Origin of the sequence: Paracoccus sp. NFXS7 (assembly GCF_040148865.1) — a bacterium.
Classification (GTDB): Bacteria; Pseudomonadota; Alphaproteobacteria; order Rhodobacterales; family Rhodobacteraceae; genus Paracoccus; species Paracoccus marcusii.
The window spans coordinates 1-57,055 of the sequence record NZ_JAKEKV010000012.1 but is presented as its reverse complement, the minus strand read 5'-3'; the positions used below and the strand labels follow the sequence as shown (position 1 = coordinate 57,055).

Here is a 57,055-nt window from a genome sequence, read left to right as displayed (position 1 = left end):
GGACTGCACCCTGGAGCCGCTCGAAGGCGGCCGGCGCTTTGCGGTGCGGCTGGGGCTGCGGATGGTCAAGGGTCTCGCCAACGCCCATGCGGCGGCGATCGTGCTGGGCCGCGCCGATCAGCCCTTCGCCTCGGTCGAGGATCTCTGGCGCCGCGTGCGCACCCCCATCGCCGCACTGGTCCGGATCGCCGAGGCCGACGGCTTCCGCCCTGCCCTGCGCCTCGGACGCCGCGAGGCGCTGTGGCACCTGAAGGGATTGGCTGACGAGGACCTGCCCCTCTTCGCGGCAGCCGAGACGCGCGCAGCGCCACCGGAGTTCGCCGAGCCCACCGTCGCCCTGCGCCCGATGGCCGCCGGGCGCGAGGTGGTCGAGGATTACGGACATACCGGCCTGTCGCTGCGCCGCCACCCGGTGGCCTTCCTGCGCGAGGATCTGACCCGACGCCGGATAGTCCCCTGCGCGGAGGCCATGGCCTCCCGCAACCGCCGCCGCTGCGAGGTCGCGGGCATCGTGCTGGTCCGCCAGCGTCCCGGCTCCGCCAAGGGCGTGATGTTCATCACCCTGGAGGACGAGACCGGCATCGCCAACCTGGTCGTCTGGCCCAAAGTCTTCGAAGCCAACCGCCGCACGATCCTCGGCGCGGGCATGATCGCCGTCGCGGGCCAGGTGCAGCGCGAGGGCGAGGTCGTCCACCTCGTCGTCCATCGCATCACCGACCTCTCAGCTGACCTCGCCAGCATCGGCCAGTGCGGCGACGCCTTCCCGCTGACGCACGGCCGAGGGGATGAGTTCAGGGCGACCGCCGGGAGTCAGCTGGGCAACGCCGGGACGCCGATGCCGCGCGACATCTACATCCCGGATCTGCATATCGATACCGTCAGGGTGAAGTCGAAGGACTTCAGGTGAGGCAGGGCGCAAGTGCGCTGCAGTATGCCCCCCTTGCTCTTCAGTATTAGCCGTCTGCCACTTGGCAGCAGACTAGGGTCTGCTGCCGATACCAGCCTCTGGTAGACCGCCACCACGCTCTCAGCTATGAGTCAGCCTGGACACAGGCAGCATGGTCCGTGCCGAAGCATCATTTTTCCGGTGGCGGCTGACTCAGGCACGAGAACCGAGATGCGATGGGTTACTCGACGTCCTGATCATTCATATCTTTTCCAAATACGACACGCTTTCCTACAGCAGATATAGCTTCCGGAATGTCAGGTAGATCAAGCATCGCAAGCGCGGTTCGAGCGATCTCAGCACGATCTGTTCCAAGATCGTCTTTAGCAATCAGCTCTAGGGCCTCTCGCAAAGCACTGACAACGCTGCTGTGATGATACCGTTGTGGGGTTGCGCCAACGATTTCCCGCGAGGACCAACCCCCTTTCACCTCGCCATTGGATGATTTGATTTCAGTATAGCCGTACAGATCCAGAGCTTTCGGTGGCTTAGACATCGCAACGTATTCTCCAATTACGAATCTTTCAGCATGCGCCAGCGACTTACTTGCGTTGGATAAGTCAGTCACATGCCAGGTCTAATCACTGCATATCACTTCTCATTATGCCATGATTTCGTTAATACTATTATTCAGTTTTTCGGATTAGAAGCGGCAAAAGCCTTGCAATAGAAACCAGAGATGTGCGCGAAAAACGCCAAGGACTGCCGGGTATAATTTGTCTACGCATTACCTTCAGGAGCGCTCCCCAACATCAAATGCAATGATCGCAGAGAAATTTAATGCCTGTATTTAAATAGTAGACTCTGAGTCTATTATCGAGTACTAAAACTGCAGGTCAGTTACTAGTGTTAAGGAAACAAAATGCGTTTTCTTAGTATGTTACCGCTGTGTCGTTCTCTGCTTGAACGACGACCCAATAGCCAGATCAGGGCAAGATGCCGTATAATGAAATGGGATCTTTTGCATTTCGATCAGGCTCTTTATCAGCTCGACCATCTCCCTGCGCCGCCAGCCATTATGGCTCCCCGCCAGAGATGAGAGCCGATAGCTTAGCACCAGAAATGTCTCCTCACGTCAGAGTCCTTGTGCGTGGTATATTTGCATAAGAGCCTCTCCTTATTTTCGCTTTCGGAAATTTTTGGCTGCTCCTGTTCGTATTGATCCTTCCGCAACTTTGGCGGCCGAAAGGACTTGTTGCCATATGCGACCTTCGCTGCAGTTAATCTGCAGCTCCGTCAGTGAGCGGCAAAACTCCTAGGACAACAGAATACCCAAAATAAAGAATCAACGGCAGTGCGTAAACTGGCCGCGACAACAGCATAACGTCAAATCAAGGAACTTTCATCCAGAAGGAATGAACTTATGGCACAGGCTATGGAGAACAGACACGGCCATACAACCCGAGAAATGTCCCGGGCGTCATTGAGGGCATTAAGTGGCCATGGTGATCCCGGAAAGTTCGGCAGGATGTTCCCATGGCTTGATCCGCTCGAGGTCAGCAGGGACAAACTTTTCGAGCTTGCTCAGTCTATGAAAGACCCCGACCCAACCGGCGCCACAGGTGACAACCCAACCATACCGGCCGGGTTCACCTATCTGGGCCAATTTATCGATCATGACCTGACGCTGGATCTCACGCCTCTGGACCAGCAAAGAATCGACCCGCTTGCTACAACCAACTTTAGGTCACCGGCGCTGGATCTGGATTCACTCTATGGCCAAGGATCGCAGCTTGCGCCTTACATGTTTGCCCGGGACCCGGCGACGAACAAGATCTCGGCAAAGATGCTGATTGGGCGGGCCGCCGCAAGTCCGGATCCGGGAGCCAATCCAGCAGCGACGGTTGGATCATTTCCTAACGACCTGCCGCGGAGCAACCAAGGACGCGCGGTCATCGGCGACGAGCGGAACGACGAGAACCTGCTCGTGGCACAGACGCACCTTGCTTTCCTCAAGTTCCACAACGCGGTGGTTGATCACTTGGGAAACGGCACCGGAGAGCTGAAAGCTGCTGCACTGTTCGAAGAGGCGCGTCGGATCGTGCGCTGGCACTATCAGTGGATCGTGCTGTTCGACTTTGTTGAGCGCCTGGTCGGCAAAGGCACGATTGCAAGAATCAAGCATGACGGCCGGCGCTTCTACCGGTTCCGGTCCCGTCCGTACATGCCAGTGGAATTCGCAGCCGCGGGATACCGCCTCGGTCATTCAATGGTCCGCGAGAGCTACGACCATAACCGCATCTTTGGCCTGCAGCCTGGAGGCATCCCCGGAACCCTGGGGTTCATGTTCCACTTCACCGGCAAGTCGGGCGGCATCATTGGTGATCTGGCCAATATAGATACTGCGGGTCCAGGCCAGACGATGCGGTTCTTTCCTTCGAACTGGATCATCGACTGGCGGCGCTACTACAAGCTCAGCCCGACCCAGCCCGACGGTGTCATCCTCAACGCCACGCGCCTGCTCGATCCACAGATCGTGCCCGCATTGCACACCTTGCCCGGCGAAAGCGATAGCCGGGAAAAGGTGTTGGCCTTCCGCAACCTGCAGCGTGGCGTAATGCTGGAACTACCCTCGGGACAGGCAGTGGCCAAGGCCATTGGCACGCAGCCTTTGACGGGCGACGAACTGGGCACGGACGTAAACGGTGGCTCTGATGGCACTGTCTTGAAAGCGCAGGGCCTGCAGCACGCAACGCCGCTCTGGTACTACATCCTGAAGGAGGCGCAGTTGATGCATGGCGGACAGCGCCTTGGCCCCGTCGGCGCAACCATCATTGCGGAGTGCTTCCTGGGCTTCGTGCACGGCGACCACGAATCATTCATGTGGAAGCGCTCGGCATGGATGCCGGAACTGCCCCGCGCTGATAGCGACACCTTTACGATGGTCGACATGCTGAACTTTGTCCAAGGGCACGATCCGATCATCAACCCGCTTGGCTGACGGCTCACGCGCTTCGACACCGGCAGGCCAGCTAGGTCTGCCGGCCACCGTTGCACAATGTTCCACCCCCATAATGCCCTGCTTCAGTGCGCAATCCCGCGCAGTGTTTTCGACAAGGGACGACACCGATGCTGAAAACGTCCAGAGACATGGACCGCCTGCACCCTATTGTACGGGAAAAGGTCACGCTGATCGTCGACCAGTTGGTCAAAGAGGGCATTCCTCTGGCCGTATTCGAAGCGGTCAGGACGCCGCAGAGACAGGCCGTGCTGTTTGCCAAGGGCAGGACTGCTCCGGGACCCAAGGTGACCTGGTCCCAGCCTTGGCAATCCTACCATCAGTATGGTTTGGCCGTTGATCTGGTCATCCGCGACAGCGACGGCTGGAGTTGGGACGATAGCGGCGCGAATGCCCGGCACTGGGCCCGCATGCATCAGATCGCAGCGACACACGGCATGACCGCCCTGTTTAACCGCCACGGCCGGCTTATCGAGAAGCCGCATATTCAGCTACGCGGACTGTCAATCAGGGAGTTGTTCGCGGGTCATTATCCAGATGGCGGTGACGCTGATTGGGCCGATGCGCTCTCTGATATGATCGACAGCACATCCGGCGGGCCCCCGCATCCGCGTCAAGGCGGAGGGCGACCAGCCCTCGTTGATATCGATGACGGCAATCCCGATGACCTGCTCCTAATGATGCCCGTGCCCACAGGTGCGGCTGCTCCCGCCGACGCCATGTTTCAGAGGTTGCACAGCTTTATTCAGAAGGCTGAGGGCGGCTTTGTAAATCACCCTGCGGATAAGGGTGGTCCCACAAACATGGGCATCACGCAGAAGACTCTGGCCGGCTGGCGTCGACGCGAGGTCCCCATTGAGGAAGTCCAGGCACTCACTCGCGAAGAAGCCGACCAGATCTTCCGGCAGTTCTATTTCACCCCCTGCCGTTGTGCGGAGATGCCAGATCGTACGGCGATGGTCGTCTACAACGGTGCCGTCTTGCATGGGCCCGACCGCAGTATCCGCCTGCTGCAGCAGGCATTCAACACATTAGGCTTGCAAGTTGACGGCGGCCCACTGGCCGTGGACGGGGTGATTGGCCGCAATACCATGGCCGCCGCCCGGCAGACGGATGCCCAGGTGCTATCCGAGGCTTATCTGGACGAGCAGATCGCCTATCTGCGCGGCTTGGACACATTCGAAACGTTTGGAGACGGCTGGCTGAACCGCGTCGCTGCGCTCCGCGAAGTGCTGGAAACTCTGCCGGCTGGATCCGGAAAGCGCCCCACAAGGAGCAAGACAGTGACCAAAGTTGATGACGATCGAGGACTGCTCGACCTGCTATCGGCGTTACGCAGGGCTGGAGGTACGAAGCGAACGGACGCGCTTTCGGCAGCGTTGCGGCAGGTACTGCCAGGGCTGCTGGGGGACAGGGTGGCAGACCCACACCGATCTGCCGCTATTCAAGATTTACTGCGGGCTTTGCTGGAAGAAGATGCCGGAGAGAAGACCTTGGTAGACCAGGCCGCTCAGACGCAAAGTGGCGCCAAGCCACCGTTGACGCCGGTCAATGCTGCTCTCGGAGAGGGGATCGGCCGTCTTCTGAATGGCAAAAAATCAATCATCGGTATCGCAGGCCTCTTCGCCACCGTCCTGGCGCCTGAATTGGGACTGGCAGGGCCGCTCATCGGCTTCATCCGAGACAATCAGACCCCGTTACTGACGATCCTCGCGACATTCACAGGGTGGGGATTTCTGGGAAAGATCGACAAGGCGATACGCACGGCACGCTAACGGGGCTGAACCCTGTTCTTCCACATCTTTACAGGAGTGATCATGAGCGAAGTTCCAACAGGTGAAGTTCGGGTAGCGGTAGTGCTTTATGGCGGCGTTTCCCTTGCGATATACATGAATGGCGTCTGCGAAGAGTTATTGCGTCTGGTACGCGGAACTTCGGATCAACCAGGGCGCCTTGACCCTGTCGAGACGATCTATCGCGAGATGTCAAAAAGAATACACCCGGAAGGTGGGAGAAGCCGCGTCGTAATTGACATTATCTCTGGTTCATCAGCCGGCGGTATCAACGGGGTCGCACTCGCCAAAGCTCTCGCAGTTGGATCCAAAGATCTGTCAGTGCTGCGCGAGGCTTGGATTGATCGCGCTGATGTTCGCACATTGCTGAACGACGGTAAACGGGCATCGGCCAAGACGGGCCTTCTGAACGGCAGGCACATGTATGAACTGCTACGCGAGACATTGGGTAAAATGACGCAAGATGGGTCCACCCCTCTAACGTCGCTTCTCGATCTATTCGTGACAACAACTGATCTTAATGGCCGTAATCTAAGAATCCAGTTAACCGGCAAGACGGTCAGCGAGCCAGTCCATCGTGAGGTTTTCCGCTTTACCCTAGATAAGGCTGCTGACCGGGACGACTTTTCTAAAAAGGATGCGATGTTAGCTTTCGCAGCCCGCTGCACCTCATCATTTCCAATAGCTTTTGCACCGATGACGATTCAGGATCTGCCACCTCCCTTAAAAGACGAGGTGCGCACTCAGATTAAAGACATTCTTGGGCATCCGGTAGCAGATGATCGGCAATTCGCCGATGGGGGCTACCTGGACAATCGGCCGTTCAGTCACGCCATCGATCTGTTTCCACTGCGACCTCCCTCCCTACCCGGCAAGCGAAAGCTACTGTTTGTCGACCCCTTCCCAGATACCGACCTTGAAGGTACTTCCACTGACGAGGCTCCCTTACGACACTTCGACTTTGTCGAGAATGGCATGCTTGCTGCCACCGTGCTTCCGCGACGGGAGATGATCCGAGATGATATCCGTTCCGTTAGCGAATGGAACCGCCAACTGACGCGGCTCGGGGAACTACAAAAACGCCAGGAACAAGACGCTCATAGGTTTGAGGGTGATCCTCGGCTTGGCCAGGAGGCGATCCTGCAAAGGCCCCGTCGGCCCGAGAAACTCGAGGAGATGGATTTAGCTGACTTGATACAACAAGAGGCCGGCTATGGTGTTTGTTATGCGACCTATCATCATCTGCGGGTTTATACGGCCACGGACGTTCTAGCATGCATGATCGGCCAGATGGCGGATTACGAGGCTCAATCGGACGAAACCATTTTTTTACGCCATTTCATCCGTGCATGGCGCGAGGCACATTTTTCGACTTATAGGCAGCCCCAATTACTCACAGAAACGGCCTTCCTGCGCCGCTTCGATTTTGACTATCAGCGACGCCGCCTTGTACATTTGCTCTTCCGCTTAAACAAATCCCGGGCTGCCATCGATCCAGGCGATGCCGAGAACCTGCGTCAGGCCATTTGCACTGCGCTAGACGGGCTACGGATCGTCCTACGCCCCTCACCCGGCAATACTGAAAGTTTACTCGGCAACGGTGACGATAAGGCGCTTCATGACAAACTCCGGTCCCACTTTGGGGACATCATGGGCTTGGCCACTCACGATGAACGATATGCTGCCGCTAGTGCCCTATACGCGACCGACGAAAGTATCGGTCCGATCATTGATCGAGGAATGGAGGCTCTGGGGAACCGTGTTCGAGCCCAGTTGGATACATGGAATGCCAATATCCGGACTATCCTCGACGAAATATCCGCCCACAAGGCGAATCCCTCTATCGAGATTACAAAGCTATGCGACGCCTTCCGTACTTTTCACTGGCACGATGTTCTGACGTTTCCGATCCTTGAAGGCACTGCACCTGAAGAACATACCGAGGTCGATGTTTTTCGGATAAGCCCTGCTGACAGCAGTATCGACAAAGATCCGAAAAAGCTGGCCGGAAGTGCGGCAGGTGCGTTCGGAGGGTTTTTATCGCGGGAATGGCGTCAGAATGATATTCTTTGGGGTCGACTGGATGCAGCTGACAGGATCGTAGAGGCGATGTTGCCCGAGGCGTCTTCCAAAACGCGGGAAGACTTCATCAGCAGGCTTCACAACGCCATTCTTGCACAGGAATTCGACGGTCAACTGGGCCGTGAGCGGTGGTGCGCCTTATTGAAAGCAAGGACTAATCACGCGAAGATTAACGATCCCAATCTCCTCGCATTGATCAACAGGGTTCGGTCAGAGCCTGCTTCCCCACCCCCGTCTCAATTAGCATTCAAAAAAGACCATGCGATGCTTCGTCTACAGCCACCGGCCACGTCGGAATTTGTTGAGTGGGGCGGCAGGGCAACCAAGATATTATCGCAGATGATCGAGGCAATTCCTCCACGCCGGGGCTTAAAACCACTTCAAGACAGAGCAAGCACCGCGCTCCGTATCATGGGGGTCTTCGCAACAAGAATTGTAGCGCTGACACTTCCTCATAAGCTACCTCGATCTATAGCGGAAAGATTGCTGGGCCTAGCCATTATGAGTGGAATATTGCTGACTCTCTTAGCGCCATTCTTGGCAAGTATTTCTGCTCAGGTTGGTCCGATTATCCTTATTGTAGCAATAGTAGCATGGCTACTGTTCTATCTAGTCGCCCAGCTGCTACATGGTTCAAAGCCAACGAGGCATGTCATGCTTACAATCGGATTGGTGCTGGTAGCACTCTTTGCAGCTTATGGCTTTGTGACCGCATGGGGGCATCTGGAAGATCGATTTGTTCAAGTCAAATGTCTTGAAAGGCCTACCTGTGCTTGGCACCCTTAACGATCAGTTTAATTCTGAGGCTGTAGTAACTGACTTGGAACTATCATTTTAGGCGCTAGGCGCCATCTGCGGTTCTATAAGTGTTCCTCCGCGCCTTACGCGCGGAGGAGCATCACGCTTAGAGCAAGAAGTCATTCTCACCCAGGGTGATTTGTCGAGACAGCTCGATCGAGAAATCTGCCCTTCGATCACCATCCATATCGGCAAAGATCAGCGTTGTTCCGTTGGCTTGCTGGTAGCGCAACTCGCCTGCAGACCCCGAGAAGCCGTCAGTGCCCACGAACTCGAACGCCTGGTTGCCCGCCAGGCGAAGGTTCGCGTCGATCGCGGAAAGGTCGATCTTGTCTCCCTGGGCCCGATTGAAATCGGTGATGACATCCCGACCGGCAGGCCCTGCACCAGAGTCCAGCCGGTTCGTGAACACGAACTGATCTGCGCCCAGGCCTCCCGCTAACTGATCCTTGCCTGCGCCTCCGAGCAGCCTGTCATTGCCCAGGCCACCAAAGAGCGCATCGTTGCCGGCGCCACCCGCAAGCGTGTCATTGCCTGCGCCGCCCTCCAGCCGGTCGCCGCCGATGCCTCCGTCCAGGTAGTCATTCCCTGAGCCGCCAAACAGCCCGTCGGCATCCAGGCCCCCCAGAAGTCTGTCATTTCCATCACCGCCGAGAAGGGTATCGTTGCCTGCCCCACCGTCCAGGGTGTCAGCACCGAGGCCCCCGTCCACGAGGTCGTTCCCCGTGCCTCCGAACAGCCGGTCAGACCCGAACCCGCCCAGAAGCCTGTCGTTGCCGTCACCACCGAAGAGGCTGTCATTGCCGGCGTTTCCGATCAGGGTATCGGCGCCTTGTCCGCCATTGAGAACGTTGTTGCCGGCATTCCCGGTCATGCTGTTGGCGAGCCCGTTCCCGTTGCCGTTGAGGTGCGCATTCCCGTTCAGAACGAGGTTCTCCACATTGGCCGCAAGCGCGTAAGACACGGTCGTCCGTACCGTGTCCGTACCGCCTCCTGCGGCCTCCAGCACCCTGTCGCCAGTGTTGTCGACGATATAGATGTCGTTGCCGGCACCACCGGACATCGTGTCAGCGCCGGCTCCGCCATCGAGGATGTTGTTGCCAGCATTCCCGGTCATGCTGTTGGCCAGCCCGTTCCCGATGCCAGTCAGGTGTGCGCTGCCGCTCAGCATGAGGTTCTCGATGTTGGCGGCCAGAGTGTAAGAAACGCTCGTCCGTACTGTGTCCGTACCGCCGCCGGCAGTCTCGATCACCCTGTCACCGGTGTTATCGACGAGGTAGGTGTCGTTGCCGGCACCGCCGGCCATCGTGTCCGCCCCAGCCCCGCCATCGAGGATGTTATCGCCGACGTTGCCGGTCATGCTGTTGGCAAGCGCATTCCCGGTGCCGTTTGAATGTCCGATGCCGGTCAGGATCAGGTTCTCGACATTGGCTGACAGTGCATAGGACACAGCCGCTCGCACGGTGTCCGTACCTCCGCCAGCAGTCTCAATTACCCGATCGCCGGTATCATCGACGATGTAGGTGTCATTGCCCAACCCGCCTGCCATCGTGTCCGTGCTGGCTCCCCCATCAAGGACGTTGCTGCCAGCATTCCCTGTGATGCTGTTGGCGAGCCCGTTTCCGATGCCGTTAACGTTCGCGCTGCCCGTCAGGATCAGGTTCTCTACATTAGCGGCCAGTTGATGAGAGAACGAGGCGGACACGGTATCGCTGCCCTCGTCAGCCAGTTCGACCACCCGGTCACCAGGCGTCAGGTAATAGTGGTCGTTGCCGCGGCCGCCGGTCAGAACCTCTGCCGCTGATGTCCCATACAGGCTGTCGTTTCCGGTGCCGCCTGTGGTTCGGTTATCATCCAGAATGTTGATCTGGATGACCCTGAGTGTTCCTCCGTCGGCAAATGTCATGTTCCCGGAAAGGCGAACGGTGAGATAAGCATTTTCCGTGGGTTCGGCGAAGTCGTCCCTGATGGCTGAAACCGGGACAACGACCGAGCGCGTGGTGGGAGAGGTCGAGGCAACCGAGAGTGACCCACTCCCTGACGACGCTCCGATATCTGAGGCAGAGGCCGTTCCGCCCACTGCTGATACGGAATATTCATAGCTGACCCAGTGGCTGGTCATGCCGACAAATTGCAGAGGGACGCTCAGGGATTGACCTTCACGGATGGTGATCACGTCAGGAAGCTCGGCGACATACGTGACTGGTACAGGAGCTGAGGCTCCGATCAAAGCAAATGAAGTGTCGAACCCGAGGCTGCGCAGCTCGGTATTGGTATAGGTTCTGCTGTTGCCATAGACATCGGTCACCTCGACCCTGTCGATATCCACCGTGCCGGTCATGTTGGTGCTGGAGAACAGCAGTTCCTGGGACGATCGTCCGTCGGACCAATCGTCACTTCCATAGCCGTATAGGCCTGACAGACCGAATTCGTAGAACGTGGGATTGGCCCCGGTCCCGAAGCTGTAGCTCAAGTCGCGGTCAAACCAGATGACGACGTCACCAATCTCGTTCGCATCGGTTGCAGAGGCCGCAAACTCGGCCACTGCATTTCCGTTCCGCAGGTCGATCGTGTCCGGCAGAACAAGTTCCGTGAGGACCGGAGCCGTTGTATCCCGGTCGACGCTCCGCACGGTGATCGAGGTATCAACCCCAAGGTCCCGCAGCGCCTGGTCCGTGACAGTCGTCTGGTTACCCAGGTTATCCTCGACGACGACATGGGTGATGTTCAGCGGGCCGGCGATGTTATGGGGCAGCACCGTCGTCGTGTAATCGTGACTACCGTCCGTCCAGTCGTCACCGGAACCATGGATAATCTGGACGCTGAACGATCCCAGTGTCGTCGCCAAAGGACGATCGTAATAGATCGTTACCTGCCTCACCCCATCGGGATCCTGAGCGGAGGCCGCAAAAATCGCCTCTACCTGTCCGTTGCGCAGATCAAGAACCGAGGGAGCGTCGAGAGAAATGATACGGGATGAACCAGTTTCAGGCATGAAAAACTCCAACAAAAGACGAAGCGAAACACGGGCGCTCCAGCTGGAGCTCTTGGGCCATTTCAGGAATCGATCAAGAACTATCTTGCGCCGACTTTTCAGTTCAATTTGGTGCAGCCAAAATGACACAGCAGCCGGGAACGCCGACGGCAATGCATGCCCAACGTTCCGGTAAGAAGCGGATCTCGATGATACGAAGGTCAGTGCTGTTCATGAGATGAGCCTACTCAGCTCAACCGTGCGGGGGCGATGGCAACGACCCCTCCTACTCTGCCTTGGTTCTCAGGCCCCCCGCCCGCCGCACGACATCATCCAGGCCCGACATCGCGCTATCGAGATCCGCCATGATCCGGTCGAGCTGGCCGTCGTCACGTTCCTCCCGTAGCCGATCCAGTTGACCGCTAGGCTTTAGGTTTCCGCGTGGTCCTTCCCGGCCGGCGAACGCACCGCCACGAACGGCCCCTGCCCCTCCCGCATGGCCCATCCGCGAGGCCAGGGAGGGCAGCGCCCAGAACCGGGAGGTGCTGCGGGCGGTGAGGTTGCTGAGACAGCCGGCGTCGACGAGCTCGCCAATCAGGGACAGGGCCGTCCGGCGTGTCACACCCAGATGATCCATGACCATTGCCGAGCTGACGACCGGCTGTGCCTTCAGATGGGCGATCAGGTCGGGAAGGCGCGACCGCCCGTGTGCAGACGACATCATGGCCGAGAGACGCGTCAGCTTATGGCGCAGGGTCCCCAGATGACCGAGATCATGAGACAGGCCCCGCGTGGCGGCCTCCAGGAACGAGGCCAACCCGGTCACCGGCGACCAGACCCGAAAGCCGGTGCGGGTCAGCGACACGGATGGCGGCACGATCCACCCGGCCGCCGCCGGCATCAGCAGGCCCCCTGCCCTCTCGTCCAGCGCATCGCGGCCGACCCTTTTATCAGGAGACAGCCCCTTCAGATGACGTGCGGCACCCTCCACGGCCATGAAGACCAGCCGCTCGGCCACCGGGCTGCTGCGCCGGGAGCGGAAGGCATAGCTGGCCGCCGCGCGCCATCCCGCCAGGATCGGAACGTGTGACCAGGTGCGACCAGCCTCCACGACCAGGGGCAGTTCCGCATCCTCGAGACGATCACCCTCATCGCGTGTCTGATCGATGGGCGCGGCGGCCGCTTCGATCCGGCGCAGCGCCGCTATTGGCGCGCCAAACGGATCTCCGGGCCGGCGGATGACAGTCAGAAGCTTCAGGGCCATCTCGACCGCCCGGGCATCCTCTTCCATCGCCGTGCCGCTGGTGAGGCGAAGCACCATACCATGTGTCGAGATGCGATCGCCTTCGAGCCCGACTGACGCGGCAGCCTCCAGAAGGCTTGTCTCCATGCGCCACAGTCCGGCCAGGGCGGGGTCTGCCAGTAGGATGCCCTCCACCCTCGCTGCGTGGGTCTCGGCACTCAGAAGAAACGATCCGATATCCATCTGATAATCCATAACTATGACGCAGAGAGTTTATCATAATCGCGATATTCTTCAGTTGCCTAGTACTTTTCGAAATGCGTCGAAATAGTCGTCATCCTGCCACTCAGGCAGATGAAACCCCGAGGGCCTTGGAATACGGCCTAGAGAGCGCACGAAGGCGCAAAACTCCGTCCCCTGCTTGACGCAAAGGTTCTGGCAATCCGTACAGCTGCCGCAGATATTGGTGTTGCATACGTTTACAAACGGTCGTTTACTAACGCCTGCATGTTATGAAAGATGGCCCTCCATGCCGCTGATTGGCTATGCCCGCGTCTCTACAGATGATCAGACACTGCTGCCCCAGGCCCAGGCTCTAAGAGCCGCAGGTTGCTCAGTCATCCGCGAGGAGCATGGGTCCGGTGGCAATCGCGCCCGCCCCGTCCTGACGAGCGTCCTAGACGGTATTCGCCTTGTACTAACGCCCGATGATCGTGGACATGATGTCCTACTTGTCGGCACTGTCGTCCAGGATGTCAGCCATCCAGTCATCGGTGATTGTGACGCCGCGGGAGGTTTTTGACCTTGCTCTTCTCCTAGTGGATCCGCAGCTACATCCTTGATGTCGGGGTGTGCGAAAGAGTTGTAGAGCGCGATGTTGCCGCGGCGCGTGTCATCTTGGCTGGCCCCAGTAAAACGGAGCTTCTCGGCCCTCGTTCTCTATTCTTGCGCCCAGAAAACGGTTCGACCGTGCATCATCGTCGACCAATCCTTTCCACCAAACGCAACTATTGCGATTTGGACGGTCATTTTGGCAGTGTTCGGACGAAAGACGATTGAGATCATCTGGTCCTCTTTATTATGACGTACAATCCAGCCATCGCCTAAACGAGGCCCGGAATTGGGGTTCTGCTGAATTTTATGCAGCAGCAGATTTGCTTGCTGCAGCCGTTTTCGGCTTTTTGCCTTGCTCTGTGTTTTCTCAGCGACATAATTTGCCATGCCGAAAAGATCTTGAATAACCTGTGGGTGATACTCGAACTCCATTACTCAGGAATATCAAGACTGTTCAGGTATTCCATTGCTTCAGCCGTGATGTCATCTGCAGACCCGACCTTGACCCACTGATCAGCTGGAAGTGACAAACGCCGGGTGAGTTCGGCCTGGAGAATTGCGGACTCAGCCTCACGCACTCGCCGGGCGACTGCGAGCTCTCCGGACACCGCGGCGCTAACATTGGGATAATCACCCTGCTCAACGAGGCTGTGGGCAAATGCGAATGCTTGCTCAGTGAAACTAACAGTTTGCTTATGTACGCCCATTCAATCCTCCCAAACCGGTATTCCAACAGACTACCGTGCGCCGTGGTGCTCTGCAAATGAAAATGAAGCCATTTAGTTCCCTCTGTTCTTAAAGTAGGTCAGAATTCACAGATCAAGCGACGGAGCGTTTCGCCAAGCGCCTCCTGATCCATATTTTGACCCGCTGATAGTAGAGCGTCTTGATGCAGCTCTCTTAAGCGAAAACAATCAGCTCGAGCGTTCGCGGCTCGCGTCATCGGGTAGACCGCCCGATCAGCTACTGCCCCTCATTGATGTACTCTTAACGAAGCGCTGCATGGTTCAGCACGCCTTGCTGAAGATCTCGCGTAGACCGCCTTCTCCTCGTCCGACAGCACGGCGACGTTCCGCACGGACCCGCCGTCGAGCAGGATCTGGTTCCAGACCAGGTCAGTGTCCGCGTCCTTCGAAGCCGGGAGCTCTTTCAGGATGGGGTTTTTCCACGATAACTTGCCGAGCGCGCCGCCGATGGTGCGGTAGCTTAACATCAGGACCTCGATCTACGCGAAAAGCTAATTGAGGATGAACGGGCCTGAGATCTTAGGCGCAGGTGCTATCTAGGTCGCATGCCGAGATCATATCTCTTCAAGAGTTCCGGTTCCGCACACAGCCGGGCCAGCTTGTGGGTGGCATTCAGGGATTGGCTCTGGATCGTCACACTCATGTCGGCGTCATCGTTGCGCGCCTTTGAGTACCGAAGGCTAGACCTCTCCGCTGCAGCGTTGTGTGCAGGCCAAGGCGGCCCAGGCCAATGGCACGGTGACGCATGGCAAGACGGCGATCCGTGAGCGCACCAAAGCGGGACTGGCCAGCGCCCGTCTTGAAGGGCGTATCGGCGGAAATCCCGGTCTGCGTGCCCGAAACCCGGAGGCGCTTCGCAAGGTACGCCTGGCGCGGCATGATGGCTACATGGAACGCGTTGCCCAGACCGCAGGGGACTGGGTTCCCCATGTCCGCAGGCTGCGCCCACACATGGCGTGGGAGGATATCCTGCGGATCATCAATGCATCCCTGCCCCCGAACCGGCAATGGACACAGCCGCGGCTCCTGAGGGCTGTGCGGGCCTACGTTCGGGACAGCTTCCTGCCCGCGGAGGTCCTCGGGCGTGCCGCCCGGCGCGTTGGCGACGACCGTCTGCCGGCGATCGTGGCTGCGATAAAGGGGGCTGATCCCCAGATCACCCTCCAGGCCATCTGCGATCGCCTGGAGGCGATGCGTGAGCGCACCCCCCGCGGGCGGACAACGTGGCAGCCCTCGTCGGTCAAGATGCTGCTGGCACAGGCTGAGAAGCTGGGGATGCTGCCTCTACCAGCTCAGAACATACCTCCACGCGAAGTATGAGTTCTTCAGCTAGTTCCGCACGTGCTGTAGGCTTATATTGTGTGATTGCTGCAGCATTAGCCTGCTCGATTACACCCCCTGCCCCACTGGATCAAACTTGTCGACGCAGCCCGCCACTTAGGCGTTTCGATGACGTACGTTACAAATACATTACTTTTGGTAACAACCTACCAAGCAGGAAGATATCTTATAGCTACTGCATATCTATATAGTACCTATAAGATATCCATTTAGTATGTATGCAATTCTGCTAACATATCGTTATCTGATAGCTACTAGATATTTTTAGCTATCTGGCAGCTACTAGTTAATTGTGATAACTAGTAGCTACCAGATAGCGACTTGCAAGAATCACGCTGACGAGGTTCTTTGCTGAAAAAAGGTAGGATTAGACATGCCGACAATCAGCTTTGCGAACCCCAAAGGCGGAGCAGGGAAGACTACGACCGCTTTGCTGGCTGCAATCCAGTTGGCCGAGGCTGGGGCATTGGTCACCATCATCGATGCAGACCCGGAGCGCTGGATCTCGCAGTGGGGTAACCTGCCAGGCAAGCCTGAGACTGTGCGGATCATCAGTGACGTGACAGAGGACACGATTGTCGATGTGATTGAGCGGGAGGCTATGCAGGCCAATTTCGTCATCGTGGACTTGGAAGGGACCGCCTCGTTGATGGTGGCCAACGCGATCGGAATGTCAGACTTCGTGACTATCCCGCTCCAAGGTTCGAGCATGGATGCAAAAGGAGGGGCTAAGGTACTGAAATTGATTGCTTCACAGGCCAAAATGGCGCGCCGCACCATCCCTCATGCCGTAGTCCTGACCCGGACCAGTGCAGCGATCCGTTCCCGCAGCCTCAAAAACGTGGCCAGCGAACTGGAAGAGGCGGGGGTGCCAGTGTTCCAGACCGCCATCGTAGAGCGAGCAGCCTATCGCGACCTGTTTGACTTTGGCGGGACACTCAAGGCGCTCGACCCCTCTCAGACCAGCAACATCGACAAGGCGATCAACAACGCCAAGGAGTTCACAGGCGAGCTAGTGGCGAAGATCCGGGAGGCTGCACAATGACCGGCACGCGGGCGAAGATCGGTTTCGGTGACGCTCTGAGCGACTTGGGGGGCTTCGAGCCGACCAAACGCCAGAAACCTGCGCCAGAGCCTCAGGCGGCCGCTGAGGCGGGGTTTACACGTCGTGAGCCAACCCCAGCTGCAAAGGCACCTGAACCGCCTCAGAAGGCGCAGCGCCGGCGCAGGACAGGGCGCAACGCCCAGATCAACATCAAAGCCAAGCCTGAGACGCTGGAACAGTTCTATGCCGCGGTTGATGAGATGGGTATTGGGGTAGGGGAGGCTTTTGAAGTGGCCGTCGACCTACTACGGAAGAGGATAGCTGGTAGCTAACCGCTACCAATCAGCTTTCCAGAAGCAGCGAATGCTGGGTATGGCTTTCGGCGTAGACGGCCTTCATCTCGTCTACGGTCTTAACCCACCAGCGCAAGCGAACCTTGGTTACCTTCCTGCCGATGCGCTCGACCGGCTCTACATCGCAGGAAAAGGGTGCGAGCTTGATCACCTCTGCAATCGCGGGATCGATTGCCTTTTGCCGGAGGTTTCCAAAGCTTGGTAGCTTTCCCTCAGGAACACCTAAGAGATTGCGGAAGGCCTCAACGTCGAAGTCCTCGTGAAAGACGTGATGAAGCCGAACGCGCCGGGATAGGGCCTCATACAATGCCAAGCCGTACTTGGTCCCGAACGCCTGGAGCGCGGCAAGTTCCAGCTTTGCGAAGACAACGCTTTCGCGGAGGAGGGGGGCCAGGCGCTTGTCGAAGCTATAGGTCAGCATCCCATGGCGCCGCTCACTATCGACCATGTCGTTACCGCCCAGCAGCTGCACCCGTGTCGTGCGTCCGTCGAGGCCCCTGACGATGACCACCGTCTTCATCAGTGCCTCGATGCTATCGCTGATGCGCTCATTGCCCGCATGAGTGCCGCGAAGCTCAGATAGAGGAATGCTGAAGTCTCGGCCTTCATAGCCCATGTCCGGACCAAAGGCATTTGCGAGCAATCGATTGTAAAGGCGACGGGCGGCTAGGGATAATCCGGTGGCGCCCTGGATATCGATCAGCTCCGCAGGTTTGATCATCTCACCGCCAAGAGGCCGCATTTCGAGGGTGCGCCTTGGATTGTAACCTATTGGGTGATTTTCCGACTTCGTCATGCCTGCCTGCCCTGATTTTTAGGCTGATGATAGCCTTTTTGGGGAAACGGAGAACCCCTTACCGTAAAATCACCCCATAGGTTACGATAGGGCGGGGTAGGCTGATCGCCATATCACCCGGTTGGTTACGATAGATCACCCCGTTGGTTATCGACAATCACCCAATAGGTTTCCATAAATCACCCAAAAAGTTATTGCTATGCTGATTTATCCATTTATATCATGTATTTATACGTAAAGAAGAAGAAGAAAGAGAAGAAAAGAAGGTTGCTGAAATGGGAGACACCTTACATGTCCCCCAAACGCAAAGAGACCTCCTCTGGTTATGAGCTAAGAAACAGTAACGATAGAGTTTGGTGAGAAGGGTGGGAGGCTACGTACGGTCATCCAGCCAGCCGTAAGCCTTATGATCCAAGTTGTACGGCACCAGCGCCCGAACCTCATTGAGCGACGATGCCATTGAGTCTGATTGGCCATTCTCCAATGGCATGGTGATGACCATTACGCCCACTACCCGTGGCTGAAATGGATGCTCTGCTAGTCATCACGTGTAGCACGCCTGACAACCAGTCTATCCCAGAGGCTGAGCCTGTCGTGCATCGAGTGGTCAGCCATCACGGCATACGACGCGCGCATAGCATTCAAGTGACCGACTACAAAACAGTATCGATCGCCCTTCCACTCCCCTGCCAGTCAGCGCCTAAAACAACCGATATGGGCGCAACACAGCATCAAACTACTGCTGCAACTTCACGCACCATGTCCTCGAACTGTGCCCGCGACGGCCCAAAATGTCAGATGGCGATCAGCACCGATCTTCCGCTGTATGCATCCTTGTGACATCGCCCGCCAGGCTAATGCCTACGAACCTCCTCCTGATTGACCGTCTCAGCCGTCGCCGCTAGCCCGACCCAAGGCGCGGAGGAGGCGTCTGGCTGCGGCGCTCATCGCCGCGGCTACGCGCCGAACGGGGAGGAAATCGCATGAAGCTGATGATGTGCCTGGCTATCTGGAGTGCTGCTGCGTTCTCGGCTGCAGGAGCATGGGCACAAGCCCTTCCAACCGCCGCGCCGGATACGGTGGGCATGTCTTCCGAGCGCCTCGATCGCATCAGCACAGCGTTCGAGGTCGAAGTGGACCGCGGCGAACTGCCGGGTGCAGTGATCATGGTCGCCCGCGACGGACAGCTTGTATACACGGCAGCCGTCGGCGAACTCGCACCTGAGGCCGATACAGCAATGGTCGATGACGCGATCTTCCGGATCTACTCGATGACCAAACCGATGACGTCCGTCGCTGCCCTGATCCTCATGGAGGAAGGCAAGCTGCAGCTCTCCGATCCGGTGCACAAGTTCCTGCCCGAGTTCGAAGGGCTGGAGGTAAGTACCGGTGACGATGCGGAGCAGGGGGCCGAGCCCACCGACCGACCGATGACGGTTCAGGACCTGCTGCGCCATACGTCGGGCCTCGCCTACGGCGAACTGACCCAGAACGAGGCGGTCAAGGTTGCCTATGCCGAAGCGGGTGCCTTTAATCCCGATGGCATGGCCTTCGACGCACGGGGGGTCCCTGGTGACGAGCAGGTGGCGGGTCTCGGCCGCGCGCCCCTCGCGCGGCAGCCCGGAACCCAGTGGGAGTACAGCCTTTCAACGGACGTGCTGGGTCGGGTCGTCGAAAAGGTCTCTGGCCAGCGACTTGGCGATTTCCTTGAGGAACACGTCTTTGCCCCCCTCCAAATGGAGGACAGCGGCTTTCATGTCCCCGAGAACGCCGCAACGCGGCTTGCCGAACCCTTCACTACTGATCCGGGAAGCCAAGAGCCCTTGCCGATGATCGACGTGAGCCAGCCGCCCGCCAATGACTCCGGTGGTGCGGGGGCGGTCTCCTCAGCTGGCGACTACCTTCGCTTTGCACAGATGCTTGCAAACGACGGTGAACTGGACGGTGTGCGGATCCTAAGCCCCACCACGGTGCGCCTCATGGCCTCAGACCATCTTGGCGAGATCGATCCGGGTGCAGGTCCGGGCCAGCTTCTGATGGGATCGCCCGGCTACACGTTCGGCCTTGGCGTCATGGTGCGCGAAGACGACGGCATCGCCAGCGTCCCCGGCGCGCAAGGTCAGTTCATGTGGGCAGGCTACGGCGGGACCTATTTCTGGGTCGACCCGAAATACGATCTCGTCGCCGTGTTCATGTCCCAACGCGCGGGCCCCAGCAGGGCATACTATCGCCGTCACGTGATGCAGCTTGTCTACCAGGCGATCACGGAGGAAGCGCCAAGTGAAAGCCAGGAGGCCGCCCTTCAATAAGCGGCGGTGATTGTTCAGCCCTTTTAGCACGGCACAGAAGGCTCGGTGGGTTGGGGTTCACCAAAAGCTCCGATCGTCGTTGGCGCCTTATCTTGGATCGGCGACAAAAACCCGCACCTGTGCCAGTTGCAGGAGGAGACACTGCAGCGGGTTGTTATTGGTGAGCAGCATACGGGCTCTGCCCGAACATGTGTGTGGCTTACCGAGGTCGATTGTAGTGCGCGTGGCCGTTAAATTCTATAATACGGTCTTTCATTTGATCCTCCAGCGGATACAAGGTTGGGTTCAGATGCAGGCCAGTAGGTCTTCGAGGTCATAGTAATCGAAGTCCGGGTCGATGGAGTCATACATGGGTGCTCACTTCGCGAACTGTGTTTTCAGTCGCAATTACATGGGGTTAGGACCCGGTTCAGCTTCTGCTGCAGGTCACGGACGGGCCCGAGGGGGCCATGTGGGGCGGGGGGAGACGCAGAAAGTAGTCAGTAAGAATGCGTCAATTTCTTTTACTAAGAATTATTAACTTCAAGAACTTCAAATCCCTTAATGAACAACTTATTTTTTTCTCTACTGACTACTTCTAGAGAAGAAGAGAGAGAGAGATAGAGATTTAGTCAGGAATATCCTGACCTCAGTCTCTCGTTACCGCGATCCTCGCGCAGCAATCACTGGCCGAACCCGCTCCCGGCCCAGCCTCCGTTCCAGACCCAGGTTCCCGGATCCGGCCACAGGCCTGTGGCGAACCAGAACCCGATCCAGAATATGGCCCAGATGCAGTAGCAGGTTCGAAAGCTCATCTTCTGGTTCTCCGATGCAGATGCAGAACCTGATGCTAATTCTGCATCTTTGACCGCAGTAGCTCAAAAGCCCCATGGGCCAGGATCTCGAATGGCACTGGCAGATCATCGGCCTTGCCACGAGCATCTCATGAAAGCGAACAGCAGGTTCCTGACACGGAAGTCTCGACGCTTTTGCTGACCCTCGAAGGGGGAGGTCTGGAGAGGCCTTGAGACGGCTCTTTGTGTTGACTGCTACCCCTGCCGGCGCCGTACCCCTTTCAGGCCTCCTGCGGGCCTCTGAGAGGCTGTCAGGGCGCATCGTCTAAGGGGGATCAAAGCAGATCTTCCCGGAAGCGCATTTGCGTGGCCGCACTGCATGCGGATGAGCCTTTCTCGATCGCGGTCACACGAGGAAAACGTTGGTTCTTTGATGGCAGATGATGAGTCTGACCGCGAAGCTGAACCAGATGCCGAGAACCAGACGCCCAGGCCTTGAATGCGGGTCAGGCTCTGGATCTGGACATGATCCTGGATCGGAACCGAGCGCAGGCTTTGATCAAGTGAGCACTGGATCGAATTGGACGATGTGGCGTCCCATTTAAATGGTCTTTCTCATGCCCTGCGCGTACATGCCCTGAGAGCCGTTCGGAAGGGCTACAGGGCCGCGAAAGACAGTGTTAATAGGCTGCCCCCTGCCTGAAACGGAACAAGGCCTTCAGCGGCCCTTGGCGGCGCTCCCACAAGCGAATGGTTGAGGGTATGCCTCTGGGAGCCTGTTATGCGTCTCTCAATGGAACGGTAGCATAGGGAGAGGTCAACTGTGCCCCGTAACGGCTGCGGATGAGGCCTGGCCAGATCGATCATCGCGCTGCGGCATATCTCTCCCATGACAGGGTCGCGAAGATATCTTGGCCCACGGACGAGGTGACCGAAAGGCCGGCGGTCTGCCGGACGGGTTTTACGAATGCCTCGGACTGCGTCCGTTGTTCCTCCCCATGTCGTGCGTGAACAAACAGGCCTCATGCCGGCAAAATCAGAATTTCCTGCGCACGCGGTTTATAGGGTGGCTTGGCCTGTGCCGTCTCTCCTTTATGGTGGATCACCAGGACGGCTTGGCATGGGAGGTACCACCCTTTTTTCGCGCTCAGGGCGACAAGACGTTTGACGGACCACCCGACAGCTCCCGGAAAATTCATGATTTTCAGGCGCACCAGAGTGAACCACGCCAATCCATCTTGGTTCAGATCCTCTCCCTTCCAGGCATCAACCTGGGCCACGGGCGGCGGTGTCTTCGGTTACGCCCCCTTGAACGAGACTTGCAAGGATAGCTCCGTCAGCCGCTCCCAACTGATCGATGGCGGGACATTTCAGAATCATTCCTGACCTGCCGGGGCCTTGAACACAGGCTGCCGGTAGGCGGCTCAAGCCACCGCAGTTATCCAAGGCGTTAAGGGGCGGCCTGTTCTAGTGGAACGGCAGAAGCGGATCTGAGATGGGTCAACAGCCTTCAGCGAACGAGCCGACCTTCCCGACGCAGCTTTTTTCCTGGAAGGTTCAGACGCACCGCCAACCCTGATCCGTTCCCAATTATGGAAGTCTTGCGCTCAACTGCAGAACGTTACTGTCTCATGGCGCGCTCCATCCGCCCTTGCGGCGCTGATAAGGGAACCCGTGCTTCGGACCCCAATCGGACACCGTCATGTAGATTGTAGTTGCACCCACGTCGAAGGCCGAGGCCAGGGCAGCGATCGCCTCGCCGCCGTTGTAGCGCGCAATGATGGTCATGCGGTCCTTGTCGGTCAGCTTTGCGCGATGGTTGGACGCGGCCACGATGCGCAGGAACGGATAACCGTTATCCGGCCCCCAGTGCAGCACCACTGCCCGGACGCCGGTCAGCCCCAGGGAAACGTCCCTGGCGATCGCGCTGTAGCTCTCGCCGGCCGCGCGGCGCCGACAGATTTCGGCCCGCTGCTGATCCGTTACCTTGGAAGGCCCCGCCTTCTCACCCTTGAATCCCCCCGCGGCTTTCTTTGCTGCCTGCGCTGCGCGTCGAGCACACCGCTCCTCCTCCTGGCGGCGCAAGGTCTCCCTGCGCTGCTCGGCAAACATCGCGACCCGCGTGGCCGACAGCTTCGCGCGGGTTTCGCTCGACACCTTCTTCCCTTTATGCGCCCGGGAGATGGCCGCGCGTGTTTCGGGGGACTTGATATGCCCATAGGCGGGATGCGCCTTGCCGAACTTGCCCCAGCCCGGGTTTCCTTCCCCGGACGACCGACGGCTGATGCCGGCGATCTGCTCTGGTGACAGCTTGCGCCCGGCCCCGCCATCACCGCCCGGTGTCATGTTGTAGCCGATGGAGCGGTCCCGGTAGCTTCCGGTCTGGGCGATCCACGCTCGCTCGAGTGCTTGCAACTCCGTATCATTCTCTCCCTGGTCGATGATCGTCCAGTCGAAGGCGCTCCAGCCGTGCTTGCGGATCGAGGCATAGAAATAACTGTCGCTGCCGTAGAGATCGCGGCGCATCGCCCGTTGGCGGTGGCGGGCCTTTGCATGGTAGAGGTGCCGGACGGTCTTACCGATGTAGATCTTTCCGGTTATCCGGTTCGTGGCACGGTAGATGATCATCGACGAACCACGGGGGACGAACTTCTCTTGCAGGATGACCCTTTCCAGGCCGTCAGACGGCCGGCAGTCGCCACTTTCTTCGGCGGCCGCTCCTGCATTCTCCGAGATCGGGTGCAGGTCCAGAGAGCCTTGCACGGTGAAACGACCGTTCGGCGCAGGTTCATCACGATGGCGCGCATGAGCTTCGGATTCGTAATGCGGGAGATCCGGCTCAGGATGACCCATTTGGATACCAGTATCATCGCACGGGGCAGGGGTGTCGGAATGCGCTTCCGGCTCGTCTTCAGGTCTGTTGGTCATACGGCCTCTCGAAGGGACATGGAAAAGAAAACTTTCAAAATGAAAGATTATTGGCCGTGGTGACGAAGAGGAACCTGTCCTTTGGTTGGGTGGAGGCGGCAATCCGATATGGCGGGGTCTTCGGTGCGGCTGAAAAGATCGTCTATCGGGAGATCTTCGGTCTGTCGGAGCCGACCGTCTCCCGGCACCAGGCTGAGTTCGAGGCGCTGTTCGAGCAGGCTTGCGGACCGGTCTTTCTGCGTGACGAAGAGGGTCGGGTGCAGGGCGGTCGGCTGACGCTGGACGAGAGCGCCACGCTGCCAGAGGCGCCGGTCTTCTCTTCCATACCGCGCCTGGAGCGGTGGTTGGACGACATGCTGGGCAGCAGGGGGTACGTCGAGGCGGATCTCCGGCAGCCAGATCCGAACCTTGCCGTCGTGCGGACGGTGGTCCGTGCGATCCGCACCGAAACGCCCCTTCTCGTCACTGTAGATGGCGGAGGACGAGAGCAAGGTCGCCTGGTCTCGCCCCACGCCATCTTCCGCATCAAGGGACGGTTCCTCATGCGGGGATACGAACACCTGACGATGCAGTACCGGGACACTGCACTGGCGCGGATCACCCGGGTCGTCCTTGCGCCCGGGACCGAACCTTACAGGGATGCTCGGCTTGACGAGGCATGGAAGCGGTTCAGCACCGTGGTGACCCGGAGCAGCGATGCCGGGCCGGACGATGAGGTGTATGCGTTCAGCGACAAAGAGGACGAAGACGAAGGCTACGGCGAGATCCAGGTCCGGGAGGCATTCCTTCCTTACCTCCGCGATGAGATCGTCGGGAGCTATCTGGACACCGACCCGGTCAGCAAAGGAGATCCCGGTCGGAAGTCCAAGCCCGGGCGGTCCTGACCCAAGGACATGGGAACCTCCGCATGCAGGAGACGCAATTTTCCTGCCCGCCTTATGTTCAGCCTGCGTTCGGAATGAAGGTCCGGAACATACCCTAGACGGTCACCAAATGCATGCTGTTGCAGTGCTTGAACAACATGGAGCAGTGCTTTGATAGGCCGGGAGCCGCAAAGGCGGCGACGGCGTCAGAGACACGAGAACTGAACGAAGAGATAGCGTCAGTCCTCCGCGCTCGCCTTGGCGACGACCGAACAGTCTCCCGCGATAGAAGAGCAGCCGAGAAGCATGCTATGACCGCTTCAGGGGCCTTGGCCAGCAAAGACGGCAGCCACCGGGCTGACAAAGCACCAAGGTGCGATGACCAAAAGGACCTGCCTCATGCAACCACTTTGCCCGCCATTTCCTAGGCAGTGCATCGGTGTCATTGCTGACACTCACGGTCTGCTACGCCCTGAGGCGCTGGAGGCTCTCAAAGGGGTAGACCGTATCCTGCACGCGGGCGACATAGGCGACCCTGACCATCTTGACGCGCTGGCGCACATCGCCCCGGTAACGGCAATCCGGGGCAACATCGATCGCGGGCACTGGGCTGAGTCCCTTCCCGAAACGGTGAGCCTCACGATCGGAGGCCTGCGGATCCACATGATCCATGACCGCAAAGCTTTGCAGGGCGATCCAAGAGCCGCGGGGTGGAACGTCGTCATCTCGGGCCACTCCCACAAGCCCAGCATTGAGGAAGGCAGCGGCACCCTCTGGCTGAACCCCGGCGCCGCCGGCCCCCGCCGTTTCCACTTGCCGATCACGTTGGCCTTCCTCTGGGAAGAAGCCAGTCGACCCTGCGCGATGATCCACCCGTTGCTCGTCTGACCTGCTTGCGCCTGGACATGGCTCCCTGAACCGCAGAACTTTGCAAAGCGCCTGTGGCGCACCCTGGAAATACGAGTGTGTCTACCTGCATGCCCAGGAGACCGGATCGCAGGCATGCACCGGTGTCCGGTAACGTATGGAATTCCACAACCACCGTCGACCGCACAAGGCCCCTAGCGGTCGACTACCGGCATGGCCAGATCAACGATTAATAAGCAGATCTAAAGCCGATAGGAGGCCAGCGCCGGCCCAAAGGGCAAGGATGATCTGAACCCAATAAGCGGGAAGGTGCTGGCGCTGCAGAAGCAATTCTTCAGCCTCAAGTTTGCGTTGTACGGCCATCAGCTTCGCAGTTTCTGCGTTGAGCTTGCGCGTCTCGGACCAGAGCCGGTTTATGTCATTTTCAGGGTTGGTAGGCATGAGCTCGACCTCCTATTCTAGCAAGTCTGACTGCTCATCAGCGAGGCGCGACTGAAAGAACAGAGCCATTTCCTTATTCGTAGTAAGTTCAGCATAATATAGTCGAATTAGCTGCGTCTAGGATCATGATTCATAACCAATAGATGACGGTTGCTGCGAAGGGTCGACGGTCAAGAGGAAGACCTTCGAACATCTGTCGTATCGTGTTACCACGCACTTCTAATTCTTGAGCATTTCGAACATGTTCTTGGTGTGACTTTGCCGCTTGTAGCGTCGCTTGTGATACTTGACCGGCGTCTTGCGGTGTTTCCGATCGGAGGTGCGTGTGCGTATCTCCTTGTCCTACAACGCATCTCTCAACCACTCAGCATCATAACCGCGGTCGCCAAGCAGCCATTTGACGTTTGGCAAGCCGCTGAGCAGCGTCCGTGCGCTGATATAATAGCTCACCTGCCCGGCGGTAGTGAACAGGTCGAGCGGTCGGCCCTAGCTGTCGCAAATGGCATACAGCATGGCATTCATGCCGCCCGTTCTTAGGGAAACAGCCTACTGGACTGCTTCCGCCGTGCGGCAGGCGTCGGTTCATCTCCCGCACCCCGAACGTCAGCAAGGGTAGGGCAATTTGCAATCTGTATAGTGTGAAGACCTCGCAGGAGGCACTGACTCGTCTGATCGATGGGCTCACCGACCGCGCCGGAAACCTAACCTCCGGCAGCGTCTATCACGATCAGCCGGCGTCGATCATCCGCAACAGCGACGACGGGCCGGAACTGGTCAAGGCGCGATGGGGCATGCCCTCGCCGCCGTCGGTCCTGAAGACCGCGCGCTATCCGGGCGTCACCAATGTGCGCAACCTCGCGTCGCCGCATTGGTAGCGCTGGCTGGGGCAGGGTCATCGCTGCTTGGTGACGTTCACCAGCTTCTCAGAGCCGCGCGGAAAGGGGCAGGGGGTGCAGTGGTTCGCGCCTACTGACGCGGAGACGATCATGTTCCTCGCGGGGATCGAGATCCGTGGCTGGACTTCGCTCCGCAAGATGAAGGATGGCGAGACGACCGATGATCTCTACGCTTTCCTTTCCTGACCTGTCCACCAAACGCCGAGGTCGCGGCGATCCATCCCAAGGCCATGCCGGTGATCCTGACGCATCCGGAGGAATGGGAGGCTTGGCTCAGCGGCATCCGTGCCGAGGAGCTGCAGCGGCCCCTGCTGGACGGCGCGCTGACACCCGCCGAGGCGGCGCTCTGAGCAGCATGGACGGCCGGGCGGACATCGTGGACGGTCTAGCACCGTGGCGGCCTCCGCCCGGCGGTTCGCGCCTCTTCCTCGCTGCAGAACCAGCGTTCGCCCCGGGCTTCGCTGATCCGGGTCGCTGCGTAGGCGTCCATTTCATCATGCGGGAAGGACGTTCACACCTAGAACGTGTATCAAAAGCCGTGCGGTTTTAAGACATGTCGCAAAAGGGCGTTCTACGACGGCTTTTGCAGCACGCTGGACGATGTTGCACCAACGATCGTTTTTGAACACTCTGAAAAAGGGGTAGGGGAGGCGGGCATTCTTTGATCCGCGTTGCAGCTTTGGAACTGCTGCATGTCACTGCTTTTGCCTACCTGGAAAGCAGTATGACCTTTTGGTCCGACAAAAGGTCAAAATGACGTTTTTGCTTGACACTTCGAAGCTGCGATCGCGATCGGCGGATACTGTGATCACCACACCTTTTTGGAAAGCAGCCTCACGGCCGTAAGACAGCATCGACGCGCATGGCGGCCATCGGACGCTAAGGACTTATCCACATTTTTCGGGGGTAATATCGGGGATAAAGCCGTAACGATAATTACTGCAATGCCTTCGGTCTCATTCTTAAATCAGCATTCCACACCACTGAGCCAGACGAGGCCAAACAAGTCTTGATCCTTCTATGGCATTGTGTATCTCATATGAGATACACAGGAGGCTCGAATGCCCACCCATACCTCGATGCTGCATGTCCGTGTGGACGATCATCTCAAGGCACAAGCCAGTAGCGCACTGGCAGGTGTAGGCCTGACCCTATCAGACGCAGTCCGCATCCTGCTGACCCGTGTGGCGGCTGAAGGGGGTTTGCCGGCCGGTCTGACTGCAAATCCTCAAAGCTATGATAGCTGGTTCCGGGCGAAAGTGCAGGAAGCGCTGACAGATACCCGACCTGGCGTTCCACATGACCAAGTCATGCGTGACGCCCGGGCATTGATCGACGGCAAACGGGGTGCCTGAACTCGAATGGAAAGCCTTCGCGGTCGCCGACCTCATGGCAATTGTCGACTATATCTCGGATGACAATCCTGATGCTGCTCTTGCTCTGATGGAGGAAATTCAGGGAAAGGTTGCGCAACTTCCAATGCATCCCAAGCGGTGCCGGTCAGGACGCGTTCAGGGAACACGTGATTTGGCCGTTCGCCCGAACTACATTGTCATCTATGCTGAGACGCCGTCTGTCGTGACGATCCTTCGCGTGCTTCATGCCGCGCAGATGTGGCCCTGATAAGCGATCGGTCGAAAGACGAGGGTGGGCGCCGGCTCAGCGGCAGTGTCCCGGTCAGATCCATCCTGTTCCGGTCACGGCAACGCGATCATCTTGTCGTGGATTTTTTTGCAGCATGCCGCTAAGTCGATAGTCATGAAGACCTATCTGCGGGCCCTGTTTCTTGTCGCCTTCACCGTATTCGCGGTTGGATCGATGATGCCCGCGCCGGCGACTGCCGCGTCATTGCCAGATGACGGCATGACGGCAATGGCACATTTCGGCATGTCCGAATGCCTGGATTGCAGCGACAGGGGTGAAATTGGAACGGCGGGCTGCAATCTGATCTGTGCGGCGGGGGGCTTCGTCCCGGTTCCTGAATTTCAGACCTCTGATCTCAGACACGCTCGGCGCCTCTCGAAGCGGCAGGTTGCCGATGTCATGTTCAGTGACCTGAATTGGCTGCCGTTACGAAGCCCCCCACGCCCCTTCATCTGATTTGACTGCCGCTGTGGCAGGCGACGCGTGCGCACAAGGTTTTCCCCCCTTGAGCTCGCTCGCTGCCAGGACTGCTGAATCCCTTTAGGTCCGCAGTCCCGTTTCAAATCCAGATAGTCAGGTGTCCTATGCAGCAGAGTTTGCATGCAGCTCTACGCACTGAGTTTTTCCTTGAGATTTCTGCCGTCAATGCGGCTTGCGAAGAATGGCTTGACCACCCTCTTCTGAGGGAAACGGCATGACAATGATGAATAGCCCCATGACGGGCATGATGATGCTGAGCTGCGGACTCTTTGCGCTTCTCGCCCTGGCCCTCCTGGTCCTGGGCATCGCTGCCCTTCTCAAGTACCTGCGAGGGCCGTCATGAGATCACAGGTTCTGTTGCTCGTCGGACTGTCATTTGCCGGTATGGCGGCCGTGGCGGCTTTCGCACAGGTTAATCGGTCCGAAAGGGCTGAAGTTGCTTTTCAGGGTGCTCCAGTAACCGCGCAGGAGATCGTACAAGGAAAAGAACTCTACGCGCAAAATTGCGCGTCATGCCACGGACCGGATCTGGAAGGACAGCCCGACTGGAAACGTCCGCTGGAGAACGGGCGGATGCCGGCACCGCCCCATGACGAAACGGGGCATACATGGCACCACTCCGACAATCAGCTGTTCACACTGACCAAGCTGGGGGATCAGTGGTGTCGTGCCTGGCTATGAGAGCGACATGCCGGCCTTCGAGGGCATTCTGACGGATGCGGAAATCCGCGCCACCCTGGCCTACATCAAAAGCACATGGCCCAAGCGCCAATACGAGTATCAGGCCGAGGTCTCCGACCGTGAGGGACCGGAAGAATGATTGCAGCAAAATCCACAAGCCTGTCGGCGGCCCCTGGCCGCCTTTTCTGGGAGGATCGGCGTTGAACTTCGTCACCCGTCGCTTCGTGTTATGTGCCGCCGCCGCCGTAACCGCACTGCCTGCATTCGGGCAGCTACCTGTTGTTTCCACCGCCATCCATGTCGTGGAGGGCAGGGGGTGCGAATGCTGTCGGCAATGGACACAGCACCTTCAGAATGCCGGCTTTCAGGTCACGAGTGAGGAGCGTTTCGGCACGCTTCTCATGCAGCACAAGATCGACCTCGGCGTTCCCATCGACCTGACGTCTTGTCACACCGGGTCGGTCGAGGGCTATTTCGTGGAAGGACATGTCCCAGCCACCGATATCCGCAAACTGCTTCAAGAGCGTCCCGACGCCCTTGGCCTGACCGTTCCGGGCATGCCCTATGGCAGCCCCGGAATGGGCCCGGAAAGCCGCCGTGAGGCTTATGATGTCCTGCTCGTGCTCAAGGATGGAAGCCACACAATCTTTAACCGATACGCCGCTGCGTCGGCCTGAAGCATGATCTCCAAGGAGCTCTCTCTATGATAACCTTTAATCGCCGACATGCGTCGCTGGCTATGCTCGCATCCCTTGCTGCATGCGGATCGTCAGGGCCCAGCTCGGCCCCTGCACCGCAATTCAAGCGATACTCCGGCCCGCCGGTAACACAGGTGGCTGTCTACAAGGGCCAACGCCGGATGCACCTGCTGAACGGCCAGACAGGCTTGCGATCCTATGATTTTGGGCTGGGCAACCAGCCGGTTGGCCCTAAGCAGTTCGAAGGCGACGGAAAGACGCCCGAGGGGCTGTATTTCATCGACCGCTTCAATCCGCGCAGCAGATATCACCTGTCTGTCGGCATTTCCTACCCCAATGATCAGGACAAGGCTTACGCCGCACAGTTCGGTCGAAGTGCGGGAAGCGACATCATGTTCCACGGGCGGGGTCCGGAAGGAAACGCACTCGCACCACGAAATCGCGATTGGACAGCCGGATGCCTCGCCCTCACCGATCAGGAAATCGAAGACGTCTACGCCATGCTGCAGCCGGGTGTACCGGTGATGCTTTATGCATAGGGCTTTGAATGATCACGTTCGAGCAACGGCAACAGATGGCCGAGGCGGTAACATTCCTGCGCAAGGCGCTGGAAATTCATTGATGTCTAACTTTCACCCTATTAGACAACACTTATGATCCACGTTCTGCGCCAGCTTGCTATGATCTTCGTCGTGACTTTGGTCTCGATGGGCGTCACTGCATCTGCAGGAAACGCGTCGATGGATCTGAAATGCGACATGATGCTGACAGCCGCCGCTGCCGATAGCTCTGATGATCATGGACAGCACTTTGCTGGTGATAGCTCGGACCAATCCCATTTGAGTGTCGTAATTGTCGAAGATCATGTCCATAATGAGGATACGTCTTCCGAAGGGCATGGATCGCACTGCAAGGCCCATGCCTGCCCGGTTACAGCACTCCTGAGTTCCAGCGATATGGCTCAGGCCTTTCTGATCAGCCAGACGATTGAAGCTGTCCGCACGGCCCCGCTGGTGGAACTGACCGTTTCCGAAGGACTGCGCCGCCCTCCGCGGGCCTGATCCGAACGTTGCAAGCCGACGCCTGAACGGGCCACGGCGACCATCCTTCTGATCTAAAAGCGGATTCATCACATGAAACTTCTGTTTGCGGCTGCAATGCCGCTTGTCGCGGTGGCTTGCGCCCCGCTGGCGCCTCTGGATACGTCATCCGGGCTTGTCACCGTTGCTGACACGACATCTCCCGTTTCAAACCTGCAGGCAGGTCCTGCCATCACCTATCGAAGCCGCAGCGTTCAGGAACCAGGTAACTGGACCGACCTGAACAATGCCCAAGCCCCGGGTGTCGAATGAAGAGGGCATTGGGACTTTCGTTGGGCGCAGTGCTGCTGCTGTCCGCCTGTGCGGATACGGTGACCATGAGCAAGGCCCGCGGCGAGCGGGCAGGGTTCGAGACTGTTGCCGGGATCTCCCGACAGGCGACAGGGGCAGAGGCAGCCTGGCTTCAGACGCCGGCTGAACGGCAGGCTCATGCGCAACGCGTGCGCGCCATTGTTCAGGGAAAGACAATCAGTGCCGAACAGGCGGTGCAGGTGGCGCTTCTGAACAACCCCGGCCTGCAGGCCAGTTATGCTGACCTGGGCATGTCTGCTGCAGATCTGTGGGAGACGGCCCTCGGACCGGTACCGAGCGTCGGCATCTCAGTGTCCGGGCTGGTCAGTGGAGATGTCACCCGGTCCGTGGAAGGTACGGTGGCGTCATCAATTCTGGACATGGTCACGAAGAGATCGCGCACGCGGGCCGCCGATCTGGAGTTTCGGCAGGCTCAGCTGGCCGCAGCGGGCGAAACCCTGGCGCTGGCCCATGAAACCCGCCGGACCTGGATCGAGGCCGTCGGTGCGTTCGAGGCAGCCGGTCTGGTCGGTCGAGCGCAAGGCGCCGCGGACGCGGCATCCGAGCTGGCCGCAGAGCTTGGCGAAACGGGTGCGCTGAGTCGCGCCGATCAGGCACGGGAACATGCGTTCAATGCAGAGCTGGCAGCCGAACGAGCCGAGGCAAGGCTGGAAGCACAAATTGCGAAAGAGAAGCTCGTTCGCCTTCTGGGCCTGTGGGGCACAGGGACAGAGTTCTATGTTCCCGACAGCCTGCCGGCGCTTCCGGGCAGCGCGCCGAACCGTTCCAATATCGAACGGCTGGCGCTGGAAAACCGCGTCGATTTGGCTGCGGGCCGGTTGGAGCTGGAGGCTGTGGCCGCGCGCTATCGACTGACTGGACAGACCCGCATGCTCTCGGATGCAGAAGTCGCCGCCGGCGTCGAAATCGAGCGTGAAGATGGAGAGAACGAACGCTCACCGGTGGTCGACGTCGCCTTCAGCATTCCGGTTTACGACACCAGCGGACTGATTTCCCGCCGCGGAAAACTCGAATATCTGCGTTCGGCCAATAACCTGGCGCAGTCGGCGATCAATGCCCGCTCGGAGGCGCGGTCTGCCTATTCGGCAGTCACGGGCAAGCATCAGATCGCCCTGCACTGGCGCGACCAGGTCCTGCCTCTGCGCCGGGAAATCGATGAGCAGGCGCTACTGAGCTACAACGGCATGCTGACCTCCACTTTCGAGCTTCTGAACGATGCCCGTGAAGGGTTGGACTCCCAGCTGAGCGCTGCCGAGGCGAAGCGCGACTACTGGCTGGCCGAGGCGGATGCCACCGCCGCGATCTGGGGTGGCGCAAGTGACAATGGAGAGGACGAATGATGAATCGCAGACAACTGATGGGTGCGGGCATCGGGGCAGGGGCTGCGGCCCTGACCGTCAACATGGGTCAGGCGCAGACACGCTTTCGCGATCTGCCCGAGGCGGCCAGCACGGACAGCCCCTATACGCAGGTGCCGCCGCGCCCGACGACCGGACTTGAATACAACCCGATCGTAACTCTGAACGGCTGGTCGCTGCCCTATCGAATGAACGGCAATGTCAAGGAATTCCACCTTGTCGCCGAGCCGGTCGAGCGGATCATGGCGGACGGAATGGTCGCGCGCCTGTGGGGTTATAACGGACAGTCCACCGGCCCCACGATCGAGGCCATCGAGGGCGAGCGGGTCCGCATCTATGTGACCAACCGCCTGCCCGAACATACCTCGGTTCACTGGCACGGCCTGATCCTGCCGTCCGGGATGGACGGTGTGTCGGGTCTCAGCCATCCGGGCATCCCTTCGGGCAAGACCTTCGTCTACGAGTTCGATCTCGTGAAGTCGGGGACCTTCATGTACCACCCCCATGCCGACGAGATGGTCCAGATGGCCATGGGCATGATGGGGCTGTTCATCGTGCATCCGCGCGACCCGGCCTTCATGCCGGTGGATCGTGACTTCGGTATCCTGTTGGCCGCCTATGACATCGATCCCGGCACCTATATCCCCCGCGTCGCGGAGATGACGGACTTCAACCTGTGGACCTTTAACAGCCGCATTTTCCCGGACATTGACCCGCTTGTCGCCAGCAAAGGCGACCGTGTCCGAGTGCGTGTCGGCAATCTGACAATGACCAATCACCCCATTCACATGCATGGCTATGATTTCGAGGTGACCTGCACAGATGGAGGATGGGTCCGGCCGGAAGCCCGCTGGCCTGAGGTCAGCATCGATATTCCTGTAGGTGCGATGCGTGCCTACGAATTCGATGCCGTTCATGAAGGGGACTGGGCGTTCCACTGCCACAAGTCGCACCATACCATGAACGCCATGGGGCACGAGTTGCCCACGATCATCGGCGCCAACAAGAGCCGCGTCACCGACATGGTCCGCCGTCACCAGCCCGGCTACATGCCGATGGGCACCGCCGGCATGGGTGACATGGGCGAGATGTCCATGGAGATTCCCGAAAACACCATCCCGATGATGGCAGGCTGGGGTCCGCATGGTCCGCTGGAGATGGGCGGCATGTTCTCTGTCATGAAGGTGCGCGAGGGTATCGCCCCTGACGACTATTCCGATCCGGGCTGGTTCGAGAACCCTCCCGGTACGCAGGCATGGGAATGGACGGGCGAGTTGCCCGAGCATGCCAGCAACTACAGCCCTGAAACCATCCTGACGCCGCGCGGCGGCAAGCGGTTGGGCTGATCTGATCCTATCGAGCAACACAAAGGAAACACGATGAAATCGTTTATGCTGGTGACTGCCATTTCCCTCTTCCCGGCCCTCGCACTTGCCGCGGGTACCCATGAAGGCGGCCATGACGAATATGCCATGGGGACCCCGGCCGCAGAGGGGGCCGCAGACATGAAATCCGTCGAGATCTCGATGCGGGAGACCGACGAGGGAACGATGATCTTCGAGCCTTCGGAACTGTCTTTTGCCTCCGGCGAAACCGTCCGCCTTGTGATTACCAACAATGGCGAGCTGGAACATGAATTCGTCATGGATACCGTCGAGGCCAATGCCGAGCACAAGGAGCTGATGGCAAGGTTTCCCGAGATGGAACACGACGACCCGAACGCGGTCCGTCTTCAGCCAGGCGAGACCGGCGAGATCCTGTGGACCTTCAAGAATGCCGGCGAATACGAATTCGCCTGCCTGATGCTGGGCCATTACGAGTCCGGCATGCACGGCCCCCTGAACGTCACCGAATCCTGAACCGCGAGGACCTGACCATGAAACTGATCCAACTGACTGCCGCTGCGCTGATCCTTTCTGCTGGAGGCGCCTTTGCGGACACGCACATCACCAACGGGACCGTCACCAAGGTCGACACCCAATGGAGCAAGGTGACCGTCGATCATGAGGAGCTGAAGAACCTGGATATGCCGGCCATGAAGATGGTCTTCCAGGTCGCAGAGCCGGAAATGCTCGAGGGCCTGAGCGAGGGGCAGAGCATCCGCTTTGCGGCCGACCGGGTCAAAGGCAAGCTGACCATCACTGAAATTCTGGAATAATCGAACCGTCGCCGTTCGGAGGATAAAATGAACAAGAAATTTGTGGCCATTCTTACTGCGGTCAGCCTGATGGCTGGTGCCGGATATGCTGAAGAGGCAAGTCACGGCACAAGAGGATCGAATGCAGGCTCAGGGGGCGGAGCATCAGCTTCCGTGGACAATACGCCGGAAAGGCCTGACTGGTCGGATTCTGTTGCGCGGGCTACGAATACGATTCCTGTTCCGGCAGGGCGTATCATGTCCTCAGAGGAACTGGGTAGGGCAGGGTTGAGCCCTGACGATGTCGTCATGCATGTTTCAGTTTTCTGAGCAACAGGCTTAGCATCGTCAAATGTCTCAAATTTACGGAGAACTAAGATGAGTTCTATTAAGATCCTTATTGCCGCAGCGATTGCTGCGACCAGCCTTACTGCGCCCGTCTTTGCTCAGGACGCTGAATTCCAGATGCCTGAGCAGTGCGCCATGGCTGCACCCGCCAGTGATATGCCTGCTGAAAGCATGGACGGGTCACAGATGGGCGGCGATGCGCAGTCTGACGGCATGGGCGCCATGATGGGGATGGGTGGCGTGGACTTGGCAACCATGCCGGAACATGTTCAGGAGAACATGCGTCGCATGATGGTCACGATGCCTGCCATGCATGACGGCATGATGAACGAAGATGCCGACGTGGCCTTTGCTTGCGGGATGATTGCCCACCATCAAGGTGCCATCGACATGGCCCAGGTTCTTCTTGAGCATGGCGAAGACGCTGAGATGATCGAACTTGCGGGTGAGATCATCGCCGCCCAAGTCGGTGAGATCGAGGAAATGACCACCTGGCTGGCTGAGAACGCCAACTGAGCCTGCCTTGAACCGCGCGGCATGATGCCGCGCGGTTCTCTGCTAAAGACCATCAAAAAAGACCCGCGGCCGCTCTTGACCTTCCCATCATGGGAAGCCGCATATCTGTTCCCTAAAACGAACGGAGCCCAGCCCATGAATATTGGAGACGCCTCTGCCCTCTCGGGTGTGTCGGCCAAGATGATCCGTTACTACGAGCAGATCGGCTTGATCCCCCAAGCTGCGCGCACAGCCTCGGGGTATCGCAACTACGCCGATGCAGACATTCACATGCTTCGGTTCATTGCACGGTCGCGGGATCTGGGCTTTCCGATCAGCGAAATCACCGGCCTGTTGGATCTGTGGCGCAACACCGACCGGCGCAGCGCCGATGTGAAAGCGCTGGCACAAGCCCGGGTCCAGGATCTCCGCCACAAGATTACCCACCTGGCGGACATGGCCGACACGTTGGAGACGCTGGTGCGATCCTGTGCCGGAAACGAGCGCCCGGACTGCCCGATCCTGCATAATCTGGAAACGGAAGCATACCCTGCCTCGGGCAGATGCTCACATCATGCCGGTCCCCACGCTAACCTCAACGAAAGGATCACATCGTGATCGACAGACGTCTGTTCATCGGAACGCTCACCGCGGTCCTTATTCCCGCAACATCGGTGCTGGGGGCGGTGTCCACACCCCAAGACACCCTGATCGCAGTGGTTCGATCACCCGATTGCGGCTGTTGCGGAGCCTGGATCGATCATCTGCGGCAAAGCGGTTTCATAGTAGAAGAAACCCTGTCCGACGACGTCGAGGCCTTCAAGGATGAGCAGGCTGTTCCTCAATCTCTTCGGTCCTGCCACACGGCCCTCGTCGACGGCTATGTAATCGAGGGCCATGTTCCGGCTGATGCCATCCGCATTTTGCTGGATCAGCGCCCTGATGCGGGTGGTCTGGCCGTTCCTGACATGCCGATCGGTTCGCCCGGCATGGAAATGGGCGGCCAGTCCGAGCCTTTCGAGGTCATTCTCTGGGGCGATTCCGGCAACAGCGTCTTCGCAAGATATTGAGGTTTCCCCATGACACCTGCAGCGCCCAGGACGGCCACCCTCCACCGCATGGTGATGACCAAGCACATGTGCCCCTATGGCCTCAAGTCGCTCGACCTGCTCAAACGGCAGGGCTATCGCGTCGAGGACCATCATCTGACGACCCGTGCCGAGGTTGATGCCTTCAAGGAGCAGCATGACGTCCAGACCACGCCGCAGACCTTCATCGGCGACCAGCGGATCGGTGGCTATGACGATCTGCGGCGTCACTTCGGCAAGACCGTGCGCGACAAGAGCGCGACGACCTACCGACCGGTGATCGCGCTGTTTGCCATGGCTGCCGCCATGGCCTTGGCGACCAGCTGGGCGGCGTTCGGTCAGCTGACCACTGTGGCTGCGGCGGAATGGTTTGTGGCCTTCGCCATGTGTCTGCTGGCCCTGCAGAAGCTGAAGGACGTGGAAAGTTTCGCCACGATGTTCCTCAACTATGACCTGCTGGCCCAGAGGTGGGTTCGTTACGGCTACGTCTATCCCTTCGCCGAAGGGCTGGCGGGCGTCCTGATGGTCGCGGGCGCGCTGATGTGGTTGTCGATCCCGGTGGCCCTCTTCATCGGCACCATTGGCGCTGTGTCGGTTTACAAGGCGGTCTACATCGACAAGCGAGAGATCAAATGCGCCTGCGTCGGTGGTGACAGCAACGTGCCCCTGGGCTTCGTCTCGCTGACCGAGAACCTGATGATGATCGCCATGGCCATCTGGATGCTGATCAAGGTTACGATGCTCGGGCATTGAGCACGCTATTCGATAGAGAGCCGCGCTTTGCAGCGCAAACGGCTGCAGGCAAAAAGTTCTACTGTGCCTGTAGCCGAAGATGAAAATGGATCATTCCGACCATGAGGCACAGCCTCAATGTTCCGGCTTCAAGAGAAACCTAAAATAGAAACGGAGACATATCATGGGATATGGCCGCTTTTTCGCGATGATCGCGACCTCGACCATCGTCATGTATGGGCTGATGTACCTCAATACCTATTCGATTGATCACATCGAGTTTTCGCAGACCCGCATGTGGATGGCGATTTACATGGGATCGGTCATGGCGGTCATCATGCTCGCCTTCATGTTGGGCATGTATTCCGATCGGAAGAAAAACATTGCGATCTTCGTGGGCGCCGGTTTGGCATTCGTTCTGTCCCTTTGGCTGGTGCGAAGCCAGGAGACGGTTGAGGATCTTGCCTGGATGAAGGCAATGATCCCTCACCATTCCATCGCCATCCTGACCAGTGAACGCGCGGATATTTCCGATCCAAGGGTCCGGGACCTTGCTGACGCGATCATCGAGGCGCAGCGCAACGAGATCGCAGAAATGAAACGGTACATCGCCGATATCGAGGCAAATGGCGACGCACCTGCGGGCACTCCCCGCATCGAAGCTAACTAAATCATGTCAAATCAGGGTGTCACTCGCCGGGCATCTTAGATGGACGAAAATCAGTAGAAAGTTGGCAAGACATGGATCACGATCATCATCACGCGTCGCCAGACATCCCTGCGGGGACCGAGACGGCAAAGGACCCGGTCTGCGGGATGACGGTTGCGGTCAAGCCTGACGGACATCGAGCAGTGTTTGGAGACAAGACGTTTCATTTCTGCTCAGAGAAATGCAAGACCAGGTTCAAGGTAGATCCTTGGTTCTACGCTTCAGGCAGAGCCGCAGGACAAAAGAAGGCGGCTCCGGCCAACGCTCAGTATACCTGTCCGATGCACCCGGAGATTGTCCGTGATGTGCCAGGCGACTGCCCGATCTGCGGGATGGCGCTTGAACCCATGCTGCCCTCGGATGAACCGAGCGAGGAACTGACCGACTTCACACGGCGCATGTGGATTTCAGCAGCCGCCGCAGTGCCGCTGATCATCCTGACGATGGGAGAATTGGTCGCTCTGCCGGTGCGGGATTGGATTGGCCACGAAACCGCAAGCTATCTCGAATTCATCCTGGCGACACCGATCATCCTCTGGGCCGCCTTGCCATTCTTCAGGCGAGGCTGGGATTCACTTGTGAACCGATCACCGAACATGTGGACGTTGATCAGCCTGGGTGTGGGGGCAGCCTACCTTTATTCGCTCGTCGCGACCTTCCTGCCCGGCGTATTTCCCGATGCCTATCGAATGGGTCATGGCGTCGGCACCTACTACGAGGCGGCGGTGGTGATTATTGCACTGGTCTTCGTGGGCCAGGTTCTGGAACTTCGCGCACGTGAACGTACCGGGGATGCCATTCGCGCGCTGCTCGACCTTGCACCCAAGACCGCGCGGCGTATCCTGCCGGATGGGTCGGAATATGACGCCCCCTTGGAAAACATCATGGAAGGTGACCGGCTTCGCGTGCGCCCGGGCGATGCAGTGCCGGTGGACGGCAAAGTGATCGAGGGCCGCTCATCCCTGGATGAGAGCATGCTGACCGGCGAGTCGATGCCGGTGGAAAAAAGTCCCGGCGATGCGGTGACCGGGGCCACGATCAACAAGAACGGCAGCCTTGTGATCGAGGCGGGCAAAGTCGGCGCCGACACGGTTCTTGCGCAGATCGTAACGATGGTCTCGAACGCGCGGCGGTCCCGGGCCCCGATCCAGGGGATGGCCGATCGGGTCTCGGCGGTGTTCGTGCCGACGGTGGTCGGTATCGCAATTTTCGCCTTCGTTGTCTGGCTGATTTTCGGCCCCGAGCCTTCGCTGGTCTTTGCCATCGCCTCGGCCGTGTCAGTGCTGATCATCGCCTGCCCCTGCGCCCTTGGGTTGGCCACGCCGATTTCGATCACCACCGCGGCAGGGCGCGGCGCACAGGCAGGTGTACTGATCAAGGATGCCGAGGCGCTGGAGCGGATGGCGGGGGTTGATACCCTGATTGTCGACAAGACTGGTACGCTAACCATGGGCAAGCCGAAGCTGACGGATACCGTGGCACTCGGGGACGTGGCCGAAGCGGACTTGCTGTCACTGGCGGCAGCGCTTGAGCGCGGCTCGGAACACCCGCTGGCCGAGGCAATCGTGGAGGGCGCAGAGGCGCAGGGTGCCGTGCGGCAAGAAGCGTTGGATTTTGAGGCTGTCACCGGCAAAGGCGTGCGCGGCACGGTTGGCGGACGGGCAGTGGCGCTTGGCAACGCGGCCATGATGCAGGAGATGGATCTGGACACGAGCGCGGCCGAAGGGAAGGCTGACACTCTGCGCGCCGAGGGCAAGACGGCGATGTTCATTGCGGTCGATGGCGCGCTTGCCGGTATCGTGGCGGTCGCCGACCCAATCAAGGAAAGTACCGCGCAAGCGATCCGCGAACTCCACGCTCAGGGGCTACGTGTCATCATGGCGACGGGCGACAACGAACGAACAGCACAGGCGGTGGCGAGAAAGCTCGGCATCGACGAGGTGCGGGCGGGTGTCCTCCCAGAAGCCAAGAAAGACCTGATCGATCAGTTGCGCCGCGAGGGTCACAAGATCGCCATGGCAGGTGACGGGGTGAACGACGCGCCTGCGCTGGCCGCTGCCGATGTCGGCATCGCCATGGGCACGGGCGCTGACGTGGCCATGGAGAGTGCCGGGATAACCCTTCTTGGCGGCGACCTGATGGGCATCGTCCGGGCACGCAAGCTGGCTCGGGCAACGTTGCGCAACATCAAGCAGAACCTGTTCTTCGCCTTCGCCTACAATGCACTTGGCGTGCCGATCGCGGCGGGCCTGCTTTACCCCGTCACCGGCCTTCTGCTCTCGCCAATGATTGCAGCGGCGGCGATGAGCCTGTCCTCCGTCTCGGTTATCACCAACGCCCTCCGCCTGCGGCGGGTTGATCTCTAGAAAAACAAAAAGGAAAAGCTAATGACGACGTTCAATATCCCCAACATGAGCTGTGGCCACTGCAAGGCAACGGTGCAAAAGACCGTCCATGCAATCGACCCCGAGGCACAGATCGAGTTCGACATGGCGTTACGAACGATCGCTTTGGAAAGCCGGGCTAAGCCGGACAACGTTCAAGTGGCACTGGCCGCAGCAGGATACCCCGCCACTCTGGCCTAATTTAAAGTTGGGCCGGATGTTCAGTCGCCGCAATGGGCGTATCAGGCGTCTGGCCCATCTGCCTTATCAAAATGTATCATGCTCATACCTCATTCGTGCTTATCCAGACCCGAGGCGGTAGGTTTATCAAGCATACCCCGCGCCAGCATGACCAAGTTGACCAGGACCATCGCCGCCCCCGCGGCGGCCATGTTCAGCGCCAGCAATCCGCGCAGACGGGGCGTGGCCAGATAGATGCAGATGCCCCGGGTCGGGCGATCATAGATGCCGCGCGGCTCGGAGGGCTTCGGACTGGAAAGCACAATAGAAAGGACCAGTGCCGCAGACGCCGCGAACCCGACCATCGTTCCGAAGAAGAGCGCGTTGTAACTGATCACCGCCAACAGCAGGCTGGCCAGCATCGGGCTGACGATGTTCTCAAGATCATAGGCCAGTCGTGATAGAGACAGCGCGCGAGTAGGGCGCCCGGCCGACAAGATGGCCCCGGAGTTTCGGGAATGGTTGATCGCGTTCGGGGACAGCGGCTATGCGGTCCTCTATCAGGTGGACGGCGAACAGGCCGTCCGGCGGTCAGGGATCAACGTGAGGCAGGGTATTCATGATCAGGGAGGCAGCTGTGCGTTCCGGCCGAGCTAGGCGACGATCTGCGCCACACTGATCTGCGCTGCAGCATGCCCGCAATGATGCGGCGCTCGGAGAGGGTGAGATGCGATGCCAAGTTGAACTCCTTGATCCGCGAAAGCCCAGCAAATCATGGCTTGTCGCGTTTCAGGATAGAACCCGCCACTGAGGTATCATAATACCAAATAACCATAGTTATGTATCCTGTTAGTTTCATCAAACTGGAGGAAAGCACTCATTTTACGCCACTTGAGAAGTTTTGGCTCACAAACGCCTTCTGCAGCAGGAGAAACAGGATGACGACAGGAGTGATGGAGACGGCAAGTGCGGCCTGCTGCAAAGCCTTTTGATCGAGACTGTTGAATGCACCCTGGAGCAGGTAGATCCCGACGGGCAGCGTCTGCAGCTCTGGGACGGCGCGCGTCACCGTCATTGTCCAGATGAACTCGTTCCAATGGTAGACAAACGCAAAGAGCGTCAGAGTCGCAATCGCAGGTTTCACCAAGGGCAGCATGATGGAGCGGAAGATGCGCCATTCGGATGCGCCATCCAGACGGGCCGCCTCAAGCAGTTCGTCAGGAACGCCCATGAAGAACTGACGCATCAGGAAGACACCGTACCAGGTGACTGCGAAGGGAAGGCAGAGGGCAGCGTACGTGCCCAGGAGCCCTGTACCGCCCTGCCCCATAAGGTCGTTGCCGCCGAGGAATGGAACGAACCGAAGAATGAAGAACGTCGGGATGATGAGCAGGAAGAAGGGGAACATCTGTGCTCCCACCACGACCTGAAAGATGGCAGCCCGTCCGGGAAAGCGGTACTTGGCTAAGGCATACCCGGCCATGGTTGAGGTCGACACCTGCAGAACAGTGATGATTGTCGTCACGACCACGGAATTGAAGAACCATCGTGCCATGGGAAGCTCATCGAAGACCCGCACGAAAACGCTCCATTGCGGCACTGCAGGCAGGTATCGCGGCGGCGTGGCGTAGACATCTGCCGGTGCGCGGAGAGCACCGATGAACATATCCGCGAATGGCAGGATCATCAGCAGTGCTCCCACAGTGAGGAGACCATATTTCATAACAACCGCACCAAGGCGCAAGCCACCGCTCATGTCTTGCGCCGAGATGCGCGTTCCCGCAGCGCGCGGAATTGGACCAACGCCAGAATGCCGATGAGGACAGCCAGCATCACGGCCGCTGCGGATGCGCGGCCCATGCGCAGGTCCTCGAATGCCATCCGGTAGGCATAAAGAGCCGTGACGTCGGTGGCGCCCCGCGGTCCGCCCGCGGTCATGGCCATGATCAGCGCGAAGGATCCCATTCCGGTAATGAAGCTGGTGATGGTCACGAAGGTGAATGCCGGTCTGATGATCGGCAGCGTGATCGACCGAAGCGTACGCCAGGCCCCTGCCCCGTCCAAGGATGCAGCGTCATAGATCTCCTGATCGACAGCTTCGAGAGCGGCAGAGAAGATCAGCATGTTTCGGCCGATATCGTACCAGACCATGACCAGGATGATCGAGACCATCGCCATGACGGGATCGCTCAGCCAATCGGGCCCGCGGACACCAATTGTTGCAAGGGCCCGATTGATGACGCCGTAGCGATCATCCAGAACAAACTGCCACAAATAGGCAACGGCCACGATATTTGTCAGTTGAGGCAGGAAGTAGATGGATCGCCAGACCGCCTTGCCCCGCGACCGGTAAAAGGCAAACGCAAGGCCCAGGGCCAGTGGCACGCCGATCGCAACGAAACCCAATGCGAAGACGAACGTATTCGCAAGTGAGCGCAGGAAATTTGCATCTCGCGTGAGCAGGAACTCATATTGCCTCAGGCCGACCCAAGATGGAGTCCCGAGAGGGTTCCAGCGGGTGAACGACAAATAGATCGAGAAGCCCAAGGGAAGAAGTAGAAAGATGATCGCGAAGAGGACCAAGGGCGCCAGAAAGAGCCACGGGGCACCCCTGTTGTCGTAAGGCGTTGTGGCGTCGCGCATCCGGTCAGTAGAACTCGAACAGGATGTCTTCCACTTCACCATTCAGGGCAGACAGCGACGCTTGGGGGTCTGCGGCGCCGCCGATCACCTCCTCAAGCGTTCGGGCGATCATCCGCTCGATCTCTGCCGCCTGCATGACGTTGGGCTGGCTGATGGCACGCTCATCGGCCAAGGCTTCCACATATGGGGCGGTGAACTCATCCGGCGCGGGCAAGGCTGCGGTATCGGCGACGGATGCCGTCAACGCTCCCATGCCATCGAGCATCTGCGCCACGCAGGACGGCTCACCATCACGAGGCTCGTTCAGATAGCGTACGAGATCCCAAGCGGCCTCGGTCCGGGTGCTCGCACTGTCCACACCCATGAAAAAGGCGTATTGCAGTGTCCTCCAGTCCTCACCCATGGGGATCGGCGAGACCGTCACATTCTCGAAGTCCTCTCCGAGACCATCGCGGATCTCGCTCTCGACCCAATTGGCCATGATCACCATCCCGATCCCGCCGGCGGGAAAGTCGTAGGCATCGATGGACAGATCCGTAATACCGTCCTGGACCAGGCCTGCCATACGGCGAGCGGTTTCGAGCGAAGCGGGGCTGTCGAGATTGGCAGTAGAAAAGTCTTCGCCGTAAATATCCGATCCGCTGGAATACATCAGGGCGTAATAGGGATGCACGAGACCTGCGCCGGTCGAACTTTGGGCGAAGGCAAAACCCGCCGTGCTGATCCGCCCCTGACCGTCACGCGTGCTTACAGCTTTCGCGATCTCCCGCAACTCATCCCAAGAGGATGGTGGTGCATCGAAACCGGCCTCCCGCAAAAGCGCCATGTTCGAAACGAGCATGTAAACGGACACTTCGGTCGGCACGCCCCAGAGCGTGCCATTGATGGTGGCCGCATCAACCGTCCCGCTATTGTATCCATCCTGCACGAACTGGATCATGTCCTGCGGAGGTTCGGCCAGAACGCTGTTATCGACCATCTGCGCAGCCCAGATTGAATTGACGTTGTAGATGTCGGGCGCCTGACCGGCCAGGCGCCCGGTGAGCACCGTCTGCAGGTAGTCGCCGTAGGTAATCTGCTGGTAGCGTGCCGTTTGTCCATCACGCTCATAGGCATCCAGGCATGCGATGAGCGGCGCGGCCTGGGCTTGGGTATAATGCATCGCGATCGTCAGAGGCGCGTCCTGCGCAGCCAAGGGGACAGGGGAAAAGGCCACGATCGAAAGAGCCAGACGTCCAAGGGTCGAGAGATGCATAATGATCCTATCTGGACAAGGGGTTTGCGAAACGCCGCAACTGTTTCCTCAAGCGCATCAGCCTCCAGCAGTTCCTTACGTTGCCTTTTATCAGGCGGTGAGGAGTAGTGATGGTTGCAGCAGCCTATAATGTCTCCGGAGCCGAAGCCTTTAGCTGCAATCATCCTTCATCGGGTGGCCCAATCAGAATGCGGACGGCCTGCTCCACCTTCGCATCAACCATGCGCTCGATGCTTTCTTGTCGGCTTGCCTCCGACAGACGTCCTGCACCCAACTGGATCGAAATCCCGCCAGCCCGATCCAGGGGTTGCGATACGGAAGAGGGTCGGATGACATATTTCTTCAAGTGATGTTCCTCTGGGACGGATGTTCTAGCCATCGAAACTGCCGATACAAAACTCACTCAATTGGCTCGAACCGGCCTTTCAAAACGTGAAAATAAAGAACATATAGTGAACATTGCGTGTCGATATTGCGCAATGCGACAAAGCGTCACCGGTGTCTGTCGTTACAGCGTTTGTGCGAAGCGAGAGCCGATTACGGTGGATGCATGCAGACCGCAGCGCCCCTATTGGACTGACCGCAGCACGTTGCTTGCACACGCGATTGTTTCATGAGCGGCTGCCTTTTCGGCTTGGAGGTGTCGCAAACCCGTCAGTGCGAGCGTAGAGGATTTGCTACAATCTTGAGGGCACCTGTGGATGGAGACCGGCCATGTGCACGACTGCCCAAGTCCCCGTCCCATTCCCGCTGGACTTTGATATCGACGATGACCCTTGCCTGGTCTGCAACGGAGCGCTCGGCGCGGACTGGGTCTGCACGATGTGCAAGGCCGACCATTTCGAGGGTGTAATGCTGCTGATCGGCTATGGGTCGCCCCGGAAGGCCATGATTGGCTCTCCGAACCAAGCAAATGCCGCTGGCCTTTCCGCGGCCGGCTGAACGAAGAGACCCGTCCGGAGGTCGCAGACTTCTTCCTGATCCATAGTGCTTCAGATCGACCACCGAGATGGGTGATCACCTGCACGGCAGGAGCCCTGCCGGCAGTCCGCTCATGCAGGCAGAATGCCGTCCATAGACAGGAACGAAACCGCCACGGATGCCTTGATGTCGACCATCACGAGGTCATTCAGAATGAACGATACTGCTCCCTTCGCCCTGGTCGCGGACGACGACCCAATGATCCGCATGGCCGCCTGCGACATTCTTTCGGATGCAGGCTACCGATGCCATGAGGCGGCCACGGCAGAACAGGCGCTCGAGATCCTCGCGGAGCATGGCGCACACATTCGGCTGCTGTTCAGCGACGTGCAGATGCCGCCAGGCACCCTGACGGGCTTTGATCTTGCCCGGCAGTGTGCCCGCGACTGGCCGGAGATCGGGATCCTCATCGCGTCGGGCGGAACAGCCCCCGGACCGGGCGATCTGCCCCCTGGCGCCGAGTTCATCACCAAGCCGTTCAGCGCCGACGTCGTGCACGATCATCTCAGGAAGATCCTGCCGAACGGCGAGCAGCCCGAGCAGCTTCGTACGGCGGTCCATTCCAGATAGGTCGTATTGACGGTGTTTGCTCAGGATAGCGTGTCTCGTAACATTCAGGCGGGCAGCGGTGCATCCAGTGCGTATCTGACCCCGGTCGGCTCGAAGCTGAGGGTCGCCGTGCCGCCGAGATCAGTGGGTGTCAGGCCTTCTAGGATCGAGCGGCCGAACCCCCGTCGCTTGGGCTCGCTGACGGGCGGGCCGCCCTGCTCGATCCATTCGAACAGGAACCGGTCGGGGTCATCGTCCGAGATCCACCATTGGACCCTCACCGATCCCGCATCGGCACTCAGCGCCCCGTACTTCAGAGAGTTCGTGGCCAGTTCATAGAGCGCCAGGATGAACGCCGAGACGCCTTTCTCCTGCAGGGCGATCTGGGGACCGTCGATCCTGATGTCGAAGGACCGAAACGGTTTCAGGGCTTCCTCGACGACGTCGCTCAGGTCGGCACTGTCCAGGCTTTCGCGTGTCAGAAGGTCCTGGGCGGCCGACATCGCCTGGATGCGGCCCATGGCCTTGTCGCGGGCATCATCCAGATCCGTCGCGCCGCGCAGCGAGTGCTTGAAGACCGCCTGCGCCGTGGCGAGGGAGTTCTTCACGCGATGCGCCAGCTCGCGCGACACCATCCGCCGATGCTCCTCGGCCTCCTTGCGCTCGGTGATGTTCTGCGAGATGCCGACCATGGTGATCTGCGGATCATCCGGCGCGGTGATCACGTGTCCCCGGATCTCGATCCAACGGATGTCACCCTCCGCTCCGGTGACGCGATACTCGATTTTCAGTTCCGTCCTGTCGCGGATCGCCGTCTGGATCGCACGCTCCCATGGCGCCAGGTCTTCGGGAAGGATGACGGCCCGAACCTCATCCATTCCGAACTTCTCCAGAGGATCGCGGCCGTAGTTCAGCAGACACTGACGGGACAGGATGGCGCGATTGTTCGTCACGTCGAACGTCCACGTCCCCATACCAGCCGCGCCCAGCACGAAGCGCAGGCGCGCCTCGGTCATGGCGATGTCTTGCATCCGCTTGGCGATCTCCGCCTCCAGTTCGCCATGCTCGAAGGCCAGTTCCGCAAGGCGGTTCCGCTCCGGCGAGACGTCGAACTGAGATGCGAAGAAGTGCGTCAGCTGCCCCGCCGCATCGAACACCGGGGAGACGAGCAACCGGTTCCAGAACGAGGTGCCGTCCTTGCGATAGTTCAGCAGGTCGATCTCGATGCTCTGCCTGTCCTCGATCGCCTTTCGGATCTTCGCCACGTCGTCCTGATTGGTGCCGGGCCCCTGCAGGAACCGGCAGTTCGTCCCGAGGATCTCCTCGCCGGTATACCCCGTCAGCTGCGTGAACGCCTGATTGACATAGATGATCGGATTGTCCGCCCGTCCGGGGTCCGTCACCAGCATCGGCATGCGGGTCGCGGCAAAGGCCGCAGCGAACGGATTGTCCGTCGGGGGCAATGGGAACTGCGACGATCCCTTGCGGGCAGGTGCATCAGTCAAGTCAATCAGCCTCAGAGAAAATGTCTTCTGCCTATTTAGCTGTCACGCGACGGAATTTGCACCTGCCTTTGCGATTGTTGAGCATTATTAACAGCATCAATCTTCATGCCGGCCTGTCCTGCCCAGGATGGGCCGTGGCCTGACGGCGACAGGCCGCGTGATATTGATCAAAACCTTCCAGAACTGGAAACATCCTGACCAATGTAGGTTGAAGCGATGAAGGAATGGCAAGGAAGACGACGATGACATCCCGAAAGCCTCGCGTCCTCGCGCCTGTGCCACCCTTTACAGAAGCTTATCATGCACCGCTGGAGACAGAGCCCCTGCGGAAGGATCAGGAGGATGCCCTCCATGAGGAACTCGCTGCAACCGTAAGGGATGCACTGGACGAAGCGTGGTGTCCGGGCCTATCGGATCCTCTTCGATCCAAGCCCCATGAGAAGAGGCTTCCAGCGGCCCTGGCGCAAGGCCAATGCGACGTTTCTCTCACCGGCATTCCCTCGTACTGATCGCTCTTGCTGCTCAATTGGAGCAAGCGCTCCAGACTGCCGCCGAAAGACGATCATCAGCGACACGGATGCAGCAACCATCCACGTCGCCAACCCTGTTGTCCTGATCACGGGCCCTGTGTCCCCGCGAAGGTCAGCGAGACTTTCCCGAAGATGCATGCCCATCGTCCCATTCCGCCAGGCGCGTACCGAGGTGAATGACGTATCTGGCGACAGCACTGTGAACATCATCAGGGGCAAGGTGAGCGTCGGATGCTGCATAGATGGCCATGCCGTTTCGGTATTCTGCCTCTGACGTGATCTCGGCGGCGCCGCCGTAAAGGTCGAAGTAGTCGAGGATCGCATCGACCTGCGCCTCGGGCACCCCCGCTGCCAGGAACTGGTCGCGCAGTTCACGATCGATCATTGACGATACCGGAGGGAACGCGCTGCACCTCCCTGCCCCAAACCATGTTGCTTTCTCATTCCCGGCATCCTCCAAGGCCGGGAGGGCAGATGAGCATTCCAACCGTGACAACGTCAACGGTCCTACGAATGTGTGATTTGGATTGACCGGCGCGATGCCGCCGATCTTACTGTCGAAGACAGAGGTGACGGAGCCATCGGCCATGAACATCGGGGATGCTGCGGCGCGCTCCGGCCTTTCTGCGAAGATGATCCGCTACTACGAGCAGGTCGGGCTGATCGTGCCTGCATCTCGAACGGCGGCAGGGTATCGTGACTACACGCCCCGTGATGTTCACATGCTGAGGTTCATTGCACGCGCTCGCGATCTGGGGTTCTCAATCGCTGACATCACCGCTCTGCTCGACCTCTGGCGCGACGAGGCGCGACGCAGTGCGGATGTGAAGGCCTTGGCGAAGGCGAGGATCGAGGACATGCGCCGCAAGATCGCCCAGCTGCAGGACATGGCTGACACGCTTGAGACGCTGGTGGACAGCTGCGCCGGTGATGACCGTGCCGACTGTCCGATCCTGAAGGAACTGGAGGCTCCTGACGGAGAGCGTTCGCATTCCTACCGCTACAAACAGAGCGGTGCCTCATCGGCTCTGCGAGGGCGATTGCCCCGTGACAATCTCAAGCAGGGCCAATCCATCGTCTGACTAAATATCTTGACCCGAAAGAGTGCATTGAATGCCGCACCATCAATAGAAAACGGGCGCCGGTAAGGCGCCCGCTGAGTGTTCATATTGGCTCGTGATGCCGCAGTATGGGTCTGCGATATGCCGAGACCTTACAGAATGCCGCGGTCTCGCGTCGGATCGGCGATCAGGGGCGACGCGGCTGCCGTTTCGGTCTGCCCAGACGACGCGACGCGCAGGTTGTTCTGCACGTGCTTCACCCCGGAGGCGCGCTCCGCGACATCCTCGGCATGACGCTTGGCGAACCGCTCCGGAACGGTACCGGTCAGCGTGACCTCGCCGTCCTGAACCATCACCTCGATGTCCGAGGCGTCCAGCTGGCCGTCATCCATCAGGCGCTCGCTGACGTCTTCCTTGATGCGCTCGTCCGACCGGACGTAGCCCTTCGGGCCGGTGCCGCGGTGCTTGTCCATCTCGCGACGGCGGCTGGCCTCCTCGTCGCCAAACCACGAGGCCACCTCGTCGCCTGCGCGATCCAGGAACCCGCGTTCCTCGTTGCGGTCGGCATAGCCGCGCCCGTAGGAGCGGTTGTCACGCCCGTAGCCGCCGTTCGAGCCGTAGGGATCAAAGGCACGATCGGCACGAAGATCAGGGCCCATGCCGCCGCGACGACCCTGGCCATCATTCGAACGGCCGTAGCTGCTGCTCTGGCCATAGCCACGGTCGTATGATGCGGAGCGATCGGAGTAATCGTGGCGATCACGGTACCGATCGCGATTTTCGCGCATCTCATCCATGTCGCGGCGACGCTCGGCCTGATCATCGCCGACCCAGGATTTGACCTCGTCCGCGGCCTTGTCGGTCCAGTCGCGATCGTTCCTGTTCATGTCGCGGTTGCCGTAGCCCTGGCCGGCACGGCTCATGCGATCGCGGTCGTTATAGTCGTTTGCCATAGCGTGTTCCTCCTCAAGACACGGGTGCCACGCGGCACCTCAGATGCGGAAGAAACGGCCGCTTCCGAAGGGGCGTTCCGGCAAATAAATGTTATCGGCAAGAAGGTGCGTGAGCCGGTTCTATCGACCCGTTTGTCCAATGGAATGGCGGTTTGGAAATGGTGATTTAGAGGCAGACCCCTCCTAGGAGTATGATTCCGCGGCCGATAAAACACTGGGCCTACTTCGCTCAATCGTTGGCGCCGTGTTCGAGGCCGCGACAGTCCGCAAAATAGAAACGCCTCGGTCGGATGCTTTCCACCGCAGTCAGGAGGGTAAGAGGAATCAAACTTACGTTGCGGGTCGATTAAGTTGCGCAAGGAGTTGCCTGGAAGCTCTGAAGTGCATGTGGCGCTTGGGGGCTATCTCCACTGCCTCGCCCGTTCTTGGATTGCGACCCACACGAGCGACCCGGACCTTGGTGAAGAAGCTGCCGAACCCGCGCAGCTCCACTCGGTGACCTTGACTCAGGGTCTCGGCAATCTCATCCAGTATCGTGTCCAAAGCTTTCTCCGCGGCAAGTGCGGACAGATGAGGATTTTCCTGGCGAAGCTTTGCCAGCAGTTCTGAACGGATCACGTGGTTTATCCCTGTTACAAAACTGAACCGAACAGGCATTACGATCCCATGGCCCGCCAGAATGGATAACTTTCAATCCCTTCTTTTGGGTTCAGGAGATCTGATAGATTTTTGTTATGGCCCTAAAATGCAAAGTAATTGTACATTACGCATGAGAATAAATATTTGTCGCTCCTTACTATATGCCCTCTTCATTTCGGATTTGATGGCACATAACTCTGGCGTCGACCGAAAATGTAAGGGTAGCTATGTTTGATATTGATTTCGACACCATGAGCCTTGAGGATCTGAAGCGTCTCAAGCGGGACCTCGACAAGGCCATTGCCAATTATGGTGACCGCCTCAAAGCGGAAGCCAGACGCGACCTTGAGGAAAAGGCCCGTGAATACGGGTTTTCCCTCTCAGAACTTGCGGAGACCAAGATCACAAAGCGTGGCCCGGTTGCGCCTAAGTACCGCAACCCAAGCAATCCGGATCAGGTCTGGACGGGGCGTGGCCGGCAGCCGACCTGGTTTCGTGAGGCCATCGAGGCCGGGACGGAGCCTGCCGATCTCATGATCTAAGATCGCACAACGCTATGGGGCGGTCATGCCAGCTTGTGGCGACGGTTTGAAGGTTCAGCATCAGTTGACCGCAATCGAAACCGTGGCTTACCCTGTACACGTCTAAAACAGGTTAGGCTCGGGACGGTTGGCCCGGCCCCCGCCCTGCGGGTCCTTCCGTTGCATGCAACGGCCCATGACTGTGAAGGCGTCTGCATGGTGCGGATGCCAATGGCAGGGGCATGACATGGAACCGCGAATTTCCGTCATCACATTGGGCGTCAGCAATCTTGAACGTTCACTATCGTTTTATCGCGATGGGCTTGGGCTGCCGACCAACGGCATCATCGGGCAGGAGTTCGAGCATGGGGCGGTAGCCTTCTTCGATCTCTCCGGCGGGCTGAAGCTCGCCCTATGGGCGCAGGCTGACATTGCTCATGACTCCGGTCTGCCAGTTCAGCCGATCAGCCCGACCGCCGTCACGATCGGCCATAATGTAGCACGACCCGAAGAGGTAGATCAGTGCATGGCAGCGGCGGAGCGTGCCGGTGCCCAGGTGGTTAAGGCACCACAGGACACGTTCTACGGCGGCTATGCCGGCTATTTCCGGGACCCGGACGGGCACCTCTGGGAAATCGTCTGGAACCCCGATCTGCTCCCACCGGAGAAACACAGATAGCTCAGGACGCATGCGTTATCGCTGGTGGCGACACTTCGGCACCCCTGACAGGGATGAGGCTTATGAGCATCAACACCTGAAAAAATAATGTGTGCTATAGGTCGGAGTCGCCCGCAATTATCTGAGCGGTCGTAATGCACCGTCGTTATAGATCTTCTCGTAATTTCCAAGGACCGCGATGGATACCGTAGCCGCAGCCGCAATCGACATCATCTCGCTACCATCCTCCAGGGCCGTGAAGATGACGTCAGCCAACGCTCCCGGCATTATAATATGGGCGAGGTCGAAAACCACTGCGCAGAAGATCAGGAGGACTATAGGATAGGCAATAAACTTTAGAATGGCTCCGTCGCCATTACGCCGGCCTCTGTAAGCCCAGATGCCGAGGGACGCCAAAACTGCCGCCGCCAGCATCCATGCCAGTAGTTCTCCCAAGTCCTTTTCTCTCAGACCAAAGACCACGGGGAGTTCGAACGCATGTGCCAGGATTATTCCCAAGCGTTCGTGGTACTGACAGGAGTCATCGAACCAGGCAAAGGCAAAGAACGCGAACAGGAACAGTGATAAGCGGGATCGGGTTTTGTGAAAAACATAGAGAAAGGATGAGAAACAGATGAACAGCATCCCGTGATTGAGATTTTCGGAAATGGAGTTGTCACCACCGAGGTTCACGAAGGAATAGATCACCCCGGCAAGCCCGTTCTCGCTGTACCCGTACAGAAAGATCATGCTGTAAGTGGTGATGTGGATCATGATGAGGGTTGTGGCGGCCGCCGCCAGCAGCATTCCAACCTTTACCGCAGATCTGTCATCGATCACCCTGAAGGGAACTGTGGGGCATTCACGAAGTCTGGTCGCAGTCTGATCGGGCAAGGGTACGATGATCTCTCTTACTTAAACGCTTGATGGGCGGCTTGTAGGTTATGCGCAGACTTGATTGCAAGGCGCGCGGTGTTCGCGCGTGGAGCCTTCACGGGTATCCCCAACCGTGTGGATCAAGGACGATTGCTTAGACCGCCTACTAGCCCGTGCCGGCATGTCTCCGCAGGAACAATTCCGCCGCAGCCCGTGCACAGGTCATCAACTGCTCCTTTGTCAGCCCTGAGCCGGTCATCACGGCACGCTGCTGGACCTGCCCCAAGACCATGGCCACGAGTTGACGCGCCGAGAGATCACTGTCTTGACGTTCGATCTGCCCTCGCTCGATCCAGGTATCGATATGTGCCTTGAGGGGGCCAATGATGCGGGTGGCAAGAGCAGCGTCATAGGCTGCCGCGATGTGTGGAAAGCGTACACCCTCGGCCGTGATGGTCCGCAGAAGACGTACTCTCTGCTGTGCCACCGCCCAGTCTGCGAGCGCCGTCAGGGCTCGTGGCAGGACCTCGGCAACATTTCTGTCTGAAAGCTTGTCGAACGGGGATTTCTGAAACGCATCGTGAAGCTCAGCTTGCATCGCCGCTTGGAACATCAGCGATTTCTCGGGGAAGTAGCTGTAGAGCGTTGCCTTGGATACCCGGGCCTCTCGGGTGATGTCGTCGACGCTGGCCCCTGCATACCCGTCTCGAAGAAAGATGACCGCCGCGCTATCGCGGACTATCTTATATTTCCGGCGCTGCTTGAGCGCAGATGCATTATCCAGCTAACTTCTACGCGTCATGGTTCTTGCCTCCGGGAGTCATGATTGCATAGAAAATCCTAGATCTGGTGGAAGGCAAGTTGCTTAGCATACAATAAATGTGTGCCCGATCGCTATTGTGTTTGCACATCCATTGCTTTCCGCGGCGCAGCCACCTCTCATCTTAAGCATGGACAAAACAGACTAGTTGAAAAGTCACTTGTCTGACTCCAGCGTCTCCGAATTTTCCAGATCCAGATCATCGATCAGATCCCTGTCCTCTTCCGTCAGGGGCTGCGGCGCGACGTTGAGCGTCGCAGCGAGATCGGGATTAACGCGGAAGGTGGCGGCCATCGGGAAGTGATCGGAGCCGACATGCTCGAGGCGTTCGATCGAGACGACGGCGACGTCGGGCGTTGCGTAGAACTGATCCAGCGGAAACCGGAGAAACCAGCTGTTCGCGTCGAAGCTTGCATAGAACCCGCGCCCGATGCGGGGATCGAGGTACCCTCCGACCCGCCTGAATGTCTGTGAGGTATCGGACCAGGCCACGTCGTTGAAATCGCCCATCGCGACGACAGGCATGTCATCCATCGCTGCGAACTTCGCCGCGGCATAGATCTGACGGTCGCGATCATCCGTGTCCTCTCCGGGGATCGGCGGTCGCGGGTGAAGGCCCAGAAAATGGAACGGTTGTCCGTCGGAGCTTCTCAGGCGTGCGAAGAGGGATGGCGTCCTGTCATTCGTCAACTCGATGACCCGGGCCTCATCGACGCTCAGCCGGGTGGCGAACACCAGTCCATAATAGTTGTCCTGCGGCTGGCGCACGACGGTCGAGTACCGGGACAGCATCGGCTCGAGTTCGGCAAGCCACGCCTCATCCGTTTCCAGCAGCAGCAGGATGTCCGGATCGTAATGCTCGATCGTGTCGATGACGTCTTGGTACCGCGTGTTGCCCATCTGAACATTTGCCGTGATGACCCTGATCGAGTCAGGGGCCGGCGCGGCGAGGGCCATCTCCGGAGCAGCCAAGGGCGTATAGGGATAGACCCGCCATGCCTGATAGCTGCAGACCCCGATCATGGCCAATGCGATGACCAGGCGTGAAGGTCTTTTCAGGAAAAGGCCGCTGATCATCACTGCACAGGCAGCGGCGAAGATCTGCACGCGCGGAAATCCCATCGCCCGGACCCACCATTCGTTGGTGTTCCACAACGGCAGGAGCGTCACGCAGACGAGCAAGATCGCAAGCAGCCATACGAGGAGGGACGCCACGCGCCGCAAGATATGAGCAATCATTCCGAAGTTCCTCAGCAAGCAGTGGGAAGGGCGTGCAGGAGCGGCTCCTTTCAAGGACAGGAAAGCCGTTTGCGTTCCTTTGGATTGACACCGTTTTGCTGGCCCTGGATCAGTTCCGGAAGGACCCATACTATAAATGGTAATGTCGTGGCCTCACCGCTGAATTCTCCTTTGAACGTCACTGATCGATGGTGGGAGAATAAAATGCGATCCAGAATGCGAAAATATACTTCGGAACGTTGTGATAGAAAATAGTGCGTCATATAAATATTAAGAGCTATGCTGGGAGTGGTGTATTTTAACAAATTTATGACATGCGGATTCGAAAATGATAGCGCGTAGCTGCGTCATTTGACATATTTATGCATAAATTTTGTTTGGGCACCCCTGTAAGACGAATTATTCAATTGATTTTTCTTAGAACCTTTAAATATTTAAGTAAATCAATATTTTTTACATAAAAAACACGGGCGGTGAGGAGGCGAACGGCACTTGCACTGCCAAGGACATTTGAAACACTACAATAGATGATATTATTGAAAACACCATCTCTAAGCCGTCCGCCCACCGCACTGCTCTACGGTGCGGTTATCGTACAATCACTATTAAAGACAAATGTTCCTATGCAATAGTGGTTTTTTGCCATCTATTACGATGGAATTAGACAATGCCGCAATTGGTTCTATGATCGGGATTAGCCGAAGCTTGCCAGAGATTGCCCAGATCCTTATGGCGAACTTAGAGTTCGCTGATATATCTTGACCCAGTCTGATATATGATGGTGTCACCATCAAGTTCGCCAAATGGTGCCTTGGAACACTGCAGCCTGGTATCCGGTGCCGCACTTCTTCTTTGGTAAAGATAACGCCGACGATCACGACAAGCTCGGGTCGGAACAGCGCTTTGCAAAGACGACAGCCCCGCTGACGCGAGGCTGCCAAAGAGGCTTTGGACGCTTAGACTTTTGCCGACCCCGGCATACCTGTCGGGGAACCGGCTGTCCGGGGGGCCGTGGAGGATTGGGAATGGCCGGACCCGGAGGATGCCTTGCCTTCTTCCGCGTCCGTCAACTCGTCCTGTGCGGCGGCCACGACGCTGGAGGCGGCTGACTTCGCCTCGTCCAGCCCAGCTGATACGGCGTTTCCGATGCGGCTCTTCTCCTCCGCATAGATCGCCTCCGCCTCGTCGAACAGCTGATCACGATAGTCGCCCATCAGCTCGTCCTCCTGCCGCGTGCCGGGCAACAGGGCACCCAAGGCCGCGCCGCCGATCAGTGCCAGCGCACCGAACAGCAAGGGCTCGTTGTCATAGCTGCGGGCGACCTGCCTGTTCGCCCGCGCCATCTGGCGGCTGGCCGCGTCGCTGGCATCCAGTGCCTTGCGGCGTGCCGTCTCGATCCGGCGACGGGCCTCCTCGCTCATCCCCTCGGTGCCCTCTCCAAGCCGGTCCCGAAAATGGCGCGCGCGATTGCCCAATGCCGTCGAGCCGTCAC

55 protein-coding genes and 6 pseudogenes (1 of these 61 cut by a window edge) are annotated in these 57,055 nt (G+C 58.7%); 37 read left to right on the top strand and 24 right to left on the bottom strand.

Features of this window, described 5'->3' with window-relative positions; genetic code table 11:
* Positions 1-907, top strand: the end of a protein-coding gene (locus LZ686_RS16610) for an error-prone DNA polymerase (protein ID WP_349548492.1). The gene continues 2,351 nt to the left of window position 1, outside the view; only the last 907 of its 3,258 coding nucleotides appear in the window; its start codon lies beyond the left edge, outside the window; its stop codon occupies positions 905-907.
* A 220-nt stretch (positions 908-1,127) separates the two neighbouring features.
* On the opposite strand, the gene LZ686_RS16605 is transcribed toward LZ686_RS16610, so the two are convergent.
* Positions 1,128-1,514, bottom strand: a complete 387-nt coding sequence (locus LZ686_RS16605) for a hypothetical protein (RefSeq protein WP_349548491.1) — start codon at positions 1,512-1,514, stop codon at positions 1,128-1,130.
* Positions 1,515-2,309: 795 nt separating this feature from the next.
* Here LZ686_RS16605 and LZ686_RS16600 point away from each other — a divergent pair.
* The 3 genes from LZ686_RS16600 to LZ686_RS16590 all read left to right on the top strand — a co-directional run bounded on the left by LZ686_RS16600 (position 2,310) and on the right by LZ686_RS16590 (position 8,566).
* Positions 2,310-3,887, top strand: coding sequence for a peroxidase family protein (locus LZ686_RS16600; protein WP_349548490.1), 1,578 nt, complete (start codon positions 2,310-2,312; stop codon positions 3,885-3,887).
* A gap of 128 nt (positions 3,888-4,015) precedes the next feature.
* Positions 4,016-5,680 carry a glycosyl hydrolase 108 family protein gene (locus LZ686_RS16595; protein ID WP_349548489.1) on the top strand — a complete coding sequence of 555 codons (1,665 nt, stop codon included), beginning with the start codon at positions 4,016-4,018 and terminating at the stop codon, positions 5,678-5,680.
* Between the two features lie 42 nt (positions 5,681-5,722).
* A complete protein-coding gene (locus tag LZ686_RS16590; protein WP_349548488.1) occupies positions 5,723-8,566 on the top strand; it encodes a patatin-like protein in 2,844 nt (947 codons plus the stop codon).
* Positions 8,567-8,684: 118 nt separating this feature from the next.
* Here the strand turns inward: LZ686_RS16590 and LZ686_RS16585 are convergent, their stop codons facing one another.
* Positions 8,685-11,573, bottom strand: coding sequence for a type I secretion C-terminal target domain-containing protein (locus tag LZ686_RS16585; protein ID WP_349548487.1), 2,889 nt, complete (start codon positions 11,571-11,573; stop codon positions 8,685-8,687).
* A 265-nt stretch (positions 11,574-11,838) separates the two neighbouring features.
* Positions 11,839-13,038 carry a helix-turn-helix domain-containing protein gene (locus LZ686_RS16580; protein WP_349548486.1) on the bottom strand — a complete coding sequence of 400 codons (1,200 nt, stop codon included), beginning with the start codon at positions 13,036-13,038 and terminating at the stop codon, positions 11,839-11,841.
* A 286-nt stretch (positions 13,039-13,324) separates the two neighbouring features.
* Here LZ686_RS16580 and LZ686_RS16575 point away from each other — a divergent pair.
* Positions 13,325-13,483, top strand: a pseudogene (locus LZ686_RS16575) (recombinase family protein); the annotation flags it as partial.
* A gap of 251 nt (positions 13,484-13,734) precedes the next feature.
* Here LZ686_RS16575 and LZ686_RS16570 read toward each other — a convergent pair.
* The 3 genes from LZ686_RS16570 to LZ686_RS16560 all read right to left on the bottom strand — a co-directional run bounded on the left by LZ686_RS16570 (position 13,735) and on the right by LZ686_RS16560 (position 14,842).
* The gene (locus LZ686_RS16570; RefSeq protein ID WP_349548485.1) at positions 13,735-14,016 is read right to left on the bottom strand and encodes a type II toxin-antitoxin system RelE/ParE family toxin; all 282 of its coding nucleotides are present in this window, start codon (positions 14,014-14,016) and stop codon (positions 13,735-13,737) included.
* A 44-nt stretch (positions 14,017-14,060) separates the two neighbouring features.
* Complete coding sequence (locus LZ686_RS16565; protein WP_349548484.1) at positions 14,061-14,336, bottom strand: hypothetical protein; 276 nt, start codon at positions 14,334-14,336, stop codon at positions 14,061-14,063.
* Positions 14,337-14,602: 266 nt separating this feature from the next.
* A complete protein-coding gene (locus LZ686_RS16560) occupies positions 14,603-14,842 on the bottom strand; it encodes a hypothetical protein (protein ID WP_349548483.1) in 240 nt (79 codons plus the stop codon).
* 283 nt (positions 14,843-15,125) lie between these two features.
* On the opposite strand from LZ686_RS16560, the pseudogene LZ686_RS16555 reads away from it, so the two are divergent.
* The 3 genes and pseudogenes from LZ686_RS16555 to LZ686_RS16545 form a co-directional block, all read left to right on the top strand.
* A pseudogene (locus tag LZ686_RS16555) lies at positions 15,126-15,695 on the top strand (recombinase family protein); the annotation flags it as partial.
* Positions 15,696-16,089: 394 nt separating this feature from the next.
* A complete protein-coding gene (locus tag LZ686_RS16550; RefSeq protein WP_349548482.1) occupies positions 16,090-16,761 on the top strand; it encodes an AAA family ATPase in 672 nt (223 codons plus the stop codon).
* Positions 16,758-17,093, top strand: coding sequence for a hypothetical protein (locus LZ686_RS16545; protein WP_349548481.1), 336 nt, complete (start codon positions 16,758-16,760; stop codon positions 17,091-17,093). Before LZ686_RS16550 ends, LZ686_RS16545 begins: the two co-directional genes overlap by 4 nt.
* A gap of 10 nt (positions 17,094-17,103) precedes the next feature.
* Here the strand turns inward: LZ686_RS16545 and LZ686_RS16540 are convergent, their stop codons facing one another.
* On the bottom strand, positions 17,104-17,910 hold the full coding sequence (locus LZ686_RS16540) for a replication initiation protein (RefSeq protein WP_349548480.1): 807 nt from the start codon (positions 17,908-17,910) through the stop codon (positions 17,104-17,106).
* A gap of 983 nt (positions 17,911-18,893) precedes the next feature.
* On the opposite strand from LZ686_RS16540, the gene LZ686_RS16535 reads away from it, so the two are divergent.
* Positions 18,894-20,219: a serine hydrolase domain-containing protein gene (locus LZ686_RS16535; protein WP_349548479.1), complete on the top strand. Its 1,326-nt coding sequence runs from the start codon at positions 18,894-18,896 to the stop codon at positions 20,217-20,219.
* A gap of 1,795 nt (positions 20,220-22,014) precedes the next feature.
* On the opposite strand, the gene LZ686_RS16530 is transcribed toward LZ686_RS16535, so the two are convergent.
* Together LZ686_RS16530 and LZ686_RS16525 are read right to left on the bottom strand one after the other, a co-directional pair.
* Positions 22,015-22,272, bottom strand: a complete 258-nt coding sequence (locus tag LZ686_RS16530; RefSeq protein WP_349548478.1) for a hypothetical protein — start codon at positions 22,270-22,272, stop codon at positions 22,015-22,017.
* 349 nt (positions 22,273-22,621) lie between these two features.
* Entirely contained in the window at positions 22,622-23,920 is a 1,299-nt protein-coding gene (locus tag LZ686_RS16525; RefSeq protein WP_349548477.1) for an NUMOD3 domain-containing DNA-binding protein, read from the bottom strand.
* Positions 23,921-23,970: 50 nt separating this feature from the next.
* On the opposite strand from LZ686_RS16525, the gene LZ686_RS16520 reads away from it, so the two are divergent.
* Complete coding sequence (locus tag LZ686_RS16520) at positions 23,971-24,804, top strand: hypothetical protein (RefSeq protein ID WP_502922023.1); 834 nt, start codon at positions 23,971-23,973, stop codon at positions 24,802-24,804.
* 378 nt (positions 24,805-25,182) lie between these two features.
* On the top strand, positions 25,183-25,671 hold the full coding sequence (locus LZ686_RS16515; RefSeq protein ID WP_349548476.1) for a metallophosphoesterase family protein: 489 nt from the start codon (positions 25,183-25,185) through the stop codon (positions 25,669-25,671).
* A 201-nt stretch (positions 25,672-25,872) separates the two neighbouring features.
* Here the strand turns inward: LZ686_RS16515 and LZ686_RS16510 are convergent, their stop codons facing one another.
* Positions 25,873-26,091 carry a hypothetical protein gene (locus tag LZ686_RS16510; RefSeq protein WP_349548475.1) on the bottom strand — a complete coding sequence of 73 codons (219 nt, stop codon included), beginning with the start codon at positions 26,089-26,091 and terminating at the stop codon, positions 25,873-25,875.
* Between the two features lie 130 nt (positions 26,092-26,221).
* Positions 26,222-26,619: pseudogene (locus LZ686_RS16505) on the bottom strand (transposase family protein); the annotation flags it as partial.
* A 110-nt stretch (positions 26,620-26,729) separates the two neighbouring features.
* On the opposite strand from LZ686_RS16505, the gene LZ686_RS16500 reads away from it, so the two are divergent.
* The 22 genes and pseudogenes from LZ686_RS16500 to LZ686_RS16395 all read left to right on the top strand — a co-directional run bounded on the left by LZ686_RS16500 (position 26,730) and on the right by LZ686_RS16395 (position 41,354).
* Positions 26,730-26,966 carry a hypothetical protein gene (locus LZ686_RS16500; protein ID WP_349548474.1) on the top strand — a complete coding sequence of 79 codons (237 nt, stop codon included), beginning with the start codon at positions 26,730-26,732 and terminating at the stop codon, positions 26,964-26,966.
* A 27-nt stretch (positions 26,967-26,993) separates the two neighbouring features.
* Positions 26,994-27,173, top strand: coding sequence for a hypothetical protein (locus tag LZ686_RS16495; RefSeq protein WP_349548473.1), 180 nt, complete (start codon positions 26,994-26,996; stop codon positions 27,171-27,173).
* Between the two features lie 875 nt (positions 27,174-28,048).
* The gene (relB, locus tag LZ686_RS16490) at positions 28,049-28,342 is read left to right on the top strand and encodes a type II toxin-antitoxin system RelB family antitoxin (protein ID WP_084697598.1); all 294 of its coding nucleotides are present in this window, start codon (positions 28,049-28,051) and stop codon (positions 28,340-28,342) included.
* Positions 28,335-28,610: a type II toxin-antitoxin system RelE/ParE family toxin gene (locus LZ686_RS16485; RefSeq protein ID WP_252927333.1), complete on the top strand. Its 276-nt coding sequence runs from the start codon at positions 28,335-28,337 to the stop codon at positions 28,608-28,610. The genes relB and LZ686_RS16485 overlap by 8 nt, the downstream gene beginning before the upstream one ends.
* Positions 28,611-28,745: 135 nt before the next feature.
* Positions 28,746-29,087 (top strand): hypothetical protein, encoded by a 342-nt coding sequence (locus tag LZ686_RS16480; RefSeq protein ID WP_347414594.1) that lies wholly within the window; start codon positions 28,746-28,748, stop codon positions 29,085-29,087.
* Between the two features lie 363 nt (positions 29,088-29,450).
* A pseudogene (locus LZ686_RS16475) lies at positions 29,451-29,931 on the top strand (c-type cytochrome).
* Positions 29,932-29,992: 61 nt separating this feature from the next.
* A complete protein-coding gene (locus LZ686_RS16470) occupies positions 29,993-30,469 on the top strand; it encodes a DUF411 domain-containing protein (RefSeq protein WP_072298565.1) in 477 nt (158 codons plus the stop codon).
* 26 nt (positions 30,470-30,495) lie between these two features.
* Positions 30,496-31,029, top strand: coding sequence for a L,D-transpeptidase family protein (locus tag LZ686_RS16465; RefSeq protein ID WP_502922022.1), 534 nt, complete (start codon positions 30,496-30,498; stop codon positions 31,027-31,029).
* 114 nt (positions 31,030-31,143) lie between these two features.
* Entirely contained in the window at positions 31,144-31,551 is a 408-nt protein-coding gene (locus LZ686_RS16460) for a hypothetical protein (protein WP_157001670.1), read from the top strand.
* A 72-nt stretch (positions 31,552-31,623) separates the two neighbouring features.
* Positions 31,624-31,842 (top strand): hypothetical protein, encoded by a 219-nt coding sequence (locus tag LZ686_RS16455; RefSeq protein WP_139085877.1) that lies wholly within the window; start codon positions 31,624-31,626, stop codon positions 31,840-31,842.
* Between the two features lie 65 nt (positions 31,843-31,907).
* Complete coding sequence (locus LZ686_RS16450) at positions 31,908-33,242, top strand: TolC family protein (RefSeq protein ID WP_349548472.1); 1,335 nt, start codon at positions 31,908-31,910, stop codon at positions 33,240-33,242.
* Positions 33,239-34,606 (top strand): multicopper oxidase family protein, encoded by a 1,368-nt coding sequence (locus LZ686_RS16445; protein ID WP_349548471.1) that lies wholly within the window; start codon positions 33,239-33,241, stop codon positions 34,604-34,606. The genes LZ686_RS16450 and LZ686_RS16445 overlap by 4 nt, the downstream gene beginning before the upstream one ends.
* A gap of 33 nt (positions 34,607-34,639) precedes the next feature.
* Positions 34,640-35,119, top strand: coding sequence for a cupredoxin domain-containing protein (locus LZ686_RS16440; RefSeq protein ID WP_349548470.1), 480 nt, complete (start codon positions 34,640-34,642; stop codon positions 35,117-35,119).
* Between the two features lie 17 nt (positions 35,120-35,136).
* A complete protein-coding gene (locus tag LZ686_RS16435; RefSeq protein ID WP_045983757.1) occupies positions 35,137-35,418 on the top strand; it encodes a copper-binding protein in 282 nt (93 codons plus the stop codon).
* A gap of 27 nt (positions 35,419-35,445) precedes the next feature.
* The gene (locus LZ686_RS16430) at positions 35,446-35,727 is read left to right on the top strand and encodes a hypothetical protein (RefSeq protein WP_349548469.1); all 282 of its coding nucleotides are present in this window, start codon (positions 35,446-35,448) and stop codon (positions 35,725-35,727) included.
* A gap of 48 nt (positions 35,728-35,775) precedes the next feature.
* On the top strand, positions 35,776-36,261 hold the full coding sequence (locus LZ686_RS16425) for a DUF305 domain-containing protein (RefSeq protein ID WP_349548468.1): 486 nt from the start codon (positions 35,776-35,778) through the stop codon (positions 36,259-36,261).
* A gap of 135 nt (positions 36,262-36,396) precedes the next feature.
* Positions 36,397-36,858: a Cu(I)-responsive transcriptional regulator gene (gene cueR / locus LZ686_RS16420; protein WP_045983759.1), complete on the top strand. Its 462-nt coding sequence runs from the start codon at positions 36,397-36,399 to the stop codon at positions 36,856-36,858.
* Positions 36,855-37,310, top strand: coding sequence for a DUF411 domain-containing protein (locus LZ686_RS16415; RefSeq protein ID WP_349548467.1), 456 nt, complete (start codon positions 36,855-36,857; stop codon positions 37,308-37,310). Before cueR (LZ686_RS16420) ends, LZ686_RS16415 begins: the two co-directional genes overlap by 4 nt.
* A 9-nt stretch (positions 37,311-37,319) precedes the next feature.
* Complete coding sequence (locus tag LZ686_RS16410) at positions 37,320-38,081, top strand: MauE/DoxX family redox-associated membrane protein (RefSeq protein WP_045983760.1); 762 nt, start codon at positions 37,320-37,322, stop codon at positions 38,079-38,081.
* Between the two features lie 163 nt (positions 38,082-38,244).
* Entirely contained in the window at positions 38,245-38,730 is a 486-nt protein-coding gene (locus tag LZ686_RS16405; RefSeq protein ID WP_045983761.1) for a DUF305 domain-containing protein, read from the top strand.
* A 71-nt stretch (positions 38,731-38,801) separates the two neighbouring features.
* Entirely contained in the window at positions 38,802-41,135 is a 2,334-nt protein-coding gene (locus tag LZ686_RS16400; RefSeq protein WP_349548466.1) for a heavy metal translocating P-type ATPase, read from the top strand.
* A 21-nt stretch (positions 41,136-41,156) separates the two neighbouring features.
* Entirely contained in the window at positions 41,157-41,354 is a 198-nt protein-coding gene (locus LZ686_RS16395; protein WP_045983763.1) for a heavy-metal-associated domain-containing protein, read from the top strand.
* Positions 41,355-41,482: 128 nt separating this feature from the next.
* On the opposite strand, the pseudogene LZ686_RS16390 reads toward LZ686_RS16395, so the two are convergent.
* From LZ686_RS16390 to LZ686_RS16370, 5 genes and pseudogenes are all read right to left on the bottom strand, one after another.
* Positions 41,483-41,818 (bottom strand): annotated as a pseudogene (locus LZ686_RS16390) (MFS transporter); the annotation flags it as partial.
* Positions 41,819-42,210: 392 nt separating this feature from the next.
* Positions 42,211-43,089, bottom strand: a complete 879-nt coding sequence (locus LZ686_RS16385) for a carbohydrate ABC transporter permease (protein ID WP_349548465.1) — start codon at positions 43,087-43,089, stop codon at positions 42,211-42,213.
* Positions 43,086-43,976 carry a carbohydrate ABC transporter permease gene (locus LZ686_RS16380; protein ID WP_349548464.1) on the bottom strand — a complete coding sequence of 297 codons (891 nt, stop codon included), beginning with the start codon at positions 43,974-43,976 and terminating at the stop codon, positions 43,086-43,088. Before LZ686_RS16380 ends, LZ686_RS16385 begins: the two co-directional genes overlap by 4 nt.
* A gap of 4 nt (positions 43,977-43,980) precedes the next feature.
* A complete protein-coding gene (locus LZ686_RS16375; protein WP_349548463.1) occupies positions 43,981-45,231 on the bottom strand; it encodes an extracellular solute-binding protein in 1,251 nt (416 codons plus the stop codon).
* 160 nt (positions 45,232-45,391) lie between these two features.
* Positions 45,392-45,577 (bottom strand): hypothetical protein, encoded by a 186-nt coding sequence (locus LZ686_RS16370; protein ID WP_349548462.1) that lies wholly within the window; start codon positions 45,575-45,577, stop codon positions 45,392-45,394.
* A gap of 761 nt (positions 45,578-46,338) precedes the next feature.
* Here LZ686_RS16370 and LZ686_RS16365 point away from each other — a divergent pair.
* On the top strand, positions 46,339-46,782 hold the full coding sequence (locus LZ686_RS16365) for a response regulator (RefSeq protein WP_349548461.1): 444 nt from the start codon (positions 46,339-46,341) through the stop codon (positions 46,780-46,782).
* A 44-nt stretch (positions 46,783-46,826) separates the two neighbouring features.
* On the opposite strand, the gene LZ686_RS16360 is transcribed toward LZ686_RS16365, so the two are convergent.
* Entirely contained in the window at positions 46,827-48,266 is a 1,440-nt protein-coding gene (locus LZ686_RS16360; protein WP_349548460.1) for a PAS domain-containing protein, read from the bottom strand.
* A 642-nt stretch (positions 48,267-48,908) separates the two neighbouring features.
* The gene (locus tag LZ686_RS16355) at positions 48,909-49,391 is read right to left on the bottom strand and encodes a hypothetical protein (protein WP_349548459.1); all 483 of its coding nucleotides are present in this window, start codon (positions 49,389-49,391) and stop codon (positions 48,909-48,911) included.
* Between LZ686_RS16355 and cueR (LZ686_RS16350) the strand changes: the two genes are divergently transcribed.
* The gene (cueR, locus tag LZ686_RS16350; RefSeq protein WP_349548458.1) at positions 49,384-49,878 is read left to right on the top strand and encodes a Cu(I)-responsive transcriptional regulator; all 495 of its coding nucleotides are present in this window, start codon (positions 49,384-49,386) and stop codon (positions 49,876-49,878) included. The two genes, LZ686_RS16355 and cueR (LZ686_RS16350), sit on opposite strands and share 8 nt — an antisense overlap.
* 131 nt (positions 49,879-50,009) lie before the next feature.
* Here cueR (LZ686_RS16350) and LZ686_RS16345 read toward each other — a convergent pair whose 3' ends face one another.
* Both LZ686_RS16345 and LZ686_RS16340 read right to left on the bottom strand, forming a co-directional pair.
* On the bottom strand, positions 50,010-50,810 hold the full coding sequence (locus tag LZ686_RS16345; RefSeq protein WP_349548457.1) for an SWFGD domain-containing protein: 801 nt from the start codon (positions 50,808-50,810) through the stop codon (positions 50,010-50,012).
* 330 nt (positions 50,811-51,140) lie between these two features.
* Positions 51,141-51,428 carry an HU family DNA-binding protein gene (locus LZ686_RS16340; RefSeq protein WP_349548456.1) on the bottom strand — a complete coding sequence of 96 codons (288 nt, stop codon included), beginning with the start codon at positions 51,426-51,428 and terminating at the stop codon, positions 51,141-51,143.
* 248 nt (positions 51,429-51,676) lie between these two features.
* Between LZ686_RS16340 and LZ686_RS16335 the strand changes: the two genes are divergently transcribed.
* On the top strand, positions 51,677-51,991 hold the full coding sequence (locus LZ686_RS16335) for an H-NS histone family protein (RefSeq protein ID WP_349548455.1): 315 nt from the start codon (positions 51,677-51,679) through the stop codon (positions 51,989-51,991).
* Between the two features lie 226 nt (positions 51,992-52,217).
* Positions 52,218-52,649: a VOC family protein gene (locus LZ686_RS16330; protein ID WP_349548454.1), complete on the top strand. Its 432-nt coding sequence runs from the start codon at positions 52,218-52,220 to the stop codon at positions 52,647-52,649.
* Positions 52,650-52,766: 117 nt separating this feature from the next.
* On the opposite strand, the gene LZ686_RS16325 is transcribed toward LZ686_RS16330, so the two are convergent.
* The 4 genes and pseudogenes from LZ686_RS16325 to LZ686_RS16310 form a co-directional block, all read right to left on the bottom strand.
* Positions 52,767-53,435, bottom strand: a complete 669-nt coding sequence (locus LZ686_RS16325; RefSeq protein WP_349548453.1) for a DUF8692 domain-containing protein — start codon at positions 53,433-53,435, stop codon at positions 52,767-52,769.
* A 235-nt stretch (positions 53,436-53,670) separates the two neighbouring features.
* Entirely contained in the window at positions 53,671-54,246 is a 576-nt protein-coding gene (locus LZ686_RS16320; protein WP_281282461.1) for a TetR/AcrR family transcriptional regulator, read from the bottom strand.
* A 234-nt stretch (positions 54,247-54,480) separates the two neighbouring features.
* Complete coding sequence (locus LZ686_RS16315) at positions 54,481-55,563, bottom strand: endonuclease/exonuclease/phosphatase family protein (RefSeq protein WP_349548452.1); 1,083 nt, start codon at positions 55,561-55,563, stop codon at positions 54,481-54,483.
* A gap of 956 nt (positions 55,564-56,519) precedes the next feature.
* A pseudogene (locus LZ686_RS16310) lies at positions 56,520-57,055 on the bottom strand (DUF3618 domain-containing protein); the annotation flags it as partial.

What these genes read in the sequence shown, in the direction of transcription:
- LZ686_RS16600 (WP_349548490.1), top strand. Translation starts at nt 2,310, where the DNA reads ATGGCACAGGCTATGGAGAACAGACACGGCCATACAACCCGAGAAATG.
- LZ686_RS16595 (WP_349548489.1), top strand. Translation starts at nt 4,016, where the DNA reads ATGCTGAAAACGTCCAGAGACATGGACCGCCTGCACCCTATTGTACGG.
- LZ686_RS16590 (WP_349548488.1), top strand. Translation starts at nt 5,723, where the DNA reads ATGAGCGAAGTTCCAACAGGTGAAGTTCGGGTAGCGGTAGTGCTTTAT.
- LZ686_RS16585 (WP_349548487.1), bottom strand. Translation starts at nt 11,573, where the DNA reads ATGCCTGAAACTGGTTCATCCCGTATCATTTCTCTCGACGCTCCCTCG.
- LZ686_RS16580 (WP_349548486.1), bottom strand. Translation starts at nt 13,038, where the DNA reads ATGGATATCGGATCGTTTCTTCTGAGTGCCGAGACCCACGCAGCGAGG.
- LZ686_RS16570 (WP_349548485.1), bottom strand. Translation starts at nt 14,016, where the DNA reads ATGGCAAATTATGTCGCTGAGAAAACACAGAGCAAGGCAAAAAGCCGA.
- LZ686_RS16565 (WP_349548484.1), bottom strand. Translation starts at nt 14,336, where the DNA reads ATGGGCGTACATAAGCAAACTGTTAGTTTCACTGAGCAAGCATTCGCA.
- LZ686_RS16560 (WP_349548483.1), bottom strand. Translation starts at nt 14,842, where the DNA reads ATGTTAAGCTACCGCACCATCGGCGGCGCGCTCGGCAAGTTATCGTGG.
- LZ686_RS16550 (WP_349548482.1), top strand. Translation starts at nt 16,090, where the DNA reads ATGCCGACAATCAGCTTTGCGAACCCCAAAGGCGGAGCAGGGAAGACT.
- LZ686_RS16545 (WP_349548481.1), top strand. Translation starts at nt 16,758, where the DNA reads ATGACCGGCACGCGGGCGAAGATCGGTTTCGGTGACGCTCTGAGCGAC.
- LZ686_RS16540 (WP_349548480.1), bottom strand. Translation starts at nt 17,910, where the DNA reads ATGACGAAGTCGGAAAATCACCCAATAGGTTACAATCCAAGGCGCACC.
- LZ686_RS16535 (WP_349548479.1), top strand. Translation starts at nt 18,894, where the DNA reads ATGAAGCTGATGATGTGCCTGGCTATCTGGAGTGCTGCTGCGTTCTCG.
- LZ686_RS16525 (WP_349548477.1), bottom strand. Translation starts at nt 23,920, where the DNA reads ATGACCAACAGACCTGAAGACGAGCCGGAAGCGCATTCCGACACCCCT.
- LZ686_RS16515 (WP_349548476.1), top strand. Translation starts at nt 25,183, where the DNA reads ATGCAACCACTTTGCCCGCCATTTCCTAGGCAGTGCATCGGTGTCATT.
- LZ686_RS16510 (WP_349548475.1), bottom strand. Translation starts at nt 26,091, where the DNA reads ATGCCTACCAACCCTGAAAATGACATAAACCGGCTCTGGTCCGAGACG.
- relB (WP_084697598.1), top strand. Translation starts at nt 28,049, where the DNA reads ATGCCCACCCATACCTCGATGCTGCATGTCCGTGTGGACGATCATCTC.
- LZ686_RS16480 (WP_347414594.1), top strand. Translation starts at nt 28,746, where the DNA reads ATGAAGACCTATCTGCGGGCCCTGTTTCTTGTCGCCTTCACCGTATTC.
- LZ686_RS16465 (WP_502922022.1), top strand. Translation starts at nt 30,496, where the DNA reads ATGATAACCTTTAATCGCCGACATGCGTCGCTGGCTATGCTCGCATCC.
- LZ686_RS16460 (WP_157001670.1), top strand. Translation starts at nt 31,144, where the DNA reads ATGATCCACGTTCTGCGCCAGCTTGCTATGATCTTCGTCGTGACTTTG.
- LZ686_RS16455 (WP_139085877.1), top strand. Translation starts at nt 31,624, where the DNA reads ATGAAACTTCTGTTTGCGGCTGCAATGCCGCTTGTCGCGGTGGCTTGC.
- LZ686_RS16450 (WP_349548472.1), top strand. Translation starts at nt 31,908, where the DNA reads ATGAGCAAGGCCCGCGGCGAGCGGGCAGGGTTCGAGACTGTTGCCGGG.
- LZ686_RS16445 (WP_349548471.1), top strand. Translation starts at nt 33,239, where the DNA reads ATGATGAATCGCAGACAACTGATGGGTGCGGGCATCGGGGCAGGGGCT.
- LZ686_RS16440 (WP_349548470.1), top strand. Translation starts at nt 34,640, where the DNA reads ATGAAATCGTTTATGCTGGTGACTGCCATTTCCCTCTTCCCGGCCCTC.
- LZ686_RS16435 (WP_045983757.1), top strand. Translation starts at nt 35,137, where the DNA reads ATGAAACTGATCCAACTGACTGCCGCTGCGCTGATCCTTTCTGCTGGA.
- LZ686_RS16430 (WP_349548469.1), top strand. Translation starts at nt 35,446, where the DNA reads ATGAACAAGAAATTTGTGGCCATTCTTACTGCGGTCAGCCTGATGGCT.
- LZ686_RS16425 (WP_349548468.1), top strand. Translation starts at nt 35,776, where the DNA reads ATGAGTTCTATTAAGATCCTTATTGCCGCAGCGATTGCTGCGACCAGC.
- cueR (WP_045983759.1), top strand. Translation starts at nt 36,397, where the DNA reads ATGAATATTGGAGACGCCTCTGCCCTCTCGGGTGTGTCGGCCAAGATG.
- LZ686_RS16410 (WP_045983760.1), top strand. Translation starts at nt 37,320, where the DNA reads ATGACACCTGCAGCGCCCAGGACGGCCACCCTCCACCGCATGGTGATG.
- LZ686_RS16405 (WP_045983761.1), top strand. Translation starts at nt 38,245, where the DNA reads ATGGGATATGGCCGCTTTTTCGCGATGATCGCGACCTCGACCATCGTC.
- LZ686_RS16400 (WP_349548466.1), top strand. Translation starts at nt 38,802, where the DNA reads ATGGATCACGATCATCATCACGCGTCGCCAGACATCCCTGCGGGGACC.
- LZ686_RS16395 (WP_045983763.1), top strand. Translation starts at nt 41,157, where the DNA reads ATGACGACGTTCAATATCCCCAACATGAGCTGTGGCCACTGCAAGGCA.
- LZ686_RS16385 (WP_349548465.1), bottom strand. Translation starts at nt 43,089, where the DNA reads ATGAGCGGTGGCTTGCGCCTTGGTGCGGTTGTTATGAAATATGGTCTC.
- LZ686_RS16380 (WP_349548464.1), bottom strand. Translation starts at nt 43,976, where the DNA reads ATGCGCGACGCCACAACGCCTTACGACAACAGGGGTGCCCCGTGGCTC.
- LZ686_RS16375 (WP_349548463.1), bottom strand. Translation starts at nt 45,231, where the DNA reads ATGCATCTCTCGACCCTTGGACGTCTGGCTCTTTCGATCGTGGCCTTT.
- LZ686_RS16365 (WP_349548461.1), top strand. Translation starts at nt 46,339, where the DNA reads ATGTCGACCATCACGAGGTCATTCAGAATGAACGATACTGCTCCCTTC.
- cueR (WP_349548458.1), top strand. Translation starts at nt 49,384, where the DNA reads ATGAACATCGGGGATGCTGCGGCGCGCTCCGGCCTTTCTGCGAAGATG.
- LZ686_RS16355 (WP_349548459.1), bottom strand. Translation starts at nt 49,391, where the DNA reads ATGTTCATGGCCGATGGCTCCGTCACCTCTGTCTTCGACAGTAAGATC.
- LZ686_RS16345 (WP_349548457.1), bottom strand. Translation starts at nt 50,810, where the DNA reads ATGGCAAACGACTATAACGACCGCGATCGCATGAGCCGTGCCGGCCAG.
- LZ686_RS16335 (WP_349548455.1), top strand. Translation starts at nt 51,677, where the DNA reads ATGTTTGATATTGATTTCGACACCATGAGCCTTGAGGATCTGAAGCGT.
- LZ686_RS16330 (WP_349548454.1), top strand. Translation starts at nt 52,218, where the DNA reads ATGGAACCGCGAATTTCCGTCATCACATTGGGCGTCAGCAATCTTGAA.
- LZ686_RS16325 (WP_349548453.1), bottom strand. Translation starts at nt 53,435, where the DNA reads ATGCTGCTGGCGGCGGCCGCCACAACCCTCATCATGATCCACATCACC.
- LZ686_RS16315 (WP_349548452.1), bottom strand. Translation starts at nt 55,563, where the DNA reads ATGATTGCTCATATCTTGCGGCGCGTGGCGTCCCTCCTCGTATGGCTG.